General features: G+C 71.6%; 49 protein-coding genes and 1 riboswitch (1 of these 50 only partly in view). Of the genes, 25 read left to right on the top strand and 24 right to left on the bottom strand.

From position 1 onward, the window contains the following. From OG598_RS17180 to OG598_RS17170, 3 genes are all read right to left on the bottom strand, one after another. On the bottom strand, positions 1 to 895 hold the 5' portion of the coding sequence (locus OG598_RS17180; RefSeq protein WP_328650117.1) for an aminotransferase class V-fold PLP-dependent enzyme. 572 nt of this gene lie to the left of the window's left edge; only the first 895 of its 1467 coding nucleotides appear in the window; its start codon is at positions 893 to 895; its stop codon lies off the left edge, out of view. Continuing rightward, positions 885 to 2570 carry an ABC transporter ATP-binding protein/permease gene (locus tag OG598_RS17175; RefSeq protein ID WP_328650116.1) on the bottom strand — a complete coding sequence of 562 codons (1686 nt, stop codon included), beginning with the start codon at positions 2568 to 2570 and terminating at the stop codon, positions 885 to 887. The genes OG598_RS17180 and OG598_RS17175 overlap by 11 nt, the downstream gene beginning before the upstream one ends. Positions 2571 to 2682: 112 nt before the next feature. Next, positions 2683 to 3303, bottom strand: coding sequence for a TetR/AcrR family transcriptional regulator (locus OG598_RS17170; RefSeq protein WP_328650115.1), 621 nt, complete (start codon positions 3301 to 3303; stop codon positions 2683 to 2685). Positions 3304 to 3371: 68 nt separating this feature from the next. Here OG598_RS17170 and OG598_RS17165 point away from each other — a divergent pair, with 68 nt between their 5' ends. Next, positions 3372 to 4085, top strand: a complete 714-nt coding sequence (locus OG598_RS17165) for an SDR family NAD(P)-dependent oxidoreductase (RefSeq protein ID WP_328650114.1) — start codon at positions 3372 to 3374, stop codon at positions 4083 to 4085. A 135-nt stretch (positions 4086 to 4220) separates the two neighbouring features. On the opposite strand, the gene OG598_RS17160 is transcribed toward OG598_RS17165, so the two are convergent. Next, positions 4221 to 5051, bottom strand: a complete 831-nt coding sequence (locus OG598_RS17160; protein WP_328650113.1) for an alpha/beta fold hydrolase — start codon at positions 5049 to 5051, stop codon at positions 4221 to 4223. Continuing rightward, complete coding sequence (locus OG598_RS17155) at positions 5048 to 5632, bottom strand: TetR/AcrR family transcriptional regulator (RefSeq protein ID WP_328650112.1); 585 nt, start codon at positions 5630 to 5632, stop codon at positions 5048 to 5050. Before OG598_RS17155 ends, OG598_RS17160 begins: the two co-directional genes overlap by 4 nt. A 134-nt stretch (positions 5633 to 5766) precedes the next feature. On the opposite strand from OG598_RS17155, the gene OG598_RS17150 reads away from it, so the two are divergent. The 7 genes from OG598_RS17150 (at position 5767) to OG598_RS17120 (ending at position 14839) form a co-directional block, all read left to right on the top strand. Next, on the top strand, positions 5767 to 6945 hold the full coding sequence (locus tag OG598_RS17150; RefSeq protein ID WP_328650111.1) for an alcohol dehydrogenase catalytic domain-containing protein: 1179 nt from the start codon (positions 5767 to 5769) through the stop codon (positions 6943 to 6945). Positions 6946 to 7489: 544 nt separating this feature from the next. Beyond that, entirely contained in the window at positions 7490 to 9037 is a 1548-nt protein-coding gene (gene mmsA / locus OG598_RS17145) for a multiple monosaccharide ABC transporter ATP-binding protein (protein ID WP_328650110.1), read from the top strand. After that, positions 9034 to 10332, top strand: a complete 1299-nt coding sequence (gene mmsB / locus OG598_RS17140; protein WP_328650109.1) for a multiple monosaccharide ABC transporter permease — start codon at positions 9034 to 9036, stop codon at positions 10330 to 10332. Before mmsA ends, mmsB begins: the two co-directional genes overlap by 4 nt. 52 nt (positions 10333 to 10384) lie before the next feature. Further along, positions 10385 to 11488 (top strand): substrate-binding domain-containing protein, encoded by a 1104-nt coding sequence (locus OG598_RS17135; protein ID WP_124822420.1) that lies wholly within the window; start codon positions 10385 to 10387, stop codon positions 11486 to 11488. Positions 11489 to 11600: 112 nt separating this feature from the next. Continuing rightward, positions 11601 to 12860: an ROK family transcriptional regulator gene (locus OG598_RS17130; protein WP_328650108.1), complete on the top strand. Its 1260-nt coding sequence runs from the start codon at positions 11601 to 11603 to the stop codon at positions 12858 to 12860. A 183-nt stretch (positions 12861 to 13043) separates the two neighbouring features. Then, the gene (locus OG598_RS17125) at positions 13044 to 14012 is read left to right on the top strand and encodes an ATP-binding cassette domain-containing protein (protein WP_328650107.1); all 969 of its coding nucleotides are present in this window, start codon (positions 13044 to 13046) and stop codon (positions 14010 to 14012) included. Next, positions 14009 to 14839 (top strand): ABC transporter permease, encoded by an 831-nt coding sequence (locus OG598_RS17120; protein ID WP_328650106.1) that lies wholly within the window; start codon positions 14009 to 14011, stop codon positions 14837 to 14839. The genes OG598_RS17125 and OG598_RS17120 overlap by 4 nt, the downstream gene beginning before the upstream one ends. 149 nt (positions 14840 to 14988) lie before the next feature. Here OG598_RS17120 and OG598_RS17115 read toward each other — a convergent pair whose 3' ends face one another. From OG598_RS17115 to OG598_RS17105, 3 genes are read right to left on the bottom strand one after another with little or no spacing between them, the layout of a single operon-like run. Beyond that, positions 14989 to 15978, bottom strand: coding sequence for an ABC transporter permease (locus OG598_RS17115; RefSeq protein WP_328650105.1), 990 nt, complete (start codon positions 15976 to 15978; stop codon positions 14989 to 14991). Beyond that, the gene (locus OG598_RS17110; RefSeq protein WP_328650104.1) at positions 15975 to 16865 is read right to left on the bottom strand and encodes an ABC transporter ATP-binding protein; all 891 of its coding nucleotides are present in this window, start codon (positions 16863 to 16865) and stop codon (positions 15975 to 15977) included. The genes OG598_RS17115 and OG598_RS17110 overlap by 4 nt, the downstream gene beginning before the upstream one ends. Positions 16866 to 16885: 20 nt before the next feature. Next, entirely contained in the window at positions 16886 to 17293 is a 408-nt protein-coding gene (locus tag OG598_RS17105; protein ID WP_328650103.1) for a GntR family transcriptional regulator, read from the bottom strand. Between the two features lie 264 nt (positions 17294 to 17557). On the opposite strand from OG598_RS17105, the gene OG598_RS17100 reads away from it, so the two are divergent. Then, positions 17558 to 18826: an Nramp family divalent metal transporter gene (locus OG598_RS17100; RefSeq protein ID WP_328650102.1), complete on the top strand. Its 1269-nt coding sequence runs from the start codon at positions 17558 to 17560 to the stop codon at positions 18824 to 18826. Between the two features lie 67 nt (positions 18827 to 18893). Here the strand turns inward: OG598_RS17100 and OG598_RS17095 are convergent, their stop codons facing one another. Together OG598_RS17095 and OG598_RS17090 are read right to left on the bottom strand one after the other, a co-directional pair. Continuing rightward, positions 18894 to 19166 (bottom strand): hypothetical protein, encoded by a 273-nt coding sequence (locus tag OG598_RS17095; RefSeq protein ID WP_328650101.1) that lies wholly within the window; start codon positions 19164 to 19166, stop codon positions 18894 to 18896. A 177-nt stretch (positions 19167 to 19343) separates the two neighbouring features. Continuing rightward, the gene (locus OG598_RS17090; protein ID WP_328650100.1) at positions 19344 to 21647 is read right to left on the bottom strand and encodes a M64 family metallopeptidase; all 2304 of its coding nucleotides are present in this window, start codon (positions 21645 to 21647) and stop codon (positions 19344 to 19346) included. A gap of 333 nt (positions 21648 to 21980) precedes the next feature. On the opposite strand from OG598_RS17090, the gene OG598_RS17085 reads away from it, so the two are divergent. Next, positions 21981 to 23090, top strand: coding sequence for a ricin-type beta-trefoil lectin domain protein (locus OG598_RS17085; protein WP_328650099.1), 1110 nt, complete (start codon positions 21981 to 21983; stop codon positions 23088 to 23090). A gap of 66 nt (positions 23091 to 23156) precedes the next feature. On the opposite strand, the gene OG598_RS17080 is transcribed toward OG598_RS17085, so the two are convergent. Further along, positions 23157 to 24122: a hypothetical protein gene (locus OG598_RS17080; protein ID WP_328650098.1), complete on the bottom strand. Its 966-nt coding sequence runs from the start codon at positions 24120 to 24122 to the stop codon at positions 23157 to 23159. A gap of 145 nt (positions 24123 to 24267) precedes the next feature. Between OG598_RS17080 and OG598_RS17075 the strand changes: the two genes are divergently transcribed. The 4 genes from OG598_RS17075 (at position 24268) to OG598_RS17060 (ending at position 28277) form a co-directional block, all read left to right on the top strand. Then, on the top strand, positions 24268 to 25383 hold the full coding sequence (locus OG598_RS17075; RefSeq protein WP_328650097.1) for a hypothetical protein: 1116 nt from the start codon (positions 24268 to 24270) through the stop codon (positions 25381 to 25383). Between the two features lie 29 nt (positions 25384 to 25412). Next, complete coding sequence (locus tag OG598_RS17070) at positions 25413 to 26462, top strand: NAD(P)H-dependent flavin oxidoreductase (RefSeq protein WP_328650096.1); 1050 nt, start codon at positions 25413 to 25415, stop codon at positions 26460 to 26462. Between the two features lie 68 nt (positions 26463 to 26530). Continuing rightward, complete coding sequence (locus OG598_RS17065; protein ID WP_328650095.1) at positions 26531 to 27628, top strand: cellulose binding domain-containing protein; 1098 nt, start codon at positions 26531 to 26533, stop codon at positions 27626 to 27628. Positions 27629 to 27641: 13 nt separating this feature from the next. Further along, complete coding sequence (locus OG598_RS17060) at positions 27642 to 28277, top strand: CG0192-related protein (protein ID WP_328650094.1); 636 nt, start codon at positions 27642 to 27644, stop codon at positions 28275 to 28277. A gap of 43 nt (positions 28278 to 28320) precedes the next feature. Here the strand turns inward: OG598_RS17060 and OG598_RS17055 are convergent, their stop codons facing one another. Next, positions 28321 to 30354, bottom strand: a complete 2034-nt coding sequence (locus tag OG598_RS17055) for a glycosyl hydrolase family 28-related protein (RefSeq protein WP_328650093.1) — start codon at positions 30352 to 30354, stop codon at positions 28321 to 28323. A gap of 219 nt (positions 30355 to 30573) precedes the next feature. Between OG598_RS17055 and OG598_RS17050 the strand changes: the two genes are divergently transcribed. From OG598_RS17050 to OG598_RS17035, 4 genes are all read left to right on the top strand, one after another. After that, positions 30574 to 31668 carry an NYN domain-containing protein gene (locus OG598_RS17050; protein WP_328650092.1) on the top strand — a complete coding sequence of 365 codons (1095 nt, stop codon included), beginning with the start codon at positions 30574 to 30576 and terminating at the stop codon, positions 31666 to 31668. Positions 31669 to 31960: 292 nt separating this feature from the next. After that, positions 31961 to 32182, top strand: coding sequence for a hypothetical protein (locus tag OG598_RS17045; protein ID WP_030335934.1), 222 nt, complete (start codon positions 31961 to 31963; stop codon positions 32180 to 32182). Between the two features lie 547 nt (positions 32183 to 32729). Next, positions 32730 to 32954 (top strand): winged helix-turn-helix domain-containing protein, encoded by a 225-nt coding sequence (locus OG598_RS17040; RefSeq protein ID WP_328650091.1) that lies wholly within the window; start codon positions 32730 to 32732, stop codon positions 32952 to 32954. An 89-nt stretch (positions 32955 to 33043) separates the two neighbouring features. Continuing rightward, positions 33044 to 33202, top strand: a complete 159-nt coding sequence (locus OG598_RS17035) for a hypothetical protein (protein WP_328650090.1) — start codon at positions 33044 to 33046, stop codon at positions 33200 to 33202. 161 nt (positions 33203 to 33363) lie between these two features. Here the strand turns inward: OG598_RS17035 and OG598_RS17030 are convergent, their stop codons facing one another. From OG598_RS17030 to OG598_RS17015, 4 genes are all read right to left on the bottom strand, one after another. Beyond that, positions 33364 to 33912 (bottom strand): DUF1062 domain-containing protein, encoded by a 549-nt coding sequence (locus OG598_RS17030; protein ID WP_328650089.1) that lies wholly within the window; start codon positions 33910 to 33912, stop codon positions 33364 to 33366. A gap of 238 nt (positions 33913 to 34150) precedes the next feature. After that, positions 34151 to 35212 carry a Gfo/Idh/MocA family oxidoreductase gene (locus OG598_RS17025; RefSeq protein ID WP_328650088.1) on the bottom strand — a complete coding sequence of 354 codons (1062 nt, stop codon included), beginning with the start codon at positions 35210 to 35212 and terminating at the stop codon, positions 34151 to 34153. Positions 35213 to 35306: 94 nt separating this feature from the next. Further along, on the bottom strand, positions 35307 to 35972 hold the full coding sequence (locus OG598_RS17020; protein ID WP_328650087.1) for a response regulator transcription factor: 666 nt from the start codon (positions 35970 to 35972) through the stop codon (positions 35307 to 35309). Further along, entirely contained in the window at positions 35960 to 37252 is a 1293-nt protein-coding gene (locus OG598_RS17015) for a sensor histidine kinase (protein ID WP_328650086.1), read from the bottom strand. Before OG598_RS17015 ends, OG598_RS17020 begins: the two co-directional genes overlap by 13 nt. Before the next feature lie 162 nt (positions 37253 to 37414). On the opposite strand from OG598_RS17015, the gene OG598_RS17010 reads away from it, so the two are divergent. From OG598_RS17010 to OG598_RS17000, 3 genes are all read left to right on the top strand, one after another. Then, positions 37415 to 38110 carry an SDR family NAD(P)-dependent oxidoreductase gene (locus tag OG598_RS17010; RefSeq protein ID WP_328650085.1) on the top strand — a complete coding sequence of 232 codons (696 nt, stop codon included), beginning with the start codon at positions 37415 to 37417 and terminating at the stop codon, positions 38108 to 38110. Beyond that, positions 38104 to 39738 carry an MFS transporter gene (locus OG598_RS17005; RefSeq protein WP_328650084.1) on the top strand — a complete coding sequence of 545 codons (1635 nt, stop codon included), beginning with the start codon at positions 38104 to 38106 and terminating at the stop codon, positions 39736 to 39738. Before OG598_RS17010 ends, OG598_RS17005 begins: the two co-directional genes overlap by 7 nt. 78 nt (positions 39739 to 39816) lie before the next feature. Beyond that, positions 39817 to 40584 (top strand): TetR/AcrR family transcriptional regulator, encoded by a 768-nt coding sequence (locus OG598_RS17000; protein ID WP_328650083.1) that lies wholly within the window; start codon positions 39817 to 39819, stop codon positions 40582 to 40584. A gap of 25 nt (positions 40585 to 40609) precedes the next feature. On the opposite strand, the gene OG598_RS16995 is transcribed toward OG598_RS17000, so the two are convergent. Then, the gene (locus OG598_RS16995) at positions 40610 to 41431 is read right to left on the bottom strand and encodes a helix-turn-helix transcriptional regulator (protein ID WP_328650082.1); all 822 of its coding nucleotides are present in this window, start codon (positions 41429 to 41431) and stop codon (positions 40610 to 40612) included. Positions 41432 to 41561: 130 nt separating this feature from the next. On the opposite strand from OG598_RS16995, the gene OG598_RS16990 reads away from it, so the two are divergent. Together OG598_RS16990 and OG598_RS16985 are read left to right on the top strand one after the other, a co-directional pair. Beyond that, positions 41562 to 42479, top strand: a complete 918-nt coding sequence (locus tag OG598_RS16990) for an SDR family NAD(P)-dependent oxidoreductase (protein WP_328650081.1) — start codon at positions 41562 to 41564, stop codon at positions 42477 to 42479. Positions 42480 to 42488: 9 nt separating this feature from the next. After that, the gene (locus OG598_RS16985) at positions 42489 to 44639 is read left to right on the top strand and encodes a hypothetical protein (RefSeq protein WP_328650080.1); all 2151 of its coding nucleotides are present in this window, start codon (positions 42489 to 42491) and stop codon (positions 44637 to 44639) included. 44 nt (positions 44640 to 44683) lie between these two features. Here OG598_RS16985 and OG598_RS16980 read toward each other — a convergent pair whose 3' ends face one another. The 3 genes from OG598_RS16980 to OG598_RS16970 all read right to left on the bottom strand — a co-directional run bounded on the left by OG598_RS16980 (position 44684) and on the right by OG598_RS16970 (position 46777). Beyond that, positions 44684 to 45082 carry a hypothetical protein gene (locus tag OG598_RS16980; protein WP_328650079.1) on the bottom strand — a complete coding sequence of 133 codons (399 nt, stop codon included), beginning with the start codon at positions 45080 to 45082 and terminating at the stop codon, positions 44684 to 44686. Next, entirely contained in the window at positions 45079 to 45528 is a 450-nt protein-coding gene (locus OG598_RS16975; protein ID WP_328650078.1) for a hypothetical protein, read from the bottom strand. Before OG598_RS16975 ends, OG598_RS16980 begins: the two co-directional genes overlap by 4 nt. A gap of 370 nt (positions 45529 to 45898) precedes the next feature. After that, positions 45899 to 46777, bottom strand: a complete 879-nt coding sequence (locus OG598_RS16970; protein WP_328650077.1) for an alpha/beta fold hydrolase — start codon at positions 46775 to 46777, stop codon at positions 45899 to 45901. 138 nt (positions 46778 to 46915) lie between these two features. Between OG598_RS16970 and OG598_RS16965 the strand changes: the two genes are divergently transcribed. Beyond that, a complete protein-coding gene (locus OG598_RS16965; protein ID WP_328650076.1) occupies positions 46916 to 50266 on the top strand; it encodes a BTAD domain-containing putative transcriptional regulator in 3351 nt (1116 codons plus the stop codon). A gap of 499 nt (positions 50267 to 50765) precedes the next feature. Next, the gene (locus OG598_RS16960; RefSeq protein ID WP_328650075.1) at positions 50766 to 52343 is read left to right on the top strand and encodes a Na+/H+ antiporter; all 1578 of its coding nucleotides are present in this window, start codon (positions 50766 to 50768) and stop codon (positions 52341 to 52343) included. Positions 52344 to 52351: 8 nt separating this feature from the next. On the opposite strand, the gene OG598_RS16955 is transcribed toward OG598_RS16960, so the two are convergent. The 4 genes from OG598_RS16955 to OG598_RS16940 form a co-directional block, all read right to left on the bottom strand. Continuing rightward, on the bottom strand, positions 52352 to 53095 hold the full coding sequence (locus OG598_RS16955) for an amino acid ABC transporter ATP-binding protein (RefSeq protein WP_328650074.1): 744 nt from the start codon (positions 53093 to 53095) through the stop codon (positions 52352 to 52354). Then, positions 53092 to 53865 carry an amino acid ABC transporter permease gene (locus OG598_RS16950; protein ID WP_328650073.1) on the bottom strand — a complete coding sequence of 258 codons (774 nt, stop codon included), beginning with the start codon at positions 53863 to 53865 and terminating at the stop codon, positions 53092 to 53094. The genes OG598_RS16955 and OG598_RS16950 overlap by 4 nt, the downstream gene beginning before the upstream one ends. Positions 53866 to 53904: 39 nt before the next feature. Continuing rightward, a complete protein-coding gene (locus OG598_RS16945; RefSeq protein ID WP_328650072.1) occupies positions 53905 to 54798 on the bottom strand; it encodes an ABC transporter substrate-binding protein in 894 nt (297 codons plus the stop codon). Positions 54799 to 55071: 273 nt separating this feature from the next. Further along, positions 55072 to 55183: riboswitch (SAM riboswitch) on the bottom strand. An 86-nt stretch (positions 55184 to 55269) separates the two neighbouring features. Further along, positions 55270 to 57228: an amino acid transporter gene (locus tag OG598_RS16940; protein ID WP_328650071.1), complete on the bottom strand. Its 1959-nt coding sequence runs from the start codon at positions 57226 to 57228 to the stop codon at positions 55270 to 55272. Positions 57229 to 57293 lie beyond the last annotated feature (65 nt).

Raw genomic sequence — 57293 nt, 5'->3', positions numbered from 1 at the left:
ACTCGTCGTCCATCGGCCGGTGCCAGTCGCCCTGCACGCTCACCGCGCGGATCGTGCCGCCGGCGAACCACGGCCGGCGCAACCGGGCCAGCGCCGAGCGGCGAGCCAGCAGCGCGCCGACCCCGGTGGGGTAGCCGAAGAGCTTGTACCAGCTCAGGCAGACGAAATCCGGTCGGACGACTCTGAGGTCCAGCCGGTTCGTCGGCGCGAAGGCGGCAGCGTCGAGCAGCACGTCGTAGCCCCGCTGCTGGGCCAGCTCCACCCAGCCCAGCGGGTGCTGCACCCCGGAGAAGTTGCTCTGCGCCGGGTAGGCGAACAGCCCGCGCCGACCGGGTCGACCCCACCGACGGGTCAGGCCGCCACTGCCGGCGTCGAGCGCCGCGACCAGATCCGACTCGGCGATCCGCAGTTCCGGCCCGTTCAGCGGCAGGTAGCGTACGGACGCGCGAGCCGACCGGGCGTACTCGCGAATGCCGTTGACCGAGTTGTGGTTGTCCCAGGTGAGCACCAGCGGCGCTGCCCGGCCGAAGTCGTACGCCTCGCCGACCAGCCGGCAGGCGCCGCTGGCGTTCGGGGTGAAGATGACCGCGTACTCGGCCGGGTCGGCGTGGAAGAAGTCGAGCACCGCGCGTCGCGCCGACTCCACCAGCGAGCCCGCGGCCACGCTCGTGGGGTTCTCCGAGTGGGGGTTGCTGTACAAGCCGGCGAGCAACCTGTCGTGGTGGGCGCGAACCTGCGCCTGGGCGGCCACCCCGGCCCCGGCGTAGTCGAGGTACACCTGCCCGTCGGTGTCCAGGTGTCGGTACTCGGTGGCGCGCAGCTCGTCGATCCGGCCGGTGGCTGCGTATCCCGGCAGCGCCGTGGGGGAGGCGGGCGGCGTCGGGTCAGGACGCACGGCGGGGATCCCGTCGGAGCAGGACCGCCCAGGCAGCGCCCAGGAAGAGCAGCCCGAAACCGCCGAGCACCAGCCAGTCGACCCACACCGGCCGGGAGAAACTGTCGCCGTACGTGGCCAGCAGCGGCGGGCCGAGCGGGGAGCCGCCGTCGCGCCAGAGCCGCTCCACCCCGGCGGTGTGCCCCAAGCCCTCGAATGCCCACCGGTTCGACATCGCGTAGCTGAGCCACTGACCTCCGGCCGCCATCGCCGGCACCGGCAGGATCGCGCCGACGAACAGCACCTGTGGGAAGCAGAGCATCGGCAGCATGAGCGTCGCCTGGGCCGCGTCGGACACGGCCGCCGAGCAGAGCAGCCCGAGGGCGAGCGCCGCCGCCGAGGAGAGCAGCAGCGTCGCGTACAGGGCGGCGAAGTCGGCGCCGCCGACCGGTGGCAGCCGGTCCATGCCGCGCAGCACCCCGAGCAGGGCCAGGTCCACCAGGGCCAGCAGCGGTAGCAGCACCGCGACCTTCGCCAACAGGTACGGGACCAGCCGGACACCGGCCAGCCGCTCTCGACGCAGGATCGGCAGCTCGGTGCAGATCTGGAGGAGCCCGTAGGTCAGCCCGAAGAAGAAGCCGCCGAACGCGATCCAGAACAGGATCATCACGGTCACCGTCGGGCTGGGTCTGGTCGGCTCGAACGCCCCAGGGCGGAACAGCAGCGCGAACATGCCGAGCACCATCAGCGGCGAGCCGAGCAGGATCGCCAGGGTCAGCCGGTTGCGGACGACGATCTCCGTGTTGCGCGCGGTGAGGACCGCCCACTGGCGCAGCCGGCCGACGCGCCGGGGCGGCGTCGCCGCGACGTCAGCGTCGTCGGTGGTACGGGGCGGCTGTTCGGCAGCGCGCTGCTCGGCGAAGCGATCGGGCCACTCGGCGGGTTGCGTCGCTTCGTCGAGCCGCAGGTGCACCTCGGCCAGGGACCGCAGGCCGAAGAACTCCCGGGCGGCGGTCGGCGTGCCGGAGAAGGCCAGCCGGCCCTGACGGGTCAGCACGACGACCCGGTCGCAGTGGTCCACGTCGGTGATCTGGTGAGTGGTCAGCACGACGGTGGCACCCGTGTCGGCGAGCGCGCGGAGCACCCGGAGCAGCTCCACGGCGATCGCCGGGTCCAATCCGGAGGTGGGCTCGTCCAGGAAGAACACGCCGGGTCGGGTGAGCAGCTCGACGGCGATGCTGGCGCGTTTGCGTTCACCGCCGCTGAGCAGGCCGACCGGTGTGGCGGCCCGGTCGGTGAGTCGCAGCTCGGCGAGCACCTCCGCGACCCGGTCACTGATCTCGGCCGGCCCGGTGGTGGAGGGCAGGCGCAGTCGGGCGGCGTAGCGCAGGGTGCGGGCCAGGGGCAGCTCGCGGTGGATGATGTCGTCCTGCGGAACGACACCGATGGTGCCGGCCGCGGTGGTGCCGTCGTACGTCACGGTGCCCGATGCCGGTCGCTGTACCCCGGCGAGGATCTCCAGCAGGGTGGTCTTACCGGCGCCGCTGGCGCCGATGATCGCGACCAGCTCGCCCGGCGCGATGCTCACTGAGATGTCGGTCAGGATCTGGCGACCGCTCCGGACGCTCTGGCCCAGCCCCTGAGCGGCGATGCCGACAGCGGCACGCGGGGGAGACGTGGTCTGCTCGGTCGTCATGTCGAGTGCTCGATCCGGTCGGGGAGTGGTCCGCCTGAATATCGTGCCTCGCCGATGCTACTGAGCGGCCGCGCAGTGCGCCCGGAGTGGACGGTCAGCGACCGTCGTCCGTTCAGCCGGTGGTGGTCCGCGCCTGCGCCGGCACCTGGAGGAGATCGAGGCAGTTGCGCCACAGCGTCTCCAGCTGGGTCGGATCGTTGAGTAGCTTCGCGAGCAGGACCCGCCCCTCGATCTGCGCGACGATCGACCGGGCGGCCTCCCGGCTGTCGACCGCCGGGCCCGCCAGGCCGCGCTCCTTCGCCTGGCCGACGACCTGCTCGATGAGGCTGATCTGCTCCTCGAAGATCTCCTGGAGCCGGCCGCGGATCTCCTCGGCCTGGTTGCTGAGTTCGAGGGCGAGGTTGCCGAACAGGCAGCCCGCGACCACGCCGGCCTTCTGCTGGCCGACGCGCTGGACCTCCTCGGTGGCCTCGAACAGGTCCCGAAGCCGCTGTAGCGGGTCGCGCTCGCTACCGAGCAACTGCTCCCACTGGCGTCGCTGGGTGACCCAGTGCTCGTCGATGACGGTGCGGGCGAGCGCCTGCTTGGACTCGAAGAAGTAGTAGAAGCTGCCCTTCGGCACGCCCGCCGCCGCGCAGATCTCGGCCACGCCGAGCGCCGTGTAGCCGCGCTGCTCGATCAGCGTGGCGGCCGCGTCGAGGATCTTGTTCTTCGCGTCACTGGTCCGACCCATGCCTCGACGATACACGACCGGTCGGCTAGCTTTTAGTAGACCAGTCGTCTAGTGAAGGTGGTTTCCTCGTGAACAGTCAGAACCAGAAGGTCGTTGTGATCACCGGCGCCTCCCAGGGCATCGGCGCCGACCTCGTGGTCGCCTACCGCAAGCTCGGGTACGGCGTCGTGGCGACCTCGCGCTCGATCGGCGCGTCCGACGACCCGGAGGTCGTCACGGTCCAGGGCGACATCGCCGAGGCCGACACCGCCGAGCGGGTGGTGCGTGCCGCACTGGACCGCTTCGGGCGGATCGACACACTGGTGAACAACGCCGGCGTCTTCGTCGCCAAGCCGTTCACCGACTACACCGACGAGGAGTTCGACCTGGTCACCGGGGTCAACCTCGCCGGCTTCTTCCACCTCACCCGACGCGTCCTGCCGCACCTGCTGGCCGGGGGCGCGGGGCACATCGTCAGCATCACGACCAGCTTCGTCGACCAGCCCAGTTCGCACGTTCCGTCGGCGCTCGCGTCGCTGACCAAGGGCGGTCTCAGCTCGGCCACCAAGTCCCTGGCCATCGAGTACGCGGCTCGCGGCGTACGGGTCAACGCCGTCGCGCCCGGCATCATCAAGACCCCGATGCACCCGGTCGAGACCCACCAGACGCTCGCGGGCCTGCACCCGGTCGGCCGGATGGGCGAGACCAGCGACGTCGTCGACGCCGTCCTCTACCTCGAGTCCGCCCCGTTCGTCACCGGCGAGATCCTGCACGTCGACGGCGGGCAGAACGCCGGTCACTGATCCCGCACACCGAGAGGGGGGTAGCCGCACGCCGGGCCCGCGCTGCAGGCCGGGTTCAGCGCGTCGGCGCGGCAGATGTTCGTGGCGGCGGCCGGTGCACCACCGGCCGCCGCCGGGCATCCGGGTGGTGTTGGGTCAGGCAGGTAGCTCGGCGAAGAACTGCCGCAGCGCGTCGGCGACCACTGTGGGTGCCGTCATGGTCACGAAGTGCGACTGACCCGGCCAGACGACGTAGCGGGCCGACGGAATCGCCCTCGCGAGGGTGTTCATCGTGGTGGGCATCGGCTCCCAGGTGTCCGCGCCGGCCAGCAACAGAGTCGGCACGGTGATCGAGGACCACCGGGTGATGTCAGTGCTGTCCTGCGCGAGGGCCTCCAGATCGTGCAGCCAGCCGACCGCCGAGCGGCGCGCCTCGACCGGATCGGGCACCCGATCGCCCGCGCCGGCGGCGATCGCGGCGACGATCTCGGCCGGAACCCGCGTCACGTCGTTCAGGGCCGCTGCCATCGCGGCGGAGTCGTCGCGCTCGAAGGCGGCACGGTACCGGTCGAGCAACGGCGCGACCTGCGCCCCGGCCGCGAAGAGCGGCGGCTCGAAGATGGCCAGGGAGCGTACGTCGCGTGGATCAGCCAGGGTGGTGTGCAACGCCATTGTCGCTCCGTAGGACGCGCCGACGAGATGGACCGGTCGGCCCGAGGATTGCCGGGCGGCCCCGATGACGGCGAGCAGATCGGCGGTCTCGTCCCGGAAGGACTTGGTGCCGGTCGGGACGTCGCTGGGACCGTATCCGCGCCGGGCTGGCAGCCACACCTCGTGGTCCTGGGCGAGGTGCTCCGCGACGGTGGCCCAGGAGTGCAGCCCGCCACCCGAGCCGTGCACCAGGACGACGGGGTCACCGACGCCCAGTCGTCGTACCACCAGGTGACTCCCGTCGGCCGACTCGACCGTCTGATCGAGGCTGCTCACTGCTGCTCCTGTTTCTGGATCGGCCAGTTGCTCAACGTGGCGTGCACCGCGTCGAGGATCGACTGCCACGACGCGTCGACAGCGCGGGGATGCCCGAACCCGTCGACCGTTTCGAGGCTTGTGAAGCCGTGGAAGGTGCTGCGGACGAATCGCATCGCGTCGGTCAGGGCCGGCTCGTCGAGTCCGTACCCGCGCAGCATCGCGTAGCTCAGCTCGATCATGCGGAGGTGCCCGGCTGACCGGGTGCCGACCTCGGGCGGCAGTTGAAGCTGGGTCGCCGCGTACTGCCCCGGATGGGTGACGGCGAACGCGCGCCAGGCGTCGGCGAACCCGACCAGGGCCTGGCGGCCGGCCCGTCCCGCCACCGCGATCGCGAGCGTGTCGGCGAACGTGGCCGCCGCCCGGACCGCGACGTGCTCGATCAACGCGTCGCGGCTGCGGACGTGCACGTACAGGGCGGCGTCCGAGACCCCGAAGTGCCGGGCGACGGCCGCGACGGTCAACCGGGACAGGCCGACCGAATCCGCCAGCTCGGCTGCGGCGGCCGAGACGCGGGCGTTGGTCAGACCCTGCCGTGGCATAACAGACCTTTGCTTCGCTAGGAAACATCTTAGGGACCCTAAGTTAACATCGCTGCCGGCTGCCCCGTCGAGCAGGCATGAACGGCGCAGTCGGGGGAAGACCGGCCGTTCCACCGCCGAACAGGAGAGCCGGGATGAGAGCCGTCGTCTACACCGACGTCCGGACTGTCGCGGTGCGGGAGGTGCCCGACGCGACACTGGAGGCGGAGACCGACGCGCTCGTGCGGGTCACCTCCACCGCCCTGTGCGGCACCGACCTGCACATGTACGACGGACGCACCAGCGCCGAGCCCGGCCTGGTGCTCGGTCACGAACCGCTGGGCGTGGTGCAGGAGGTGGGCGCCGCGGTGCAGACCGTCCGACCGGGCACCCGGGTGGTGATCCCCACGCACCTGTTCTGCGGGACGTGTGTGATGTGTGCTCGCGGGCTCTCGGCGGCCTGCCTGCGGGCCCGGGCCGAGGGGCCGGGCGCGGCGTACGGGTACGCGGGGATGGGCCCGTACCGGGGTGCGCAGGCCGACCTGCTGCGCGTGCCGTGGGCCGACGCCAACTGCGTACCCCTGCCCGGCGAGCCGGGGGACGGGTACGAGGACGACTTCGTGCTGCTCGCCGACGCGTTCGTCACCGGGTGGCACGCCGCCGCCACCCTCGCCGAGGTCGGGCCCGGTGACACAGTGGCGGTGTTCGGCGCCGGGACCGTCGGTCTGCTCGGCGCCTACTCGGCGCTGCTCCGAGGCGCCCGGGTGGTGTACTCCGTCGACGGGGTCGACGCCCGACTCGACAAGGCCGGCGAGATCGGCGCCGTGCCGATCGACTTCCGCCGGGGCGACCCGGTCGAGCAGATCCGCGCCGACCGGGCCCGGACCGGGCTGCCGCTCGGCGAGGAGAAACTGGGCGGCGTCGACAAGGTCATCGACGCGGTGGGGTTCCAGGCCCGCGACCGGGAGCACCCCGACCGGGAGCGTCCGAACCAGGTCGTCGCCGACGCGGCCCGGCTGGTCAACGCCGCTGGCGCCATCGCGGTCGCCGGTGTGTACCCGGATCGGGACCCACACCCCGGGCCCGGCGCGGACGGTCACGAGAACGTGGTCGCGCCCTGGGGAGCACTGTTCAGCAAGGGGGTCGCGGTCCGGTTCGGTCGCACCCACGACCGCCGCTACACCGTCCTGCTGCGGGACCTGGTGGTCGCGGGCCGGGCGCGGCCCAGCGTGATCGTCACCCACCACGGCACCCTCGCCGACGCCCCTGAGCTGTACCGCCACTTCGACCGGCGGGAGCACGGCGTGATCAAGGCGGTGCTGCATCCGAGCTGAGCGGTCGACGCTCCGGGCCTGCGGTCGCGGTGTGCCGTCACGAACTGCGCATAACGGATGCCAGGGCTCTGACCCGTCGTCCGAGGCACGTCGCTCCAGGATGGTGGCCGTCGATGCGTACGGCCGGTAGAGGCGTGGGTCACATCAGCCGCCAGAGGCTCCTGGTGCGCCTCGCGTGACGGCGCTGCCTGATGCCCGATTCCCATCATTCGATGGCGTGACGTGTGCGCTGCGTTACCGGATGCACCGTCCCTGAGGCATCTTTCCTGGTGGGAAAGCTGCGGGAACGGCCGGGGTCGATTGGCGCGTTGTCGCAGGTGGGCGTGGGTGCTGCGGTCAGGCGCGGGGTACCGGGAGGGGCTGTCGTTGCCGCTGTGGCGGGCGAACACTGTGCGACATCTATATTACCGGATTGTTACTTTTTCAACAGTCCCTCGCCTTGCGGATGGCCCTCCGGCCGCAATACGTTGCCGTCAACAACAAAACCAAGTGAAGGTTCAACCTTCCGGAGGCAACCGATGACGTTGGCGAGGTGGTACGAGCGATGAGCGACGTGCCCATCCTCCTTGAGATGCGCTCCATCACCAAGGAGTTTCCCGGAGTCAAGGCCCTCTCCGACGTCAACCTGGTGGTTCGCGCCGGCGAGATCCATGCCATCTGCGGCGAGAACGGCGCGGGCAAGTCCACCCTGATGAAGGTGCTCAGCGGGGTGTACCCGCACGGCACTTACGACGGCAAGATCATCTACCAGGGGTCGGAGAGCAAGTTCTCCGACATCCGGGCCAGTGAGAACGCCGGAATCGTGATCATCCACCAGGAGCTCGCGCTCATTCCAGGGATGTCGATCGCCGAGAACATCTTCCTCGGCAACGAACCGCGCAAGCGGGGCGCGATCGACTGGAAGGCCGCGAACCGGATGGCGCTGGACCTGATGGCCCGGGTCGGTCTGGAAGAGAACCCGGACACCCTGATCAAGGACATCGGGGTCGGCAAGCAGCAGCTCGTCGAGATCGCCAAGGCGTTCGCCAAGGACGTGAAGCTGCTCATCCTCGACGAGCCCACCGCGGCGCTGAACGAGGCCGACTCCAAGCACCTGCTGGACCTGCTGCGCGGTTTCCGCTCCCGTGGCATCACCTCGATCATGATCTCGCACAAGCTCAACGAGATCGAGGCGATCGCCGACCAGATCACCATCCTGCGCGACGGCCGGACCGTGGAGACCCTCGACGTCAAGGCGGACGGGGTCGACGAGGACCGGATCGTGCGGGGCATGGTCGGCCGCGAGCTGAGCAGCCGGTTCCCGGACCACACGCCGAAGATCGGTGAGGTCTTCTTCGAGGTCCGCGACTGGAACGTCCGGCACCCGATCTCCGCCGAGCGGCAGGTCTGCAAGAACGAGAGCTTCGTGGTGCGCCGCGGCGAGATCGTCGGCTTCGCCGGTCTCATGGGCGCGGGCCGCACGGAACTCGCGATGAGTGTCTTCGGCCGCTCCTACGGGGTGTTCGAGTCGGGCACGATCATCAAGGACGGCAAGGAGATCGTCCTGAAGTCGGTGGCGGATGCCATCGACAACGGCCTCGCCTACGTCAGCGAGGACCGCAAGGCGATCGGCCTCAACCTGCTCGACGACATCAAGACGTCGACGGTGGCCGCCAAGCTGTCCAAGATCTCGCACCACGGCGTCCTGAACGAGGTCGAGGAATACCAGGCGGCTGAGTCGTACCGCAAGGAGTTGCGGACCAAGGCCCCGACGGTCGACGAGAGCGTCTCCAAGCTCTCCGGCGGCAACCAGCAGAAGGTCGTCCTGGCCAAGTGGATGTTCACCGACCCGGACCTGCTGATCCTCGACGAGCCGACCCGTGGCATCGACGTGGGTGCCAAGTACGAGATCTACGGCATCATCCAGCGGCTCGCCGACCAGGGGAAGGGCGTCATTGTCATCTCCTCGGAGCTGCCTGAGCTGATCGGGCTGTGCGACCGCATCTACACAGTGTTCGAAGGCGCCATCACGGGCGAGATCGCCCGGGCGGACGCCACCCCGGAAACCCTCATGAAGCAGATGACCTCGACGAAGAAGATGGCCACACGATGAGCCGATTGAAGGACCTTCAGAAGAACCTGTTCGGAGGCACCACCTCCAACGCTCGCCAGTTCGGCATGATCTTCACCCTGGTGGCGATCGTCGTCCTGTTCCAGATCCTGACCGACGGCCTCACCCTGCGGTCGGACAACCTGATCGCGCTGTTCCAGCAGAACTCGTACATTCTGATTCTGGCCATCGGCATGCTCATGGTGATCGTGGCCGGGCACATCGACCTCTCGGTCGGCTCGGTCGCCGCCTTCGCCGGCATCCTGGTCGCCAAGTCGATGACCGAGTGGGACCTTCCCTGGCCCGCTGCCATCGTGTTCGGCCTCGCCATCGGCGCGGTGATCGGCGCCTGGCAGGGCTTCTGGGTGGCCTACATCGGGGTGCCGGCGTTCATCGTCACCCTGGCGGGCATGCTGCTCTTCCGGGGCGGCAACCAGTTCATCGGTAACGCGAGCACCGTCCCGGTGCCGGAGGGCTTCCGGGAGATCGGCTCCGGCTTCCTGCCCGAGTTCGGTCCGAACACCGGCTACAACAACGCCACGCTGCTACTCGGCCTGGCCGCGGCGTTGGCGGTGGTGTGGCGCGAGATCCAGGCCCGCAAGACCCGACGGGCCATGGACGCCGACCCGGCGCCCATGTGGATCTCCGTCCTGCGGATGGCCATCATGGTCGGCGTCATCGCCTTCGCGGCGCTGCGCTTCGCCAGCGGTCGCGTCGGCACCAGCTTCCCGATCTCCGGCATCATCCTGCTGGTCCTGGTCATCGCGTACTCCTTCTACACCCGCAACACGGCCGGTGGCCGGCACATCTACGCGGTGGGCGGCAACTCCCGGGCGGCCGAGCTGTCCGGTGTGAAGCTCAAGCGGGTCAACTTCTTCGTCATGATGAACATGTCCGTCCTGGCCGCCCTGGCCGGCATGATCTTCGTGGCCCGTTCGGCGGCCTCCGGACCGCAGGACGGCAACGGCTGGGAACTGGACGCCATCGCCGCCGTCTTCATCGGTGGCGCGGCAGTCGCTGGCGGCATCGGCACCATCAGCGGCTCCATCGTCGGTGGTCTCGTCATGGCCGTGCTCAACAACGGCCTCCAGCTCATGGGTGTCGGCACCGACCGCGTCCAGATCATCAAGGGTCTGGTCCTGTTGCTGGCCGTCGCGATCGACGTCTACAACAAGAGCCAGGGGCGCTTCTCCATCATCGGGAGCCTGATGCGGCCCTTCCGCCGCGACGACTCCGCCCCACCCGCCTCACCGCCGGACGCGGAGCGCGAGCCCGCCAAGGCAGCGGTGTCCGGCTGACGGCCACCGACCTCTCTACCCGCCTCACCATCTAGAAAGGCAAGTCCTCACCATGCGTAAATTCTTCGGCACGTCGGTGGTGGCCATCAGCGCCGCCGCCATGCTGGCCCTCGCCGGCTGCGGTTCCGGCCGCGACGGCGACAGCGGCTCCGGCGGCGAGGCCGCCAAGGGCTTCGCGGCGAACTCGCTGATCGGCGTGGCCCTCCCGGCCAAGACCTCGGAGAACTGGGTCCTCGCCGGTGACCTGTTCAGCAACGGTCTCAAGGAGGCCGGCTTCCAGGGTGACGTGCAGTACGCCGGCGCGTCGACCACTGTCGCCGACCAGCAGGCCCAGATCACCGCCATGGTCACCAAGGGTGCCAAGGTCATCGTCATCGGCGCGACCGACGCCGCGCAGCTGTCGACCCAGGTCGCGGCGGCCCACACGGCCGGCGTGAAGGTCATCGCCTACGACCGGCTCATCACGAACACCCCGGACCTCGACTACTACGTCGCGTTCGACAACTTCAAGGTCGGCCAGCTCCAGGGCCAGGCCCTGCTGGACGGCATGAAGGCCAAGAAGCCGAACGGTCCGTACAACATCGAGCTGTTCTCCGGCTCGCCGGACGACAACAACGCCGGTGTCTTCTTCAACGGCGCGATGGACGTGCTCAAGCCGGAGATCGACAAGGGCAACGTGGTCGTCGCCTCGGGTCAGAAGGACGTCAAGCAGACCGCCATCCAGGGCTGGAAGGCCGAGGGTGCGCAGGCCCGCATGGACCAGCTGCTGACCTCGACCTACGGCAACAAGGAGCTGGACGGCGTCCTCTCCCCGAACGACACGCTGGCCCGCGCCATCCTGACCTCGGTCAAGGGTGCTGGCAAGCCGACCCCGATCGTCACCGGTCAGGACTCCGAGGTTGAGTCGGTCAAGTCGATCGTCAAGGGCGAGCAGTACATGACGATCAACAAGGACACCCGCAACCTGGTGAAGGAGACCATCAACATGGTCAAGGCTCTCCAGGCCGGCGACAAGCCGCAGGTGAACGACACCAAGTCCTACAACAACGGCAGCAAGGTCGTCGACACGTACCTGCTCCCGCCGGTCGCCGTCACCAAGGCGAACGCGGCTGAGGCGTACGCCACCGACCCGAAGCTCGCGCCGCTCACCAAGTAATCACCGCACGGTAGGTAGTAACGCCGATGGGTCCCGGGTCTCCTCTACCGGGACCCATCGTCGTCCCTGCACCCCCGCACCAACCGGCATCGACCCGGAAGGAGGTCTGACCGTGGCGACACCAGTACGGGCCAGGCCAGCCGGCGTCGGCCGCAACCCCGAATCCCCGCTGCCGTCGGTCCCCGGCGCCAGCCAGGAGGAGATCCGGCGGCAGAACCTCGGTGCTGTGCTGCGCTACGTCCACCTGCACGGGCCGACGTCCCGCGCCGAGCTGACCAGCCGGCTCGGCCTCAACCGAAGCACCATCGGCGCCCTCGCGGCCGACCTGGTCACCAGCGGCCTGGTCACCGAGGAGGTGCCGACCACCGCCCGCCGGGCCGGCCGCCCCTCGCTGGTGGTCAGCCCCCGCTCCGACCGGGTCTACGCACACGCGTTGAGCATCGACGCGGACCGGCTGCGTGCCGCCCGGGTCGGCCTCGGCGGGCAGATCCTCGATCTACGGGAGATCCCCCGACCCAGCGGCATGTCGGCTGTCGAAGCCGTCGGGCCCCTGGCCGACCTGGTCCGCGACATGGAACGCTCGGTGGCCGGCGACGCGCTGCTGGTCGGCGGCGCCGCGGCGGTCACCGACACCACTCGCGACCCGGACGGCAAGCTACGGATCGCCAGCATCGACGAGACGCTCGGCGCCGCGCTGGAGGCGGAGTTCAGCTCCGGGCCCGGTTTCGTGGCCGGCGACCTGGCCGACATCGCCGGTCTGGCTGAGCACGTCCGGGGCGTCGCAGTCGGCATCGACGACGTCATCTACCTGCACGGCGACCTGGGCATCAGCGCCGGCATCATCGTCGGTGGGCGACTGGTGGTCGGCCACCGGGGTCACAGCGGCAAGGTCGGCCACATGGTCGTCAACCCCAATGGCCTGCCCTGCGGCTGCGGTTCACGCGGCTGCTGGGAGACCGAGATCTCCGAAGCCGCGCTGTTGCGACACGCCGGCCGTGACCCGAGCGACCGCGCGGCGGTGGCCGAGGTGCTGCGCGCCGCGGCGGAGGGCGACCCGACCGCCCGCGCGGCGGTCGATCAGGTGGCCGACTGGCTCGGCTTCGGCGTGGCGAACCTGGTCAACGTGGTCAACCCGGATGCCGTGGTGTTCGGTGGCTCGCTGCGCGACATCTTCACCGCCGGTGCGGACGTGGTCCGGGACCGGCTCGACACCATGCCACTGCCCGCCTCCCGCGAGCACCTGCGGTTGCGCGCGGCGGCGCTCGGCCGCGACGCCGTCCTGATCGGCGCCGCCGAGTTGGCGTTCGACAAACTCCTGGCCGACCCGTTGAACGTCGGCGTCGCGGGCCAGATCGGGACCGCCGAGCAGTAGCCGCGACTCCCCGCCGGTGCCGACTCGGCTCCGGAACGGGTGGTGTGACCCCACGTCGGCCCCGACGGGTACCGCCGGCTCCATCCTGCCCCCCACTCGGTCTGATCCTCATGAGGCCTCTCCCGTACATGCTGTCGTACGTTGTACGGTAGTGCGGGCCGACGGTTTCGGGAGGGAAATTCTGTGACGACAAGAGCCGACGCGATAGTGGCGCAAGGGCTGCGCAAGCGGTATCGGGACCGATACGCGCTGGACGGGTTCGACCTGCGGGTGCCGGGGGGAACGGTGTGCGGCCTGCTCGGCCCGAACGGGGCCGGCAAGACAACGGCGGTACGGATCCTCTCCACCCTGCTCCGACTCGACGAGGGGCGTGCCGAGGTGGCCGGCTTCGACGTGACCCGCCAGCCCGACCAGGTGCGCTACCGCATCGGACTGGTGGGGCAGCATCCCGCGCTCGACGAGGCGCTGAGCGGCCGGCAGAACCTGGTGCTCTTCGGTCGGCTGTTCCACCTGGGACGCCGCCGGGCCCGCCAGCGGGCGGTCGAGCTGCTGGAACGCTTCGGTCTCGCCGACGCCGCCGAGCAGCCGGTCAGCACGTACTCCGGCGGCATGCGCCGACGGCTCGACCTGGCGGCCGGCATGATCCTGGCCCCCGGGGTCCTCTTCCTCGACGAACCCACCACCGGGCTGGACCCGCGTGGCCGCAACGAGGTGTGGGAGTCGGTCCGGGAGTTGGTACGCACCGGCACCACAGTGCTGCTCACCACCCAGCAACTGGACGAGGCCGACCAACTCGCCGACCGGATCTCGGTGGTCGAGGCCGGCCGCCTGATCGCCGAGGGAACCCCGGACGACCTCAAGACCCGGCTCGGCGGCGATCGGATCGAGGTGGTCGTCGCGGCGCCGAGCGACCTTGCCGTCGCCGTCGCCCAGATGCGCCGGGCGGCCGACGACGAACCGACTGTCGACGTGGACCGGCGGATGGTGAGCGTCCGGGTCGGTCACCGGGCCGGTGCGCTCGTCGACGTGCTGCGGGCGCTCGACGCCGTGAACGTCCCGGTGGCGGACGTCGCGCTGCGCCGCCCAACCCTGGACGACGTGTTCCTGCACCTCACCGGGCACCGCACGGCGACCGCCGAGGTGGCGGCATGAGCGCGGTGAGCATGCCGGCCCCGCCGGTGGATCTGACGCCCGGCCGGCCCGCCCTCCTGGTCGACAGCGGCACGCTGGTCTGGCGCGGCCTGGCCCGGTGGCGACGCGATCCCGGCCCGCTGATCGCCTCGCTCGGCTTCAACATCCTGATCGTGCTGATGTTCGCCTACCTGTTCGGTGGCGCGTTGCAGGTCCCCGGCGGCGGCAGCTACCGAGAGTTCCTGATGCCCGGCATGTTCGTGATGACAATGGTCTTCGGCATCAGCCTCACCACTATCGCCGTTGCCGAGGACCTGGAGCGCGGGGTGACCGACAGGCTCCGATCGATGCCCGTCTCACCGCTGGCGCCGCTGGCGGCCCGAGCGGTGGCCGACATGCTGTTCGCGCTGGTCACCCTCGGGGTCCTGCTGCTGACCGGTCTCGCGATCGGGTGGCGGGCACACGGTGGGGTCGGCGCCACGCTGGCGGCGATGGGATTGATCCTGCTGCTGCGCTTCGCAGTGATCTGGGTCGGCATCTTCCTCGGGTTGGTCACCCGCGGGCAGACGGCAGTGGTGGCCGTGCAGACCCTGGAGTTTCCGCTCGGCTTCCTCTCCAACGCGTTCGTCGCACCGTCCACCATGCCCGCCTGGCTCGGTGCGGTGGCCGCGTGGAACCCGCTGTCGGCAACCGTCGGCGCCACCCGTGAGCTGTTCGGCAACCCCGGCTGGGGCGGCGACTCCTGGGCGGCGCAGCACTACCAGTTGCTGGCGGTGCTCTGGCCGCTCGTCCTGGTCGCGATCTTCCTGCCGCTCTCGGTCGCCCGGTACCGACGGCTGGCCGGCTGAGCAGGCGCGGACGCGGGATTCGGCTCTCCCGGCCCGATCGGTGTCGGTGGTCGTCGTCAGGCTCACCGGCGTGGATGTGCACCGACTCGATCGGGCCCAGGTGGGTGATCGCCGAGGCCCCCGCTCCCCGACGAGCACCCGCCGCCCGGCTAGGCGATCCGGCGGATCCGGCGCACCGCCAGGTAGAGCAGGAGCACGGCGAGGGCGACGAAGATGCCCGTCTCGATGCCCTGGAACAGCCAGAACCGGTCCGCCGGCTGGTAGAGCTGCCAGTTGTACGCGCCCGGTTCGAGGCCCAACTCGGCGCCGCAGACCCGGCCGTCCGGCCCCTTCCCGCCCGGTGGGCACTGGATCCGGGTGTCCTCCGCGATCATCGTCCCGTCCGGGTTCCGGACGCCCTGGGTGAGGATCCAGTCCCCCCGGCTCATCTCCGGCGGCCCGTCCCCCTCGATCGGAAAGGTCTGGGTGCGTGCGGCCTGGTAGTGCGGCCGGGCCAGGATCTCCACCGCCGCTCGTACCCCGATGAACCCGGCGAGGGTGATGCCCATGGCGGGCAGCATCCGCTTCCACACAGTGCCGGCGAAGACGCCGAGCGCCACGGCGAAGAGGGTGTAGCCGATCGGGGCGATGCCCTGCAGATCGAAGACGATCATGCCGAGTCGGCCCTCGTGCGCGGCCTGGTTGAGCGGGTCGACCCACCAGGACATCCCCAGCCCGTAGACCGCCGCGAGGATCACGACAGCCGCGCCAACCAGCCCGAACTTCACCAGTGCCCACCGGTTCCGGCCGACGCCCTGGGTCCAGACGAACCGGTGCGTGCCCTGCTCCACCTCACGGGCGACCAGCGGGGCACCCCAGAACAGGCCGACCAACGCCGGCAGCGTGATCAGCAGCACGGCCACCAGGTTGAGGCTGCCGTACTGGTTGCCAAAGCGTCGGAAGCCCGCGTCGCAGGTCTCGCGGGTCGTCTGCGCCACGTCGGCGCGGGCAAGTTGACTGACGCAGTCCGCCAGCCCGAGGTCGCTGAAGGTGTTCCGCATCGCCAGGCCGATCGGCACCAGCACAGCGGCGAGTGCCGCGAACCCCAGCAGGGTGTAGAACGCCTGCTTGCGATGTTGCCGCCAGGTCAACCAGATCATGCCGCTACCCCCCACTCGCTGTGACTGGTCTGCGTGGTGCCGTCGGCCAGGTAGGCCAGCACGACGTCCTCCAGGCTCACCTCGCGGACCGTCCAGGCCGGATCGGTGACCGGCCCGTCGGTGCGAACCAGCAGTGTCGACTGCCGGTCGGTGTGGCTGGCCCGGACCACTGCGGCGACGCCCCCGACAGCGCCGCCGTCGTGCCGCGGACCGACGAGCTGCCGGTGCCCGGCGACCAGGTCGTCGACAGCACCGGTGAGCTGCACCTGGGAGGCGTTCAGCACGATCAGGTAGTCACAGACGCGTTCCAGGTCGGCCAGCAGGTGCGAGGAGAGCAGAACCGTGGTGCCCGACTCCGCGACGCTGCCCATCAACGACTGGAGGAACTCCCGTCGAGCCAAGGGGTCGAGGCTGGCGACCGGTTCGTCGAGCAGCAGCAGCCGGGGCTGCTTGGCCAGTGCCAGAGCAAGCGCGACCTGGGCCCGTTGACCGCCGGAAAGCTTGCCGACCGGCTTGTCCGGTGGAATGCCGAGCTGCGCCAGCCGAGTACGGGCCAATGCCGCGTCCCACCGCTTGTTCAGCTTGCCGCCGGCGATGACCAGCTCGGCCGCCGTGAAGTCCCGGTACAGCGGGGTGTCCTGGGCGACGAACCCGATGTCGGCCAGTCCCTCCGTGTCGCCGTACGGGGACCGACCGAACACCCGGACCGTGCCCGCATCGGGCTTGAGCAGCCCGACGGCCAGGTGCAACAACGTGCTCTTGCCCGCGCCGTTCGGCCCGACCAACGCGGCGATCCGGCCGGCCGGCAGATGCAGCGAGCAGTCCCGCAACGCCCAGGTGCTGCCGTAGCGCTTGCCGAGCCGGTCTGCTTCCAAGACCATGTCCATTCCTTGTCCTCTCGTTCCGTTCACGCGGGCTCTCTCTGTGGGGCGTCGTCGGCGAGGGTGGCGCGCAGCGTCGTCTCCACCAGGGCGATGACGTCCTCGGCCGTGAGACCGGCGGCCTGCGCCCGGTGCAGCCAGGCGACCAGGTCGTCGCGCAGCTCGGCCTGGTTGGGCAGGGACGCGCTGGCCAGGGTGCGCTGAACGAACGTGCCCACCCCGGGTCGCCCGCCGACCAGACCCTCGATCTCCAACTCCCGGTACGCCTTCAGCACCGTGTTCGGGTTGATCGCCAGGGATTGCGCGACGTCCCGGACCTTCGGCAACTGGTCGCCCGGTGTCAGCAGGCCAACCCGTAGCGCCTGTTTCACCTGCTGCACGAGCTGCATGTAGGTGTTCACCTTCGACCGGCTGTCCAGTACGAACTCGATCACTCCCGATGATCCTTCCTGTTGTCCTACGACAGTAGGACTAATAGACAGCTTCATCGGTGACCCCCCGGCTGTCAAGCCCGACGGGGCACGTTCAGTTCGGAGCCGGCGCGTCTCGTCCGGCGCGCCGTGCGCTAGCGGCGGCGCATCGGGTCCTGCCCTACGTGCGGGCCGACCCGGTGGCACCGGCAGGCCACCGGTTGGCACCCAGGGGTCAGCCCGCAGGGAAGGGACCGGCAGCGATCCGCGTGGACGGGGAGGTGTTCGGTGGTCACCAACGAACTGACGACGTCGAGGGCGACTCCACTACAGGCCGCTCGCGCCCGGGGTCGCGTACGCGGGCGGTTGATCCTGCTCGGCCCGGCGTTCGTCGCCGCCGTCGCGTACGTCGACCCCGGCAACTTCGCCACCAACTCCGCCGCCGGCGCCCGCTACGGCTACCTGCTGGTCTGGGTCGTGGTGGTGGCCAACCTGATGGCGATGCTGGTGCAGACGCTCACCGCGAAGCTGGGTCTGGCCACCGGGCGCAGCCTGCCCGAGCTGTGCCGGGAACGTCTACCGCGGCCGGTGAACCGCGTGATGTGGGTGCAGGCCGAGTTGGTCGCCATGGCCACCGACCTGGCCGAGGTGATCGGTGGTGCCGTCGCGCTGTACCTGCTCTTCGGCATCCCCCTGCTGCCCGGTGGAATCATCATCGGCACTGCCGCGTTCGCCGTGCTGGCCCTGCGCTCGCGCGGGTACCGCGCCTTCGAGGTCGTCATCGCCGTCCTGCTCGGGGTGATCGTGCTGGCCTTCGCCGCCAACCTGCTCGCCTCCGGCTCCGATCCCGCCTCGGCCATGGCCGGCATGGTGCCGCGCCTACAGGGCACGGACAGTGTGCTGCTGGCCGCCGGCATCCTCGGCGCGACAGTCATGCCGCACGTCATCTACGTGCACTCCGCGCTCACCCGCGACCGCATTCCCGCCGCCGACGACACCGAGCGCCGGATCCTGTTCCGCGGCCAACGCACCGACGTGCTGCTCGCCCTGAGCGCGGCCGGCGCGGTCAACCTCGCCATGCTGCTGATCGCCGCGGCCAGCTTCCGGGGCGGCGGCCCGGGCGGTGCGGACAGCCTGGAAGGGGTGCACGCCGGGCTGGGTCAGACCATCGGGACCGCCGCCGCGTTCGGCTTCGCCGTCGCCCTGCTGGTCTCCGGGCTCGCCTCCACGAGCGTCGGGACCTATGCCGGAGAGGTGATCATGCAGGGCTTCCTGCGTCGGCGGGTTCCGCTGCTGCTGCGTCGGCTGGTCACCCTGCTGCCCGCGCTGGCCGTGCTCGCCATCGGCCTCGACCCGACCCGGGCGCTCGTGCTGTCCCAGGTCATCCTCAGCTTCGGCATCCCGTTCGCGCTGATCCCGGTGGTTGCCTTCACCCGCCGACGCGACCTGATGGGCAACCTGGTCAACCACCCGCTCACCACCGCCGCCGCGTCACTGGTGGCCGTGCTGGTGGTCGCGCTCAACGCGTTTCTCCTCTGGCAGGTCGTTGCCGGCTGAGCCGGCTGGTCGGCGTCGCCGGCTGAGCCGGCCGGTCGGCTCAGCCGGCGCAGCGGGGCGGGTGTGGTCAGGTGCGGCGCCCCTCGTCGCGGGCCGGGATCTCCTGGCGCTGTTCGAGGGCGTCCGCCGGATTGGCGTCGGCCGGCAGCGACGTCACCTCTTCGAGCGTGCCCGCCGGGAAGGCGCCCTGCTCGGCCAGGTCGGCCTCGGACGCCTCCGGGTCCACGTCACCCGACACCCGGTCCGGCGGCCCGACGTCGAACGCGTCCTGCCGTTGTTCCAGAGCATCTGCCTCCGGCGGAGGGAACGTGCCGCCCTGTTCGTCCCGGTACGTGCTCATCGGAGCCTCCCACCCGGCGGGTGTCGACATGCCGCCGGGCCGCTGCCTACCCGCCAGCGCCGCACTCAGGCCGGCGTGCCGGTCAAGATCTGGGCAGTTTCCGGGAAAGTGCTGCCTCCGCAGGCGGCGGAAGCAGCACTTTCCCGGTAGTTGCGCGGATCGTGGGAGGGGTCGGCGTCATGCCCGACGGCAGTGGCCCGGCGTCGGATTCCGTACCGTGGTGGGCGCCCCCAGGTCGACCGGGGTCGGGCCGGCCGAGCAGGCCAACGCGCCCACCTGGCCGCCGGTGAGGATGGGCGCCGATGCGGTACCGGTCAGCGCCAACAGCCCGGCCACTCGGGCCCCCACCATCGTGACGTGGTCTGTGGTGCCGGTCAGCGCCACCGCGCCGCGTACCTCGGTGTTCAGCACCTCGACGGCCGTGGCGCGGGACGCCGTCAGGTTTCCGGCGATCGAGGAGCCCTGGGCGACCAGGGCGGCGCCCGGCGCGACGGTGACCGGGCCGGTCACGGTGGCCGCGCGCAGGCAGGTGACACCGGCGCTGACGGCCAGCGGGCCGGCGTGCCGGCCGCTGACCACCGTGGTGCAGGTCGGTGGCGGCGGGATCAGCGTGGCCACGAACGCGCGGGCCGCCCCGATGTTGCCGACGGCGTCGATGCCCCGGTACTCGATGCGGTGCCGGCCGTACCCGGGAGACCGCTCGGCGAACGGGGACACGGACAGGCCGCCCGAACCGAGGTTGCCGTAGACCAGGCCGTCCACGTCGGTGCCGGTGGCGGTGAACAGGAACGGTGATCGGGCGTCGGTGGGCCAACCGTAGTAGTTGTGCCACCCGTCGCCGTCGAGCCGGAACTCGGAGGTGACCTGACCGGTGCCGTCGTCGGTGCCGGTCAACCCCATGGTGAACGGGGCGTTGTACACGTACTCGGTGGGTCGGCCGGGCCGGGTGACGGTGAGCAGCGGCTCGGAGAGGGCGTACGCCACCTCGGGCCGCGTCGCGTCGACCGTCCAGGTGCGGGTCACCGCCCTCCCGGTGCCCGGCTCGCTGACCCGGGCGGTCAGCCGGTGGGTCCCCCGCGACAGGCGTAGGGCGCCCAGGTCCACGTCCCGGTCGGTGCCGGTGTCGGCCAGCGGCCGGCCGTCGAGCGTCCAGCGCACGCGTGACACCCGATCGGTGGGCTGGCTGGTCCGCACGTACACCACGTCGTGCGCGCCGACCGGCCGGTCGGTAGCTGTGGACGCGGTGATCGCCAACGGCGACTCCACCGCCGGGGTACGCACCGCGGTGTCCACGGTCCAGGCGCGGGTCTGGGTCAGCGCCGCTGAGCTGCGGATCGCCGGGTCGCGGACGAACTCCGTCGGGTCGGTCACCGTGGCGGTCACCGTGTGCCGGCCGGGGGAGAGCCGTAGCTTCCGCAGGTCCAGGTGGCGGGCGTTGCCGGTACGCGGCACCGCAGTGCCGTCCACCGACCACGTCACTGTCAGCGCGTGGCTCACCGGATGCAGGGTGTCCACCCAGAGCAGCCGGTCCGCGCCGACCGCCTGACCGGTGCCCGTGCCGCCCTGCACGATGCCGACCCGGGCGGCGATCCGTTCGGTCATCCGCTCCCGGCCGACCTGGTCGAAGTAGAAGCCCAGCGACTTCATCATCGAGTGCCGGCTCGGTCGCCACACCCCACGCTGGAGGTACAGGCCGCCCTCGTAGCGGCCGATCGTCCCGCCCGCCTCGCTCGGCTCACCCAGCCAGCGCCACCACTTGGCCCTGGTCTCGCGCATCTGCCGCTCGGTCAGCACCGTGTGGTGCACCGAGTCCGGTTCCGGCCCGCTGTAGGTGTCGCCCGGCACCCCACGGCCGTAGTAGTCGTACTCGTCCTGCAAGCCACCGAGCGAGTGCCCCAGCTCGTGCGGGCTGATCAGCGCGGAGAGCGCGTTGCCGCCGGAGGCGGTGGCGTTGCTGCCGCCGGCCCCGCCGTAGGTGTCGCTGTTGGCCAGCGCGATCAACTGGCGGTTGCCGGGGTTGGTGCCGACGGCCAGGTCGGCGTACGCGTTCGCGGCGGCGCCGTCGACAGTGAGCAGGCGTTGCACGCTCGCCGGGTTGCAACCACCCCAGAAGCCCATGCCCAGCGCGGTGTCGCGTCGCGGCGCGGACAGGCCGGGGTCGCAGTCCACCCCGGACTCCGCCGAGACGATCTCCACGGCATAGACGTTGAAGTAGCTGCGGTAGGACTTGAACGGCTCGATCGTCCACAGGGTGTTGAGGTGCCGGTCCACGTGTGCTCGGAAGGTGGGCAGGTCGGCCTCGGTGTAACCGTCGCCCAGCAGGACCAGGTTGAACCGCGTCGCCGGATCACCGGTGACCTGGATCGGCACCACTGTGGCGTCGGCCACCGGGGCGGCGGCCGGTGTGGCGGCGGCCGGTGTGCCGACCGTCAGTCCCGCCGCGACGAGCGCCGCGACACACAACCCCGCTCTGATCCGCACGCTGTGCCCCTTCCCTGGCCGGTCGGCCTGGCGGCGCCGGGCGCCGGGCCCGGCGGGGGCGCCGTCGTCCGGGCCTGCCGCGACCGTGGACATCTCGGACCGTACCGGTCTGCGCACCGACAGGTAACCCTCCGCCGTCCTTGCTGGACGTCGGAGGTGCCCGAACCGCTCGGCGCAGCCAAACCGGCGCTCGGCTCGCGCCCGTGCCGGAATCGGTACTGCCAAGCCGAGTCATCGCTCAGCATCAATGCATTCGTTCGGGCGTGGTCGTCGTTTTCGGCGGACGGCGTACCACCGACGGTCCCGGGCGACCTTCGAGGAGAGGGATCAACCATGCGATGGAACGCACGACGGGCCGCCGCCGGGGCCTTCGGGCTCGTCCTCGGCGCCGTGCTGGCGCTGGCCCAGGTCGCACCCGCTCAGGCCGAGTCGAACGGTGGCGTACGCGTGATGCCACTCGGTGACTCGATCACCGACGGGTTCAACGTGCCCGGCGGGTACCGGATCAACCTGTGGCAGCGGCTGGCTGGCGGCGGCTACACGGTCGACTTCGTCGGTTCCGGGTTCAACGGGCCGGCCAGCCTCGGTGACCACGACCACGAGGGCCACTCGGGTTGGCGCATCGACCAGCTCGACGCCAACATCGTCACCTGGCTGCGGGTTACCGACCCGCGTACGGTGCTGCTGCACATCGGCACCAACGACGTGAACCAGAACTACAACCTCGCCAGCGCTCCGGCCCGGCTCTCCGGTCTCATCGACAAGATCAGGTCGACGGCTCCGGAGGCGGACGTCTTCGTCGCCACCATCACCCCGGAGTCCGACCCGAACCTGGAAGCGCGGGTGCAGGCGTACAACGCGGCGATCCCCGGGATCGTGGCGCAGAAGGGCAGCCGGGTGCACCTGGTCGACATGCACGCCGCGCTCACCACCGCCGACCTCGCCGACGGCGTCCACCCCAACGCCGGCGGGTACGACAAGATGGCCGCCCGCTGGTACGCCGCGCTGCAGGCGGTGCCCGGCAGCCTGGTCCCGGCAGGCGGGCCGCCGGTGGGTACCGCTGTCGGCCTGGTCAACCCCGCCTCCGGGCGTTGCCTGGACGTGAACGGCGCCAGCACCACCGCCGGCGCCGCCACGATCATCTGGGACTGTCACGGGGGAACCAACCAGCGTTGGACCCGTACCGCCGCCGGGGAGCTTCGGGTCTACGGCGATCGGTGCCTGGACGTGAACGGCGGGGCGAGCGCCGACGGTACGAGGGTGCAGATCTGGACCTGCAACGGCACCGCCGCGCAGCGCTTCACGTTCCGCGCGGACGGCACGATCGTGCTCACCTCCGCCGGCAAGTGCGTCAACGTGACCTCCGCCGGCACTGCCAACGGCACGACCACGCAGCTCTGGACCTGCAACGGCACGGGCGCACAGCGCTGGTCCGCCCGCTGACGCACGGCCCGGGCCGGTTCACGTCGTATACCCCGACGGGGCCGGCCCTGGGCGGGCCGTGACCGGTCAGTCGGCAGTCGCCTCGGGCGTGGTGTTCCGGCGGGTACCGGCGGCCAGCCCCAGCGCCAGCAGCACGCACGCCGCGCCGACCAGGAAGAGCAGCGACGCGGCCGGCTGGCCCAGCCACTCCCAGTACGGGTGCCAGGCCGGGTGTGGCTCGCCGAGGTGGTGGTGCAGCAACTGTGGTGCGGCCAGCGCCACCGGCAGCCACCACAGCACGGTGGCCACACCGATCAGGCCGTTCACGGTGCCGCGGCTACGGCGTCCCTCGGTGCGTCGGGTGACCCAGCCGAAGACCAGCCAACCGGCCACCGCGCCCAGCACCGTGCCGAGCACTCCGGCGGGGACCACCAGGGGCGGTGGCGCGCGGTGCAGCTCGACCGAGAGGTAACTGGCGTCGACGGCTGTCTGCGAGGAGATCGAGGCGTTCAGGATGGTGTCGCCACGTCGGGCGGTCAACGCGGTGTCGGTGACCGCCCGCGGGGTGGCGCACATCTTGTCACCGCAGCTGACGCGATCGGACACCTGTGGGTCGTACACCCGCCAGCCGCCACCGGTCAGGCGGTCCCGGGCCACAGTGACGATCTGTGCGACGGGCGCCGGTGGTGCGCCGAGTGCGCCGGCGCCGGTGGCGCTCTCCTGATATTCGCCGCCGTCACCGAACACCAGGGTCTTGACGGTTCCCAGGCGCAGCGCGTGCCCGTAGACGACGAAGAGCGCCGGCGGGGTGTCGATCTCGCCGAGGTCGTGGCCGGGAAAGACCTCGGTGAGGATGGCGGCGGCCTCGGCCCGGTCGGGTTGCGGTCGGGACGTCTCCCAGGCGGCCCGGCTGGCCAGCGCGCCGGTGAAGAGGCCGCAGACGACAGCGGCGAGCGGCACCCATGCGACGGCGGAGCCACCGGCCGGGCGGCCGAGGCGGCGCAGCAGCCGCCGTCCGAACCCTGTGGCCGGCGCGGTGTCGCTCACGGACATGTCCACCCTCCGGCGTGAAGATCAGGCGGAGCGACAGTACATCGACCAGGGGTCCCGGCGCGTCCCCCCGATGACCGTCGACCGTGGCCGGGATCGGCCAGGATGGGCGGGTGGCCGGTCACGGCCGCGACGAGGAGGGTGGGCGATGCGGGTACGTGGACGGTTGACCTGGGGGCGGCGTGCTCGTGCGGGGGCGGTACTGACGGCGTTGCTCGCGGGCCTGGTGCCGCCGGCCGCGGTGCTGGTGCCGGGCGCTGCCACGGCGGCCGCCGCAGCGGCGGGGACGCCGGTCTGCCAGGTGCGCGACGACCGGCTGCGCGAGATCTCCGGGATGGTCGCCACCGACGACGGGTACGTGGTGATCAACGACGGGGCCGACGACGAGGCCCGCCGCCGGATCTTCTTCCTCGACCAGCGCTGCGCCGTGGTGCGCACCGTCTCCTTCCCGTCCCGGCCCCGCGACACCGAGGACCTGGCCATCGGCCGGGACGGCACCGTCTGGGTCGCCGACATCGGCGACAACGACCGCACCCGGACGACGGTCGGCGTGTGGCGGCTCGCGCCGGGGGCGAAGCAGCCGGTGCTGCACCGGATGACCTACCCGGACCGTCCGCACGACGCCGAGGCGCTGCTGCTCGACGCGTCCGGTCGGCCGCTGATCGTCACCAAGGGCGGCAGTGGCGCGGTCTTCCTGTACGCGCCGGCCACCGCGTTGCGGCCGGACGCGTCGACGCCGCTGACCGCGCTCGGCCAGGTGACAGTGCCGTCGACCACTACCAGCAACCCGTTCTCGTTCCTGGGGCGCGGCGTGATCACCGGCGCGGCGAACGCGCCGGACGGACGGCGGGTGGTGCTGCGCAGCTACGCCGACGCCTTCGAGTACGACGTGCCCGACGGCGACGTGGTCCGCGCGTTGACCACCGGCACCCCGAGGATCACCCCGTTGCCGGACGAGCCCCAGGGCGAGTCGATCACCTACAGCCGGGACGGTCGGTCGTTGCTCACCGTCTCCGAGTCCGCCGGTCAACCAGCCGGCACCCGCTCGACGATCCTGCGCTACCCGGCCACGGCCACCACGCTCACCGCCGCGCCGTCCACGGAGTCCGTCGACCCGGTGTCGCCCACTGCGGTCCGTCCGGCCGCCGGAGAGGTCGGCGCAGGGGGCGGGCGGACCTGGCCGCTGGCCCTCGGCGCGGGAACACTGCTGTTCCTGCTCGGGTTGGCCGGCCTGCTGTGGTGGCGGCACACCGCACGCCGGTGAGCGGGCCGGCCCTGCGGCAGGATGGGGGGATGCCCGTCCTGTCCACGTTGCGCCACCCGATCGTCGCCGCCCCGATGGCTGGTGGCCCGTCCACGCCCGCGCTGGTGGCCGCCGTGTCCGCAGCGGGTGGGCTGGGCTTCCTCGCCGCCGGGATGATCGACACCGGCCGGCTGGTCGCCGACGTCGCCGAGGTCCGCGCGCGTACCGATTCGCCGTTCGGTGTGAACCTCTTCCTGCCCGACCCCGGCGGCGTCGACGAGGCCGCCGTCCGGGCGTACGCCGAACGGCTCGCCCCGCAGGCCGCACAACGCGGCGTGAGCCTGGGCGAGCCGGTGGGCGGCGACGACGCGTACCCGGAGAAGCTGGCCGCGCTGCTCGAGGACCCGGTCCCGGTCGTGTCGTTCGTGTTCGGGCTGCCCGACAGCGCGGCAGTGACCGCCCTGCGCGAGCGGGGCACCGAGGTGTGGGCCACCGTCACCCGCCCGGACGCCGCGACCGCCGCCGCCGACCTGGGTGTGGACGCGGTGGTGGTGCAGGGCACCGAGGCCGGTGGGCATCGCGGCGGCCTGCCGGACGACGACGACTACGGGTTGCTGCCGCTGCTCCGGCTGACCGCCGCCCGCTGTGACCGGCCGTTGGTGGCCGCGGGTGGCCTCGTCGACGGGCCCTCGGTGGCCGCCGTGCTGGCCGCCGGCGCCGCCGCCGCGCAACTGGGCACGGCCTTCCTGCGCTGCCCGGAGGCGGGCAGTTCGCCGATGCACCGGGCGGCCGTGGCCAGTGCCGCGCCGACCGCGTTGACCCGGGCGTACACCGGTAAGCGGGCCCGTGGCGTGGCCAACAACTTCCTGCGCGAGCACGACGCGGTGGCACCGCGCGGTTACCCCCAGGTGCTGCACCTGACGCGTCCCCTGCTCGCCGCCGCCCGGCGCGACGCGGACGCATCGGTGGCCAACCTGTGGGCCGGGCAGGCGCACCCGCTGGCCCGGGACGTGCCGGCGGCGCAGGTGGTCGCCGAGGTGAGCGCCGACGCCCGGGCCGCGCTGGCCACAGTGGTCGAGCGGTCCAGCCGCTGGGGCTGACCAGGACGCCGGCAGCCGGCTCGGGCGGGCGGGACAGGCCGGGCGGGCCAACCCGTTAGAGTCTCGCCGTGATCGAGATCGGTGCGCAGGTCGAGCTGTCCCACCCGGCTGAGCGGGTCTGGCGCGCCCTGACCGATCGGGAGTTGCTCGGCCGGTGGTTCGCCGAGGCCGAGATGGTCGAGGGCGTACCGGACCGGATGCTGCTGCACACCGCCGGTCTGCCCGGCTTCGAGGCCAACGTCGAGGTCGAGGTGACCGAGCGGCAGGAGCCGGACCTGCTCGTGCTCGCCTGCGACGAGGCCGGCCGGCTCAGCGAGCTGACCTGCACGGTCACGACCACGAAGCAGGGCTGCCGGCTGGAGCTACGGGAGGTCAGCACGCACGGCGCGTGGTCCGCCGAGCAGCACGAGCCGCGCGAGCAACAGCTCCGGCAGGCGCTGACGGTACGGCTGCCGGCCATCCTCGACTGGCTCGCCTTCCAGCAGGTCGACCTGCGCCGGGCCGACGGTGGGATGACAGCGGAACTGCCGCTGATCGGCGTACGCGGCAGGGCCGGCCGCAATCCTCGTCGGCGTCGCACGCTGGTCGCCGTGGTCGCGGGTGTCGTGCTGGTGGCGGGGACGACGGCCTGGGTGACGTTGCCGCCCGACTCGAAGCCGGCCGCCGCGCCGGCACCGACCGCGACCGCGTCGCCTACCGTGACGGCCGGCACAGTGACCGTCGCACCCACGGCGACCCCCTCGGCGCGCCCCTCCCGGGCCACCGCTTCGGCGACCACGTCGCCGAGCCGGACCCCGTCGGCGAAGCCCTCGCGGACACCCGCGTCGGCTGCGCCACCTCCACCTCCACCACCGGCGCCCGTCACGGCCCGCTACGAGACCGACTCCGACCGACTGTTCGGCTACACCGGCGAGATCGTGGTCCGCAACCCCGGCGGCGCACCGGTGGCGGACTGGGCAGTGGTGGTCACCCTCGCCGAAGGCACCACAGTCGACGACGTCGACGGCGCGAACTGGCGACAGGACGGACAGGCGATCACCTTCACCGGAGCCGCGGTGGCGGCCGGGGGATCCCAGACGATCAGCTTCGACGTCCGCGACAGCCGGCCGAACGCCCGGGAACCGGAGAGCTGCACGATCGGCGGGCAACGGTGCGCGGGCCTCTGACTAGGCTGCCGTCATGGCACTGCTGCACAGGGCGACCCTGCACCCCACGAAACTGGACCTGCTGACGGCCTGGCTGCCCGACCGACAGTGGTTCGCGGGACCGACCGTCGTCGAGGTGGTGAGCCGGGGCGCCTACCGCTTCGACGACCCGGCCGGCGAGGTCGGCATCGAGACGATGCTGGTCGGGGCCGCGGACGGGCCGGTCCACCATGTTCCGCTCACCTACCGCGCCGCGCCCCTCGACGGTGCGGACGGGTGGCTGGTCGGCACCACCGAGCATTCGGTGCTCGGCCGGCGCTGGGTGTACGACGGCTGCGTCGACCCGGTGTACGCGGCCGCCCTCGCCCACGCGATCCTCACCGGCAGCGGCCAGGCGGAGCAGTACTTCGAGGTCGACGGCCGGCGCGAGGTGCGTGAGCCGACCGTGACGGTCGTCGTCGACGGCGCCGCCGACGCCCAGCTGCCGGCCGTCGGCGCGGTGCGGCGGGTGGTCGACGAGGACCGCACGTTCATCCACACCGACACCGTCGAGCTGGTGGTCGTGCGCCGGCCGGGGGCCGGGGCCGACGGGCCGGCCGGCGGCATGCTGAGCGGCAGATGGGACGGTCAGTCCACGACAGTGCCGCTGGCGTACGTCAGGACGCGCTGATCTGTGCGGTGGGCGGCCCGATCGCTCGGGCCGCCCACCGCTGTCACCACTGCGCCGGAGGCGGGGGCGGCGACACGGGTGGCCGGTCGTCGCAGGTGATGGTGTTGGGCAGCAGCCACGGCGCGAGCCAGCCGCCGTCGTTGCCGCCGAGGTCGGTCAGCGTGAACTCGGAACCGGCCGGGGTGAAGTGGAACGATCCGCAGTTGTTGACGCCGACCGCCCCGACGTTGCGGGCGTCCACGTTGGCGAACGAGGCGGACCCGGCGGCGCGGGCGCTGACCACCGAGGTGCCGGTGCCGTCGACCCGGACGTCCCGGAACCGCGCATCGGAGATCGAGTAGAGATCCTTCACCGGCCAGTCGCTGACCAGCATGATCGCGTTGTACGTGTTGTCCAGGTACGCGTCACCGGTCACCTCGATGGGCGCCTCGATGCTGCGATCCAGGGCGAAGACCCAGATCGCGCCGAGCCCGATGTTCCAGTTCAGCTCGTACGTGCCGGCGCGGGCGGTGGTGTTGTTGGTGAACCGCAGGTGCCCGGTGAACGGCTCCGCGCCGAAGCGGGCCCCGGCATGCAGGCCGCTGCCCTCGCGTACCGGGTCGGCGACCAGGTTGTGCGAGACGGTGGTGTCGGTGCCGCCGTAGATGGCGATGCCGTTGGCCAGGGTCGGTGACTGCACCGTGTTGTGGTCGAACGTGTTCCGCGCGTTGGCCGTCTTCTCCGACCACATCGCCAGGCCGTCGTCGCCGGTGTTGCGGACGAAGTTGTGCGCAACCAGGGAGTCGGTCACGCCGGTGTGGAAGTTGAGCGCGTCGGCGATCTGGTCGACGATGATGTTGTTGGTGACCCGCACGTTGCGCATCGGGCCGTCGAACCACAGGCCGGCCTTGGTGTGGTGCAGGTAGAGCCCGTCGATGGTGGAGTCGCTCATCGCCCCGCCGATCGCGTTTACCTGGTCGGTGTCGATGCGCTCCCGCACGTCGCCCTCGATGGTGAAGCCGGAGAGGTGCACGTTGCGGCTGCCGCCGTCGGCGGCGTCCCGACCGTAGAACCCGACTCCGGTGTGCACCGAGCCGTCCGGCGCGGGAGTCGGCAGGGCGACCTCGCGGCCCTTGATCGTGGTGTACCAGTTGCCGGCGCCCTCGATGGTCACGTCGTCGACGATGATGTGCCGGTTGACCTGGTAGGTGCCCGGCGGGACGTACACCTTGAGGTGGGCGCGCCGAGCGAAGGCGATGGCCCGGTCCAGCGCGTCGGCGGAATCCCGCCGGCCGGTGGGGTCGGCGCCGAAGGCGAGCACGTTCGCGGCGAGCAGCCGGACGTGCGGCGGCGCCACCAACTCGGAGTCGAGCAGGTCGATGACGGTCCAGGCGGCGGCGCTACCGGGCGGCGCGGTGAGCCGGACCTTGTCGCCGGCTCGGTAGGTGCGCCCGAGCAGCAGCCGCTGCTCGTCGTAGAAGTGGGTGGGCCGGAACGGCTTGTCGATGCTCGGGTACGGCGTGGTGGCCGACGGCACGCACTGGCACTCGGTGATCCACCAGTCCGGGTGCAGCAGCCCGGCCTGTGGGTCGTTGGTGAACGGGTACTGGTTGTAGAGCCACGAGTACTGCGATGTGAGCGTCATGGTGCGCAGGTGCTTGCCGTTGACAGCGACCCGCAGCGGCGCGGTGATCCCACCGCCCTGCGGCGCGTCCGGGATGCTGTACCGAACGGTGATCCCGTTCGCCGCGCTGGGCAGGACGAACTCCACGTACTCGCCGGGGGTGAGCCGGACCGCCCGGCGGCCGGAAGCCTCCGCGGGCAGCGTGTAGGCGGACCGGTCGGGTCCGATGATCTCGCCGTTGGTGCGGGCGTTCTCCGCTTCCTGTTCGAGGAAGTCGACGTCCGCGCCGCGTCCGGCGACCAGCGCCGGATCGAGGGCGGCCCGGGTGACCACGGGCTGCGCGCCGGCGGACCCGGGTGGACTGGCGGCGGCCGCGGTGGGCCCGGCGACCAGCACGGCGAGACCGGCCGCGAGCGCGACGGTGCCGCTGGGCCGGCCGGGGCGTCCCCGCGCCGGCGTGAGGCTGCGAAACATCGGTGACCCTCCTGGGTGGGTGGTGGTGGAGGTCCGCCCGGCGTTCCCCCGACGCCCGACATTGATCGTCATGATGCAGCACCAGACAGGGCACTGCAAGACGCCTATCGAACAACGAAAATAAACGACTACCAGGCCGCAAGAAATGGACGGTCGTCGAGTTGAGGTGTCGCGCGTCGCCCGCCCCGACCAGCTCATGCCCGGCGTAGGCTGATCCGCGTGGATCAAGAAGACCGGATTGCCCTCTTCCTCGACTACGAGAACCTCGCGTTGGGCGCACGCGACCATCGCGGCGGCGCGGCCTTCGACTTCCGGCCCATCGCCGACGCGCTGGCCGAACGAGGTCGGGTGGTGGTCCGCCGGGCGTACGCCGACTGGTCCTACTTCGACGAGGACCGCCGGATGCTCACCCGGTCCCACGTCGAGCTGATCGAGATTCCACAGCGGATGGGCGCGTCCCGTAAGAACGCCGCTGACATCAAGATGGCCGTCGACGCGATCGAGTTGGCGTTCGAACGCGACTACATCTCCACTTTCGTGATCTGTAGTGGTGACAGCGACTTCACCCCGCTGGTGCACAAGCTGCGCGAGCTGAACAAGCGGGTCATCGGCGTCGGGGTCGAGGGGTCCACCTCGGGGCTGCTTCCCCCGGCGTGCGACGAGTTCCTGTACTACGACCGCCTCGAGGGCGTGGACATCCCTCCGGCCCGTGGTCGGCGCGCTCGTCCCGCCACCCGGCAGGCCGGCGCGGAGCAACGCCCATCCGAGCCGGAGCGGGAGCACGAGCCGGAGGTGGACCGTCGGCCGGCGGGGGAGGAGCCCGGCCGCGACGTGGACGCCCTCGCCGTGCTCGTCGCCCAGTCGGTCGCCGGGTTGCAGGGCAGCGCCAACGGTGAGGTCACCGCCTCCCGGCTCAAGCGCACCCTGCTGCGCAAGGACCCCACCTTCAGCGAGTCCGACTACGGCTTCCGTACCTTCGGCGAACTGCTGCGCCACCTCGCTGAGCGCAACGTGATCGAGCTGGCCGAGGGCCCGGCGAAGGGCGACCCCGAGGTCTCACTGCCCGAGCACGGCGATCGGGAGGTGGCGTTCGGCCTGCTCCGAGGCGTCGTGGCGGACCTCGGTAGCGGCGGCAACCCGGTGGCGTTGTCCGGGTTGAAGAACCAGGTACGCCGGGCCCGCCCCGACTTCAGCGAGAAGAAGCTCGGCTACCGCAGCTTCCTCCAGTTCTGCAAGGCCGCCGCCACCGCCGGCGTCCTGGACCTGCGCTGGAGCCCCGAAGCCGACGACTACCTCCTGACAACCCAAACCTGACCGCCCCGCCCCGCCGCCTGTCTCCCGCAGGCGTTGATCAAGAGGTTTGCGTCACGGGGAACGCGGTTCGTGACGCAAAGCTCTTGATCAACAAGGGCTGGGGGTGGGAGTTGCGGGGAGGGGGCAGAGTGGGGCGGGGTTCCTGATTCGCAAGTCAGGAGGGGGAGAACGGCCCGTTATGGTTTCGAACCGTCAACGGTTGGCCCGAAATGCGCCTGGATTGTCGCCCTTGCCCCGGTCCGGGCATACCTGCGCCGTACCCTCGGCGCGGGAATTGCTATACGGTCGGCGAATGAAGGTGGAGGAGCACTGGTGGAACGGAGACACGACCCCGCGCGGGCGCAGGGACGTGTACATCCGTACTGACGGGCAGGGTTGGGAGGTCCGCGCCCAGATCGGTGGGGCGTCGGGTCGTGAGCGGGTGCAGCAGTGCCCAAGCCGGGCCTCGGCGGCCATCCTCGCCGACGCCTGGCGCGGCACCCACCCATCCTGGCGCGAGCTAAAGCAGCGCTGATCCGGCACCGGGCCGGGTCGGCAACGCTCCCGGGCTCCAGCCCGGCGCGCCCGCCGACCGGCCCGGCGCTCGGTACGTCGGTCCACCGAAAGCGCTCAGCGATTCACGTTCAACTCGCACGTCACCGCTTCTGAAGCATGACGGAAGCAACGTCCGCCAGAAGCGCCAACGCCCAATCTAGTTGCGAGCAGTTGTCGCGACCTTGGCACTCAAGGCAGCCGCCAGCTCGCCATGGCCTCTCGACTGCCCGAGTCCAGTGGGTATCCAATACACGTTCGGCCGTGAACAACTCGGTCGCCTTGGACACGGGTTCGTCGATCGGCATGATTGGTACGCCTTTCGCGAGACGCGATCAGGCCCGCCCAGGGTCGACCTGTTCGCCGTCGCCCCTGGGCGGGATCGTTGGTCCGGTCCGCCGTTTGCCGAACGAAGGAACCGACCACCGTGCGTTCAACCTTAGAGACCTTTAGTACCTAAGGCAATGTTGGTCTTGAAGGCTTGTGGGCGGCGTGATCCGATGGGAGGTGCCGAACGAAGGAACCTTCACATGCCCATACCTACCGGCGGATACCGCGAGGTGGCCGAGGACCTTGCCGCTCGGATCAAGAGCGGCGAGTATGCGGCAGGGGAGCGTCTGCCCACCTACAGCGAACTATCGAACCTCTATGACGTCAGTGTGACCACGATCCAGCGAGCGATCATCGTTCTTCAGACACGCGGCCTGGTGGTGGGTCTCCAGGGCCGCGGCCTATGGGTCGCCGAGGACATCTGATCTCAAGAGGCGGTGGGCAGAGCTCCGTGTCTCCGCCCTCAGGTCGGGTATACGCAGGTTTGCTGGTCGCGCCCAAATGGAGGTCGCCCATGTCGCAGGGCTCTGACGAGGAGAGTCCCAGGATCGACGATGAGGCCCGGGAGGCCGAGCGTCGGCTTGCCAACCTGCCCAAGACGTCGGACGACGCGCTCACCGACGACGACGCCCGCGCGCCGGACGACGCTCGCTCTGAGCAGGACGCCGACTGAGGCGACCGGAACCGTGATCGACTCGACTTCCGTGAAATTGCGGTGTTGGAGGCGGTCCAACCCCGCGCTTTCACGGAAACCGAGTCGATCAGTGTGCTGGCCGCCCGAACCACCGCCAACGGGGCCCGCCCGGCGTTCTGCCGGACAGGCCCCGATCGCGGTCAGCGCTTCAGCGTGAAGGTGAAGTCCCCGGAGAGCTTGCCGCTCAACCGGAACGCCGAAACGACCTTCCCCTCCGCTATCAGTCGGTCGACCTCGCCCCGCGACAGACCGCAACCCTCAGCGATCAGTCGGGTCGGCCGGACCGGGATCCGCGCCGCGTTGCGGACCGCGACGTCGATCACGTCGAGGTCCAGATACTCCGATCCGCCGGTGTCGAGACGCCAGGCGTTGTCCCAGTCCAGGACGAATCGGTTTCGGTGCTGGACGGCCGGATCCTGAAGCAGTTCAGCGGTCAGGCCGGGGTCGTTGGCATGGAGCCGGTCCAGCAGTTCGGGTGGGATGGAGCGCACCGTCATCCGCTCCAGGACGGTGAGCTTCGCCGTCTCCGCGCAGACGGTGCAGAGCGCGAGAAGCCAGACGTCGAGGATCTTGTGGTTGGCGTTGACCCGGAACTTGCCGCTCGCCCGAAGGCGTTGGGACGCGCACGCGTGGCAACGGCGGCGAACGATGGGCAGGCAGGTGGGCACGACGGCCCAATTTTTGAGCACAGAAGTACACCGGTTTCAGTGAGAAGTCCGCAGCAAAAAGGAGCGCGGCGCAACTGCGCGACGCGCGACAGATCAGCTCTCGGGAGGTCTCACAGGGTGTACAACGGCACGTCCTTGCCTAGACGACCTGGTTGCGCAGCACGGTAACGGCGCACGGCGGCGCCGCTCCACTGGTTTTCGCGTACGCGTCAGGAGCCCGGCTGGCGGGAGGTACCGACCGGTCGGGTGTCCGGCCCGGTCAGGCGGTCGGAACCGGCAGCACCACGCCCTCGGCCGCCGACCGGTGGGCCAGCTCGATCAACTCGACAGTGTGGACGGAGTCCCGCGGGTCCACCGGCATCGGCCCGCCGTCGCGCAGCGCGGCCGCCACCTGGGCGTAGAAGCTCTGGTACGCGCCCGGTTCGGTCGGCACCGGCCGCAGGTCACCGTCGACGCCGAGCAGGCCGTAGCGGTCCGACGGGACCTCGCCCCAGCCCGGCTGGTCCGGTCGGCCACCGTCGTGCAGCGCCGCCTCCTGCACGTCCAGCCCGTAGCTGGTGTAGCCGGCCCGGTCGCCCAGCACCCGCAGGCGCGGCCCGAGTTGAGCGGTCACCGCGCCCATCCACAGGTGCGAGTGGACCCCGTTGGCGTGGGTCAACGCCACGAAGGCGTCGTCGTCGACGGCCGCGCCCGCGCGGCGACGGTCCACCTCCGCGTAGACCCGGTCGACACTGCCGAACAGCTGCACCGCCTGGTCGACGAGGTGGGCGCCGAGGTCGAAGAGGGCACCGCCGGCCTCCTCCGGACCGGCGAGCTCCCGCCAGCCCGGCTTGATCGTCGGACGGAACCGCTCGAACCGGGACTCGAAGCGCAGCACCTGCCCCAACTCGCCCTGCTCGACCAGGCGGCGGACGGTCAGGAAGTCGCCGTCCCAGCGCCGGTTCTGGAAGACCGTCAGCGGCACCCCACGCTCGGTCGCCTCGTCGACAAGCACGCGGCCCTCCGCGGAGGTCGGGGACAGGGGCTTGTCGACGACGACCGGCAGACCGGCGGCCAGCGCCGCGCGCGCCATCGGCACGTGCTGCCGGTTCGGCGTCGCCACCACGACCAGGTCCAGGGCGTCCGGGGTACGCCACAGCTCGTCGGCGTCGTCGACCAGGCGGGCGTCCGGGAAGTGCTGTCGCGCCTGCTCGCGTCGCTGCGGATCACGGGTCACGATGGCGTCGAGCCGCAGCCCGGAAGTCGCGGCGATCAGCGGTGCGTGGAACACCCGGCCCGCCAGCCCGTACCCCAGCAGACCAACCCGCAGCGCCTTCGCCATGCCGTGCCCCCGTCTCCCTGGTCCGCGCCCTGACCTGGCGCGGTACCGCTGAGAAGAATCTACGCCGGTGGCGGTCGGCCCCGACCTCGGCCCGTCAGCTCACCGGGTCGGCGCGCAGGTAGGTGAGGACCGCGAGCACCCGACGATTGGTGTCGTCGCTGGGGGGCAGGTCGAGCTTCAGCAGGATGTTGCCGACGTGCTTGCCGACCGCCGCCTCGCTGACGTGCAGCCGGCCGGCGATCGACGCGTTGGACCGTCCCTCGGCGAGCAGCGTCAACACCTCGCGTTCCCGGGCGGACAGTGCGGCGAGCGGGTCGCGGGGGCGGTGCAGCAGTTGCCGGACCACGTCCGGGTCGATGGCGGTGCCGCCGCCGGCGACCCGGCGCAGCGTGTCGACGAACTCGGTGACCTCGGCGACCCGGTCCTTGAGCAGGTAGCCGACGCGTTGCCCGTCACCGCTGTCCAGCAGCGCCGCCGCGTACCCGGTCTGCACGTACTGGCTGAGCACCACGACCGGGAGGTCAGGTCGCTCGGTGCGCAGCGCGACGGCCGCGCGCAACCCGTCGTCGCGGCGGCCCGGCGGCATCCGGATGTCGGTCAGCACCAGGTCCGGTTGGTGATCGCGGGCCGCCGCCAGCAGGTCCGGTGCGGTGCCGACGGCCGCGCACACGGTGAAGTCGAAGCGGGTCAGCAGCGCGACCAGACCCTCCCGCAGCAGCACCTCGTCCTCGGCGAGCACCACCCGGGTCACCGACGACATGGCAGCTCCACCCGAACCACTGTAGGTCCGCCGGGCGGGCTGGACAGCAGCAGCCGCCCGTCCACGGCGGCGACCCGGTCGGCGAGCCCGGTCAGGCCGGTGCCCCGGGCCGGGTCGGCGCCGCCGTGACCGTCGTCGGTCACCTCGACGACGAGATCACCGCCGGCCCGGGTGAGGCGTACGTCCGCGCGGGTCGCCCGGGCGTGCCGGGCCACGTTGCCCAACGCCTCGGAGACCACGAAGTAGGCGGTGGTCTCCACGATCTCCGGCAGCTCGTCGTGCAGGTCGGCGTGCACGGCCACCGGGATGGTGGCGGCGTCGGCCAGCTCGCGTACGGCGCCGGCCAGGCCGAGGTCGGTGAGGCTCTGCGGGCGGATGCCGTGCACCAACTGCCGCAGCATCACCATCAGACCCCGGGCCTGGTCGTGCGCCACGGCGAGTGGTCGGGAGGCGGGGGAGTCCTCGGGTACGTCCAGCCGGGCCAGCCCCAGCTGGAGGGTGAGGCTGGTGAGCCGGGGCTGTGCGCCGTCGTGCAGGTCGCGCTCGATGCGGCGGCGTTCGGCCTCGTACGCGCCGACCAGTCGGGTGCGGGAGCGGGTGACCTCGCGCAGCGCCGCCGCGTCCACCGGGTGGGCCAGCAACCACCGGGCCACTGCTGCCTGGACGGCGGCGAGCAGACCGACGGCGTACCAGAGAACCGGGATCAGCAGCACCCCGACTATCGCGTACGGGATGGCTTCGCCGGTGCTGTCGATCGGCTGCCAGATCACCACCGGCTGGTTGGCGTCGCCGGCCAGCCAGGGGCTGGAGATCATTCCGAGGTCCAGCAGCACCAGCACCAGGAACACCCAGTAGGCGACCGGAGCGAACCCGCCCAGCCAGAACAGGTACGCCACCTCCCGCCAGGTCGCGGCGCTGCGGTAGCGGGCGACCAGGCCCGGCCACGGCGAGGAGGCCAGCGGACGACCGTCGACGAGCCCGACCCGCCACCGCTCGACGGCGGCCACCGGGAAGCTCACCAGCGGGGCCAACGCCAACAGGGTGAGGCTGCCGGTCGCCAGGAACAGCATCAGCGCGATGCTCGGCGGTCGGCCGTGCTGGCGGAGCCCGTTGGCGGCGGCCAGCAGGGGCGCGCCGATGACGAGCAACCCGACGCCGAGCACGCCGGCGATCGGCACCGTGGTCACCAGGTAGGCCAGCGCGCGCCAGGGCCACGCGGAGATCAGCCAGCGGCGGCGGCGTAGCGCCTCGGCCAGGTGCGAAGGGTGTTCCGTGGTCATGCAGCAGACGCTAATCGGGAGCGACCGGGTGCCCCAGCCGTCCAGATCCACTCTTCGGGGTATGCCCAGCACTACCGGCGAACGGGTGTGCGGAGTCCGGAAACGGGAAGAACGCGCCGTCACGCGGTCCGCGTGACCTGTGCTGGCGGCGGCTGGAGAGACATGGGTGCCAGAACCTTCGTGGTGGTCGGCGGGACCAGCGGTCTCGGCCTCGCGGTGGCCCGACTGCTCGTCGACGAGCATCAGGTGGTGGTGTTCGGCAACGTGCCGGACGAGGTCGCCGCCGCTACCGACGAGCTGGGTTGCGACGGCGCCGTCTGCGACATCTCCTCCTACGAGCAGGTCCGCGACGGGTTCGCCGCTGTGGTCGAGCGCTACGGCACCATCGACGGGGTGGCGGCCTGCGCCTCCATGTGGGCGGGCGGCGACCTGGGGGACCTGTCTGTCGAGCACATCCGCCGCGCCGTGGAGATCAACGTTCTGGGCATCACCTACCTGCTGCGGGAGGCGGTGCAGCACCTGCACCGCCAGGGCCACGGCAACGTCGTCTACATCGGCGCACTGGCGCTGGCAGCCCCCCGGCCCGGCATCCCCGTCTACCGGGCCACCAAGAGCTACGGCAACAGCCTGGTCGACTCGCTGGCCGAGGCCCAGCACAGCAACCGGGTCAAGGTGATGCAGCTGCATCCCGGGCCGATGCCGACGCGGCTACAGGAACGGGTGGGCGCCGAGTTCCTCGACGAGGTGTACGCCATGCCCGAACAGGTCGCCACCGAGGTCGTCCGGTTGCTGCTGCTCGAACCCGACGACCTCTACGTCTCCGGTGAGCGCGTGCTGCGCGCGGACGGGCGGTGGTGACGGCCGCAGCCGGACCCGCCGACCGTCCGGCCTCGGCCTGGGCGCCGCTGCGGACCGCGGTCTACCGCAACCTGTGGCTGGCCCTGCTCGCCGCCAACATCGGCACCTGGATGCAGACCGTCGGCGCGCAGTGGCTGCTGATCAACCACTCCAACGCCTCCACCCTTGTCGCGTTGGTGCAGACCGCCAGTCTGCTGCCGGTGCTGCTGCTGGCGTTGCCCGCCGGGGTGCTGGCCGACAGCTTCGACCGCCGGCACCTGCTGATCGCCGTGCAGCTGTTCCTGGTGGCGGTGGCGGTGGCGTTGACGCTGCTCACCCTGGCCGGCCGGATGCCGCCGGCTCTGCTGCTCACCCTCACCTTCGCGTTCGGGGTCGGGCAGGCGCTGACCCTGCCGGCCTGGGCGGCGGTGATCCCGGAGTTGGTGCCGCAGGACCAACTGCGCTCGGCGTCCGCTCTCGGTTCGATAAGCGTGAACGTGGCGAGGGCGGTCGGGCCCGCGGTGGCCGGCGTGCTGATCGCCCGTACCGGTGTCGCCCCGGTCTTCGGCATCAACGCGGTCGCCTTCGGGATCTTCGCGTACGCGCTGTGGCGCTGGCGGCCCGGTAACGCCCGCGCGGTCGAGGTGCCCGAGCGGTTCACCGCCGCGTTGCGCGCCGGCAGCCGCTACGTACGCCACTCGCCGACCGTACGCCGGCTGTTGCGTCGGGCGCTGGTCTTCGTGGTCCCGGCCAGCGCGCTGTGGGCGTTGCTGCCGTTGGTGGCGAGTCGGCGGCTGGGGCTGGGCTCCGGCGGGTACGGGTTGCTGTTGGCCGCCCTCGGCGTGGGCGCCATCGCGGGTGGCGTGCTGCTGGCCGTGATCCGCACCCGGCTGTCGGCCAACCAGTTGCTGCTGATCGCCGGTGCGTTGTTCACAGTGGCGCTGACAGTGGTCGGCACCGTGCGGGTGGTGCCGCTGGTGCTGCTGGCCCTGCTGCCCGCCGGGATGGCCTGGGTGACGGTGCTGGCCAACGTCAACGCCGAGATGCAGCTCTTCCTGCCCAGTTGGGTGCGGGCCCGGGGCCTGGCCGTCTACCAGGTGTGCTTCGCCGGTGGGCAGGCCGCCGGCGCGCTGTTGTGGGGTTTGGTGGCCGAGATGGCCGGGCTGCTCCTCGCGTACCTGGCGGCGGCGGCGCTGATGCTTCTCGGCACCCTGACGAGTCGGATCTGGCCGTTGCCGGACCTGCGGTCGGTGGACCGGGAACCGGCGGCCTACTGGCCGCAACTGCACCTGGCGCACGAGCCGGACCCGGGGGTGGGACCGGTGCTGGTGACAGTGCAGTACACGGTCCGGCCGGAGCGGACCCAACGGTTCCTGGCGGCGATGGACCTGGTGCGTGGCGCGCGGCAGCGGACCGGCGCGATGCGTTGGGGGCTGTTCCGCCCGGCCGAGACGGTGGACCGGTTCGTCGAGGTGTATCTGGTGCCGTCCTGGGACGAGCACCTGCGTCAGCACGGTGGCCGGTTGACCGGTGAGGACCGCGCGGCCGAGCAACGGGCCCGGGAGCTGACCGACGGGGAGCCGGAGGTCCGACACCTGGTGCCCGCCGCCGCCGGTCCGACGCTGTCCGACGACCGTGAGGCGCTCTGACCTACACGCACCGCCGCACCCGGGAGCAGGCCGACGCGGTCGTACGGCGTACGGCCGCGTTGTTAGGATGGCCGCACCATGGCGAGTGAGCGCAAGGCGACCGCGGACCCGGCCCGCAGCCTGGCCCTTCTCTGGCGCACCCGGGAGCCGACCAGCCGCAGCGCCGGTCCGGCGCTCAGCGTCGACCGGATCGTCCGGGTCGCGATCGACATCGCCGACGCCGAAGGTCTCGACGCGCTGACCATGCGCCGGGTCGGTGTGGCGCTGGGGGTCGGCACGATGTCGGTCTACACCTACGTGCCGGGCAAGGCCGAACTCGTCGCCGTCATGATCGACACCGCGTACGGCGAGATGCCGCGCCCCACCGTCGAGGGCGACTGGCGGACCCGGCTGGAACGGATCGCCCGCGACAATCTGGCGCTCTACCAGCGGCATCCCTGGATGCTGCGGGCCGAGACGACCCGACCGGTGCTCGGCCCGCACCTGATGGCCAAGTACGACTACGAGCTGGGCGCGATCGTCGACATCGGGCTCACCGACGTCGAGATCGACGCGGTGCTCACCCTCGTGCTGGGTCACGTGAAGAGCGCCGCCCGGGCCGCCTCCGAGGTGGTCGACCTGGAGCGCGAGACCGGCATGACCGACGGTCAGTGGTGGCAGTCGCACGCGCCCTGGCTGGAGACCTTCCTGAAGCCCGGCGCCTACCCGACCGCGTCCCGGGTCGGCACCGCGGCGGGCCAGCAGCACGGCGCCGCGTACGGCCCGGAGTACGCGTTCGAGTTCGGTCTGCAACGCGTCCTCGACGGGATCTCGGTGGTGGTCGCCGAGCGGGCGGCCAACCGATAGCCGGCCGGCTTCGGGGACGGCGACGCTAGGGCGGTGCCGCCCGGCGAGCCAGCCGGGTCAGCGAGCGCGCCGACGGGCTGCCCGGCTCGGCGTGGTAGACCACGAGCGACTGGGTGGTGCCGCTGATCGTGAGCTTCTCGTAGCGCAGCGCCAACTCGCCCAGCTCCGGGTGCTGGAACACCCGCACCCCGCCGCCCGCACGGGCCGTGACGTCGTGCCGGGCCCACAACCGCCGAAACCGCTCGCTGCCGGCCGTCAGCTCCTCCACCAGCTCGATGAGGCGGGGGTCGTCCACCTCGGGGCCTACCTGTGCGCGTAGACCAGCCACTGCGTTGGCCGCGACCGCCGTCAGGGCCGGGTAGAGCGCCGGCACGCTCGGGTCCAGGAAGACCGCGCGCAGCAGGTTCACACCGGCGGTGAAGATCGGCGCCAGCGCGGTCGCGGCGGGGTTGGCGAACAGCACGTCCAGGTGTCGACCGTGCACGAAGGCGGGCGTCTCGGCCCACGAACCGACCAACTGCCGGATGCCCACCGGCACCCGCTCCGAGGGGCGTGCCGCCCGGCGGGGAGGCACCGGCCGGGCCAGGCCGTGCAGGTGCGCCGCGGCGTCCGCGTCCAGCCTCAACGCGCGGGCCAGCGCCTCGACCACCTGCGTCGACGGGTGCCGGTCACGCCCCTGCTCCAGCCGCAGGTAGTAGTCGGCGCTGATGCCGGCGAGCAGTGCCGCCTCCTCGCGCCGCAGGCCGGGCACCCGCCGACGGCCGTGCGCGGGCAGGCCGACGTCGCCCGGCCCGATCAGCTCGCGCCGGGCACGCAGGTATTCGCCCAGCGGGCCGGCCGCGCTCACCCGCCCATCGTAGGAGCCGCACCGACCGCCCAGCCTGGTCCTGCCACTACCAGGAAAAACAGGGAACCGGCTAGCGCCTGCCACTGGGGTGACAGTGTCGGAGTAAGCGTGATCGAGAGACGGGACAGCAATGACAGAGCGCATCACGACCCCCTTCGGTTTCGCCTCGACCGCCGACGAGGTCATCGCCGGGGTGGACCTGAGCGGCAAGCGGGCCGTCGTCACCGGGGGCGCCGCCGGTATCGGCATCGAGACGGCCCGTTCGCTCGCCGCCGCCGGCGCCGAGGTCGTGCTCGGGGTCCGCCGGGTCGCGGCGGGCGAGCAGGCCGCCGCCGATATCGCGGCCAGCATCGGCGCGGAGCGGGTCACCGTCCGCGCGCTGGACCTGGCCGACCAGACGTCGGTACGCCAGTTCGTCGCCGGCTGGGACCAGCCGCTGCACATCCTTGTCAACAACGCGGGGATCATGGCGCTGCCCGAGCTGGAGCGCACCGCCGAGGGCTGGGAGATGCAATTCGCCACCAACTTCATGGGGCACTTCGCGTTGACCGTCGGCCTGCACGACGCCCTCGCCGCGGCCGGCGGCGCCCGGGTGGTGTCGGTCAGCTCCAGCGGCAACCTCTTCTCCCCGGTGATCTTCGACGACCTGCACTTCGCGTTCCGGCCGTACGACCCGCTGCTGGCCTACGGGCAGTCCAAGAGCGCCGAGGCCCTGCTCGCCGTGGAAGCCACCCGCCGGTGGGCCGACGAGGGGATCTACTCCAACGCGCTGAACCCGGGCGCGATCGCCACCGGGTTGCAGAAGCACACCGGTGGCCTCAAGTCGCCCAAGGAGATGCACAAGACCCCGCAACAGGGTGCCGCGACCTCGGTGCTGCTCGCGGCATCCCCGTTGCTCGACGGCGTCGGCGGTCGCTACTTCGAGGACTGCGCCGAGGCCCCGATCGTCACCGAGCGGCCCGCCGACTACAGCGGCGTGGCCGCGTACGCGGTCGACCCGGGCAACGCCGAGCGGCTCTGGGCCGTGGCGTCCGGCCTGATCGCCTGAAGGGTGGCGATGGCCGGCGACCAACCGCGACGACACGACGTGGTGGAGTTGCGGGTGCACGGCGTGTCCGGGGCGGACCCGTCTGTCATCCTCGACCAGCCGCAGGTCCGGCAGGTCGCCGGCGACGGCAGCGGGGGCTTCCACCGCGCCGCCCGGTCGGACGGCGTCGCCCCGGACGGGGTGACGCTGGAGGCGTACCGCTGGGGGGACCTGCCCTCGGGCACCGTCGGCCGGACCCTCGCCATGGTCTTCCTGCTGCCGTTCATGCTCAGCAACCTGGCGGTGTGGATGCGTCCCACCGGCCGCCGACGCGCCGCCGCGGTCAGCGTGCTGTGTCGGCTCCTCGCGCTCAACCTCACAGTGCTGTACGTGGTGTCCATCGCCGGAGTGGCCCTCGACCTGCTCGCCTGGCAGTGTCTCGGTGCGGCCCGCTGCCGTCCGCCCTTCGACAGCATGGCCGGGCTCGACGGCCGGCACGTCGGGCAGCGGCTGGCCGTGCTGGCGCTCCTGCCGATCGCCGCCATCGCGGTCCTGCGGCTCCTCGGCACCCGTCGCTCCGGCCCGGCTGACAACCCGCTGTGGGCCGTGGAGCCGCTGGTGCACCGGCTGCGCGCGATCCACGTGGCCGCCGCCCTCGCCGCACTCGATGTCGTGCTGCTCACGGCCCGTCGCGCCGACGGCGCGACGTTCTCCACGACGCTGCTGCTGACGCTCAGCGCGGCGGTGTTGCTGACCTGCTTCGGTCTGCTCGCCGCTCCAGGGATGATCGACCGGGCGGCGACCGCGCGAACGGCCACCTGGACCGCCCGCGCGACGGGAGTGGTGGCGGCCGTCCTGAGCGTAGCGACCCTCGCCACAGTGTGGACCGACCGGCGCGACTGGTCGTCGGCGACCGGGCTTCCCGGCTACGACGGGATCGCGGGTGTGGCGCTGTTCGGCCAGATGGCGTTGCTGGTGCTGCTCAGCGGGGTGGTGCTGTGGCAGCGCGGTCGGGTGGGCGGCCGGTCCGCGCTGCCGGGTGGCCTGGGCGCGGCGGTCCTCGCCGCGCTCGCGGTCGGCCTGACCGGCGCGCTCTCCGCCGGCCTCGTCTACCAGACGGGGGAGCTGCTCGGTGGCTACCCCGGTGACGGTGGGCCGCCGTCGCCGTACCGCTGGACGCTGCTGGCCTTCTTCCTGCACGTGGTCGCGGCGGTGCTGCTGTGTGGCGCGTTGATGGTCGTGTCGCGGCGGCGCCGGCGGCGTGCGGCGGCGGCGATCACCACCAGTGACTTCCCGGTCGTGCCGCCGGAGGCGGTCGGTCGGCTGCGGCTGGCGACGAAGGCCGTCGCCCGGGCGCGGTTCACCGAGTGGTTGGGTCTGCTGGCCGCCACGTACGCGGCGCTCGCGGTGGTCGGACTGGCCACGAGTCTGGTGGGGCGTACCGGGCGTGAACCGGAGGAGTTGACCCGGCAACTGCTCGGGCTGCCGGCCGGCGCCGTTCAGATGGGACTCAGCGGGGGCAGCTTTCTCCTCGCCGCGTTGCTGCTGACGCTGGTCACCGGCGGCGTGTTCGCCTATCGGACCGCGTGGTTCCGCCGGCACGTCGGCATCCTGTGGGACCTGGGCACCTTCTGGCCCCGGGCCGCGCACCCGTTCGCACCGCCGAGCTACGCCGACCGCGCGGTGCCGGAACTGGCCGACCGGATCAGCCAACTGGCCGATCGGCACGTCGGTGTGTTGCTCTGCGGGCACAGCCACGGGTCCGCGCTGCTCGCTCTCGCGGTGCTGCGGCTGCCCCCGCGCGTACGTCAACGGGTCGCGCTGCTCACCTACGGGTCACCGCTGGACCGCCTGTACGCCCGGCTCTACCCGGCCTACCTCAACGAGGAGGTGCTGCGTGAGGTGGGGGAGCGGGTCGAGTGGCGGTGGCTCAACCTCTGGCGGGACACCGACCCGGTCGGCGGCTGGATCTTCGCGGCACACCGCCCCGGCGATCCACCCCCGGATCCGACCGATCCGGCGGGCCAGGTCGACCGGCGGTTGCGGGACCCACCGGACCTGCTGCCTGCGCCGGGGGAGCGGTCTGCGCCGCCGCTACGGGGGCACCATCCGGGCGAGGCCGACCCGGAGTTCCGGGCGGCGGTGCGCGAACTCTCCGAACGTCTTCGTGGTGCTGGCTGAGCCTGCCGGCCGCGGGGCCGGGCGGCGCGCGGACACCACCGCGGTCAACGGTCCAACCCGGGAATCCGGTCGGACTCCGCCACCGCCGCTCGGACCTTGCGCAGCGTGGCGTCGGGGGCACGGATCGCGGCGCGCCAGCGGTCCAGCGTCCGGGTGAGCACCCGGACCACGAACTGCAACTGGTTGACCTGCTCGCGGAGCATGCCCAGCTCGGACCGGGCGCTGAACGCCTCGCCCTCCAACTGGGTGATCCGCGTCTGCAACGGCTGCACGAGCGTGAGGGCGGCCTCGGTGAGCGTGTCGGCGGCATCGGCCTTGAACTTGCCGCGCTGCACCACGACGGTGGCGATGGCGGCCAGGCCGGTGCCTCCGCCGAGGATGCCGAGCACGCTGAGCGCCACCTGCACCCAGTGCGGTGCAGCCGGTGCGGGTGCGGTAATCACGTGACACCTGCCTGCAACTGTTCGTAGGTCACAAATTCGCACGCCCGGGCCAGACGACGCAGGTCGATGGCGATCTGCGCGGCCCGCCAGAGCGACCCGACAGTCACCGCTATCACGAACGACGTGGCGACGATGGAATTTCGACCCGTCATGACCAACAGGGCCACCGCGTACATGCCGGTGATCGTGCCGAGCACCAGTACCGACGCGAGTTCGAGGCCGAGCCCGGTGGAGAGCCGGCCGGGCCAGAGGATGCCCAGTAGTCCACCCACGCCCACCGCGATCAGCCCCAGCTCCCAGGCGATCTGGATGGGATGCGGCATCGACGTCTGTACGGACGTCGGCCGAACGTTGAGGGCCATCATGAGAATGCCGCAGAGCGGTGCGGCGGCCAGGACAGCGATCTCGTACGGCTGGTGGCGGGATCGGATACGTAGGTTTCCCACGGCAACTCCTTGGTCGAGGACCGGCGTCCGGCAGCGCCCGGTGGACCTGTGCCGTTTGGTGGGTCGCGACTGTCGAGCTGCGGTCCGTGCGGCGGAGCCCAGTGGTGCGTTGCCTGTGGACGGTCGTTGGGCGAGAAAAGTGGAGCGGACTCGACGTCGTTGGCTGCCGGTATCTGCCTGTGTATCACCGATGGCCGGTTGGCGTCCACCTGGTGTAACGTCGCGTTCCCGCAGGTCAGGGCCCATTAATGGCCCGGAATTTGGGCTGTGGGGCGGGTGAAGCGCGGCGACCCGGCCGCACCGTCACCCGGTGACAATTGGTGTCGGATATCTTGCCCAGGGTGACAGTGGTGGCCGGGTCGCCGATCGATCAACGGGCGAGTAGGGCGCGTAGCGCCCGGAGCACCTCCGCCGGGGCCTCCTCCGCCATGAAGTGTCCGCAGGTGACCGTCTGGTGGTCCAGGTCCGGCGCCCAGGCCCGCCACACCGCCGCCGCGTCGTAACCCAGCGCCGCGCCCCAGTCCTGCTGGAGCACCGTCACCGGCATCCGCAGCCTGTTGCCGGCCGTCCGGTCGGCGGCGTCGTGGGTCACGTCGATCCCGGCGGACGCCCGATAGTCGGCGACTATCGAGGGAACGGCGTCGCGGGACGCGCGCAGGTACGCGGCCCGCACCTCCGCCGGCAGGGCCTCCGGATCACGGGTCCAGACGTCCAGGAAGTGACCGAAGAAGGCGTCCGGGCTGCCGGCGATCAGCTCCTCTGGCAGGCCGGGCGGCTGCGCCATCAGATAGAGGTGAAACGCCACAGCGGCGCTGGCACCGTGCAGCACGTCCCACATGTCGAGGGTCGGCAGCACGTCGAGCAGTGCCAGCTGACTGATCGCCGCCGGATGGTCGAGGCCGGCGCGGAACGCGACCAGGGCGCCCCGGTCGTGCCCGGCCAACGCGAACCGATCGTGACCGAGCGCGCCGGCCAGTGCCACGATGTCGGCGGCCATGGTGCGCTTGGCGTACCCGGTGCCGTCGGTGTCGAGGGGCTTGTCGCTGTCGCCGTAGCCGCGCAGGTCGGGGCAGATGACAGTGTGGTCGGCGGCCAGGTCGGCGGCGACGTGCCGCCACATGAGGTGGGTCTGCGGAAAGCCGTGCAACAGCACGATCGCCGGCCCGGAACCGCCCACGGCGGCGTTGAGCGTCACCCCGTCGGCGACGGTGACGCGTCGGTAGTCGAATCCGTTGATCTTCGGGTCCACGGGGGAACCTTCCTGGTGAGCAGTGCCGGCGGGGCGGTGGCCCGTCGCCGTCGTACCTCACCGAGCCTGCCCGGCGGTGATCAGCAGCCGGTCAGCGTCGGATCAGTGCCGGCCGGGCCACGGGCCTAGATTGGTGCCATGACCAGGCAGCTCACGGCGCCCGTCGCGGTGACCTTCGGCGTACTCGGGCCGGTGACCGCCGCGACCGAGCGCGGCCCGGTCCCGCTGCGGGGACACCGGCAGCGCCTGGTGCTGGGCCGGCTGTTGATCGCCCACGGTCGGGTGGTGCCGGTGGATCGTCTCGTCGACGACCTGTGGGAGGTCGCACCGGACGGCGCGGTGGGCGCGATCCGGACCTTCGTCGCCGACCTGCGCCGGGCCCTGGAGCCCGATCGACCACCCCGCCAGCCACCCCGGATCCTGGTCACCGAGCCACCCGGGTACGCGCTGAAGGCCGCCCCGGACGCGGTCGACGCCGGACAGTTCGAGGCGGCCGTCGGCGAGGCGGCCCGGCTGCTGGCGGCCGGACGTCCCCTGCCAGCCCTGGCCGCGCTGGAGTCGGCGCTCGGGCTCTGGCGCGGGCCCGCGTACGCCGACTGCGCCAACGAGTCCTGGGCGGTCGCGGAGATCAACCGGCTGGACGAGCTGCGGATGCTCGCCGTCGAGCGGCGGGCCGAGGCGCTCCTGGCGGTGGGCCGGCCGGACGAGGCCGCTGCGGACCTACCGGCACACCTGGCCAGCCATCCGCTGCGTGAGGACGCCTGGCGGCTGCTCGCGACGGCCCGGTACCGCGCCGGCCGGCAGGGCGACGCGCTGGCCGCACTGCGGGAGGCCCGCCACGTCCTGGTGACCGAACTGGGCGTGGACCCGGGGCCCGAGCTGCGACGGCTGGAAGCCGACATCCTGGCCCAGGCGCCGCACCTCGCCCCGGCCCTCGACCGGGCCGCCACCCCCGGCCTCGGGGAAACCGTTCGACCCGTCCGGGCGGAGCAGCGCCCGTTCGTCGGCCGCGACGCGGAGCTGGAGCGGCTGCGGCGCGCCGCCGACGCCGCGTCCCGACGCCCCCAGCCCACGCTCGCCCTGCTCAGCGGCGACCCGGGTGCCGGCAAGACGGCGCTGGCCGAGGCCCTGACCCGGCGACTCGCCGCCGAAGGCTGGACCACGGCGTGGGGACGCAGCCCGGAGTACGAGGGCGCCCCACCGGCGTGGCCGTGGACCCAGATCACCGACATGCTCGCCGCCTCCGCCTCCGCCCCTGCCTCCGCCGACTCGGAAGACGGCTCGGCTGACGGTTCGGCCGACCCCGCCACAGTGCGGTTCCGTCGACACCGCGCCGTGGCCTCGCTGATCGCGGCGGTCGCCGACCGGGGGCCGGTCCTGCTGGTCCTCGACGACCTGCACCGCGCCGACGGCGACACCCTGGACCTGCTGACCGCGCTGCTCACCGGCCCGCAGCCGGCCAGCGGGCCGGTACTGATCCTCGGCACCTACCGGGCCACCGAGATCAGCCCGGAGCTGACCGCCACCCTGGCCCGCGCCGCCGGGCTGGAGCCGGTCCGGGAGTATCTCGCCGGCCTGCCCGCGTCGGCGACCGGCGAGCTGGCCGGCGCCGTCGTCGGGGCGGAACTGGACCCGGCCACCGCCCGGTCGATCCACCAGCGCAGCGGCGGTAACCCGTTCTTCGTCCGCGAACTGGCCCAGCTGTACGCGAGCACGGGGCAGGCGGGGTTGGCAGCCGTGCCGCCCGGGGTACGCGACGTGATCCGGCACCGGTTGGCGCAGCTACCCGCCGCGACCCGTACCGTGTTGCGGCAGGCGGCAGTGCTCGGCCGGGACCTCGACCCGGACGTGCTGGGCGCGTTGGCCGGTGACCCGACGGCCGCGCTGGACGCCGTGGACCGCGCCCTGGCGGCCGGGTTCCTCACCGAGCGGGAGTCCGACGGGCGGCTGCGCTTCACCCACATCCTGGTCCGCGACACGCTCTACGCCGACCTGTCCGCGCCGCGCCGCGCCGCCTGGCACGCGGCAGTCGCCGAGGTACTGCGACAGCGGGAACCCGTCGAGCCGGCGGCCCTCGCGTACCACCTGCTGCGCGCCGGCGGGCCGGTCCACGCCGCCGAGGCGTCGGCGTACGCCCAGGTGGCGGCCGAGCGGGCCGAACGGGGCGGCAACCCCCACGAGGCGGCCCGCCTGTGGGGCCAGGCGATCGACGCGTACGACAGTGCCGGCGCGCTCGAGCCGCGTGGGCGGGTGACCGCGCTGCTCGGCCTGGGGCGGGCGCTGGCCGTGACGGGCCGGCTGGCCGAGGCGCGGCTACGGCGTTCCGAGGCGATCACCGTCGCCGAGTCCACCGGCGATCCCCTGCTGATCCAGGAGGCCCTGGCTGGCTTCGACGTGCCCGCCAGTTGGACGCGCAACGACGACGACCTGCTCTCCGGGCACATCATCCGAGCCGCCGAACACGCCCTGACCGCGCTCGGCCCGACCGGCTCGGCGCAGCGCAGCCGGCTGCTGAGCACCCTCGCGCTGGAGCTGCGCGGCACCACCACCGATCGTGGCCGCCGCGCCGCCGCCGAGGCCGAGACGATCGCCCGCGACATCGGCGATCCCGGGCTGGTGGCCTTCGCGCTCAACGCCCGTTTCATGCACGCCTTCCACAGCGTTGGACTGGCCGACGCGCGGGCCCGGATCGGCCTCGAGCTGGTCGAGCTGGCCGCACGGCACCACCTGGTGACCTTCGAGGTGCTCGGCCACCTCGTCCTGGTCCAGGCCAACTGTGCGCTGGCCGACCGACCCGCCGCCGACGCGCACGCGCGCGCCGCCGACCGCCTCGCCGAACGGTACGAGCTGCCGTTGGTAGGTGTCTTCACCCGGTTGTACGCCGCGCTGCGCCTGGCCCTCGACGGCGAGTCGGACGCGGCGGCGCAGGCGTACCGTGCTGCCGCCGAGCGACTGCCCGCCGACGGTATGCCGGGGCTGACCCAGGGGTTGCTGCCGCTGGCCCTGCTCGGCCTGCGCCTGGCCGACGCGGTGAGCGACGCCCCGCCGGCAGGTGACGCCCGGCTGGTCCCCGTGCGGCGACCGATTCCCGGGCCGGACGACGAGGACTGGGCACGGCTGGACTGGGGCCCGTACGAGCCCTGGGTCCGACCACTGCTGCTCGCCGCCGCCGGCGACCGCAGTGCCACCCGGGCGGCGCTGCGGGCCCTGCCGGACGGGCCGCACGACCTGCTGCGGGAGGTGCGGCTGTGCCTCACCGCTCGGGCGGCGCTGGCCATCGAGGACCGGCCCACGATGGAACGCGTCACCGCAGCGCTCCGCCCGGCCGTCGCCGAACTGGCTGCCGGCAGTGGGGTGATCACCGTCGGTCCGGTAGCCGGGCACCTCGCGGATCTGGCCGCCGCTCTGGGCCGCGACGAGGAAGCCGCCGAGCACCGCCGGACCGCTCGCGCGCTCACCGCGCGTGTCCGCGCCGGCGACCCGACCTGAGCGCCGTCGGGCGAATGCTGCCCGATGCCAGGGCCGGCACTTCACTCAATCGATGACCGTCGTCAACCAGAGCATGCTGCGCTGGCTCCGAGCGGACTTGCGCGGTGGGCAGCACCGTTGGCGACGTACATCCATCTGGACCATCCCGATCGGCACCTCGACTTCAGGGGTCGCGTACTGCGAGATCTTGGACACTTTCCGTCTTGCGCGAACGGAAAGTGTCCAAGATCTACGAACAACCGCCGAGCCGAACGCCGGGCAGCGCCCGTCGCGCGGTGCCACGCGATGTCGATCCGGAACCACGACCCATGCGGAGAAGTAGCCCGTAGCCCTTCTTCCCACCTCGCGCTTTGCGGTGCCCGTTCTGGTGCCACACCACGCTGCCCCCGCGCTCTGGCCACCCAGCGACTTGCCGGTTTCCACCGGAACCCACCGGCGGGTGCGGTCAGATGGAACCACCGGCGCGTCCACCGCCGGCCATGGTCCGAGGGGGGTACGCGTGGAGGCCCTCATCCTGATCGTGGTGCTCGGCGTCACCGTCCTCGTCGGCACCACCCTCGGCGGTCGGTACCGGGTCGCCCCGCCGGTCCTGCTCATCGCGTTGGGCGTGCTGCTCGGGCTCACGCCCCCGCTGTCCGAGGTCACCCTGGAACCCGATCTGGTCCTGCTGATCTTCCTGCCGGCGATCCTGTACCGGGAGAGCCTCACCATCAGCCTGCGCGAGATCCGGGCCAACCTGCCGGTGATCGGGCTGCTCGCCGTGGTGCTGGTGGTGCTCACCATGGTCACTGTGTCGTTCGCCGCGCAGGCGTTCGGGGTGAACCCCGCCGCCGCCTGGGTGCTCGGCGCGGTCCTCGCGCCGACCGACGCCGCTGCGGTGACCGGCCTGGCCAAGCGGCTGCCCCGGAAGCTACTCACCACCCTGCACGCGGAGAGCCTGATCAACGACGGCACCGCGCTGGTGGTCTTCGCGGTGGCCGTGGGGCTGCTCAGCCACAGCGCCAAGCCGGGCGTGCTGGGCATCGGCGAGGAGTTCGTCGGCGCCAGCGTCGGCGGCGTGGTCGCCGGTCTGCTGGTGGGGGCCGCCGTGGTGCTGATCCGCAAGCGGCTCGACGATCCGCTGCGCGAGGGCGCGCTCAGCGTGCTGACCCCGTTCGGTGCCTTCCTGCTCGCCGACTCGGTGCACGCCAGCGGTGTGCTGGCGGTGGTGGTCGCCGGCCTGGTGCTGGCCTACGCCGGCCCACGGGTGATCCGCGCCCGGTCCCGGGTGCTGGCGTACGCGTTCTGGGACCTGACTACATTCCTGATCAACGGCGGGTTGTTCGTCCTGCTCGGCACGCAGATTCCCCGGTCGGTGCGGAGCATCACCAGCACCTCGCCCGCGCGGGCTCTGGTGATCGTGCTGGTGGTCACAGTGGTCGTGATCGGCACCCGCCTGCTCTTCATCTACCTCACCGCTCAGTCGGCGCGGCTGCGGCGCCGCCGGATGGTGGACGACGACGGCCGAGGTCCCTCCGATTGGCGGGTGGGGACCGTCGCGGGCTGGTCCGGTTTCCGGGGCGCGGTCTCGCTCGCCGCCGCACTGGCCGTCCCGACGGCGATGGTCGACGGTCGACCGGTGGTCGAACGCGATCTGATCATCTTCGTCACCGCGCTGGTGATCGTGCTGATCATGCTGCTTCAGGGCACCACCCTGCCGTTGGTCGTGCGCTGGGCCGGACTGAGCGGCGACCCGGAGCGCGTCGACGAGGCCCGCAACGCCCGGCGGCGGGCCACCGAGGTGGGCCTGGCCGCTCTTCCCCAGGTCGCCGCGGAGCTCGGTGCCCAGGATGAATCGGTGCGTCGGCTGGAGGCCGAGTACCGGCGGCATCTGGAGGACCTCGACGAGAGCGGTGGGAACACCGCCGAGGAGCGCCGGCTGGAACGCCGACTGCGCCTCGGCGTCCTCGCCCACAAGAGGCGGGAGGTCACCCGGCTTCGCGACAACCGCGAGATTGACGACCTGGTGCTCCAGGAACTTCAATCCGCGCTGGACAACGAGGAGATCCGGCTGCTGGGACGCGGGCCCAACGAGTGATCGTCGGCTCAGAGCACCTGGTCGAGGAACCGGCGAAGCCGCGGATGCTCGGCCCGCTCGAAGATCGCCTCGGGTGGGCCGGCCTCCAGCACCACGCCCCGGTCCATGAAGGCGACGGTGTCGGCGACCTGCCGGGCGAAGCCCATCTCGTGGGTCACCACCACCATGGTCATGCCGGCGGCGGACAGGTCGGCCATCACCCCGAGGACGCCCTTGACCAACTCCGGGTCGAGCGCCGAGGTGGCCTCGTCGAAGAGCATCACCTCGGGCCGCAGCGCCAACGCGCGGGCGATCGCCACCCGCTGCTGTTGACCACCGGAGAGCTGCGCCGGCCGGGAGTTCGCCTTGCCGGCCAGCCCCACCAGCTCCAACTGGGCCCGGGCGACGCTCTCCGCCTCGTCCGCACCGAGCTTGCGCAGCCGGCGCAGTGCCAGCGTGACGTTGCGCAGCACGCTCATGTGCGGGAAGAGGTTGAACTGCTGGAACACCATGCCCACCCGCTGCCGCAGCGCGTCCGGGTCGTCGCCCAGCACGCTGCGCCCGTCCAGCAGCACGTCGCCCCGGTCCGGTTCGATCAGCCTGTTGATGGTGCGCAGCAGTGTGGACTTGCCCGACCCGGACGGCCCGATGACGCAGGCCGTCGCGCCCCGGGGCACCGAGAGGTCGACGCCGCGCAGCACCCGGTTCGGTCCGAAGGCGAGGTGCACGTCGCGTACGTCGAGGCTGACCGAGGTCGTCGTGGCGGTGGTCATCGCCGATCTCCTTCCGTCGCGGCGTACGACGCCATGTCGTCGTCGTCTTCGGTCGACGCGGTGGCCGGCCGGCCGTTGCGCAGCCGCCGGTCGATCCAGTTGACGACGTGCGTCAGCGGGACTGTCAACGCCAGGTAGCAGAGCCCCGCCAGCAGCAGCGCCGACTCGTTGCCGGTGGTGGCCGCGTAGTCCTGCCCGATCCGGAACAGCTCCCGCTGGCTGGCCACCAGGCCGAGGAAGTAGACCAGGCTGGAGTCCTTGATCAGCGCGATGAGCTGGTTCACCCAGGCCGGCAACACCCGCCGGATGCCCTGCGGAATGATCACCAGCCGCATCGCGTCGCCCCAGGAGAAGCCGAGCGCCCGGGCGCCCTCCAACTGGGCGGCCTCCACCGACTGGATGCCCGAGCGGAAGATCTCTCCGATGTACGCGGCGGCGATGAGCGACAGCGCCAGGATGCCCAACGGGTAGGGATCCGGCCCCCAGACCTGCATGCCCAGCGGGGCCAGCCCGACGCCGATCAGCAGGATCGTCGCCGCGGCCGGCAGCCCCCGGAAAATGTCGGTGTAGACCCGCGCCGGCCAGCGCAGCCAGCGGCTGCGGGAGATCCCGGCGACGGCCAGGAGCAGGCCCAGCACCGAGCCGAGCAGGGCGGCGGAGACCGCCAGGATCAGCGTGTTGGGCAACCCGACGGTCAGCATCTCGGGCAGCGCCTCGCGCATCGAGTCCCAGTCGAAGAAGGTTTCCCACAGGGTGCTCAACGGATCCATCGTTCGCTCCTCCTACCGCCCCGCTCGCTCGTCACCGGCTCAGGACGCTGTCGACGCGGACGCCGACGGCGCAACCGACGGCGTGCCCGACGCGGACGGGGCCTTCACCGTGCCGCTGCCCGGCGCGAAGTCCGCCGGGATCGGCCGGCCCGGGTAGTACTGCGCCTGCAACCGGTTCCAGGTGCCATCGGCGATGACCTCGTCGAGGCTCTTGTTCAGCGCCTCGCGCAGCTTGTCGTTCCCCTTGGCAACTGCGTAAGCGGTCGGTGCCGGGCTGAGCTGCTTGGCCGCCACGGTGATCTTGCCGTTGCTGTCGGTGGCCGACTTCTCGCCGATCTCCGCCGGGGCGATCCAGGCGTCGGCGGTGCCCGCCTTGAGCTGGTTGATCGCGCCGTTGTAGTCCGGCACCCGCACCGGGTTGAGCTGCTTGCCGGTGGCGTAGTCGTCCTGGACGGTGCCCTGCACCACCACTACCCGCTTGCCGGCGAGTTGGTCGAAGCCGGTGATCGGCGAGCCGGCCGGGACGTCCAGGCCGAAGTAACCGAAGTCGTAGCCGTTGCCGAAGTCGACTGTCTTCTTGCGGGCCTCGGTGATGGTGATCGAGGAGCTGCCCACGTCGAACTTGCGGTTGTTGACCTGGCTGAGCAGCGCGGAGAAGTCGGTGCCGACGAACTCGACAGTGAGGCCGAGCTTGCCGGCCACGGCGGTCAGCAGGTCGTTGTCGAAGCCGGTGAACTTGCCGTCCTTGAGGTACACGTTCGGCGGGGCGTCGGTCAGCGTTCCGGCGCGCAGCACGCCCGACTGGGCCAGGCCGTACGGGTTGGCGGTGGCGTCGGACGAGCTGTCGTCGCCGCAGGCGGTCAGGGCGGTGGCGGCCAGGATCGTGGCCGCGCCCAGGGCGGCGGCGCGGGTCAGGGCAGGAAGGAATCGCACTGGTGTCTCCGAAGGGTGGTGTCTCGGCGCGCACGGACGTGCGCCACCGACGGCGCGCCCGATGGGCGTGCCGGTGGGAAAGGAGCTCGGGAGGGGGGTGCTAGAGCGCGGTGCCGCGACGACAGGCGGCGCTGCACATTCGCATCATGTCCACGTGCCGTCGCCGGATGAGTGCGGGCGAGGGTCGACCGGTGCGGGAGTCCGCGTCGTCGGTCGGTGGGGTGGTGCTGAGGATGCGCATGGTTCTCCCGGGTCTGTGCTGACCTGGGTGCCAGGCCACGCTTGCACCGACGTCCTGCCGGTGCCTGGTCTTCACCCGGGGCACCCCACCGCGGAGGAGGGTTGCCGGCCAGCGAGCCGGGGCTTCGCGCTGGCGCTCATGACCTGTGCCGAGGCTAGCAGCAGGATCGGGTGGATCGTCCAGTCGATATGACCACGCTCACGGTGCGCGACGGGCTGTCGACTCGCAGGTCAGCCGGCGTGCACGTGCGGTCGACGACGCGGGTCGGGCTCCTGGCGGCGCAGGATCTCCCGGGTCACCGAGGCGATGGCGCCCTGCCCGAACACCAGGTAGCGCAGGAAGTTGCGGGTCGGGCCGCCCTCGGACCACTCGAAGTAGATGTGGGGGCGCCGACGGCTGCGGTCGCGGATCTCCAGCAGCAGGGCGGCGAGCGCGGTGGGCACCGACGAGCTGGCCAGGCTGAGCACCGGGAAGCGGCCGTCGGCCACACTGCCGCGGACCAGCAGCTCCGTCTCGAAGTCCGACGGGTCGGTGACCGTGACCTCGACGAAGATGACGTCGCCGTCGTCGGGGAAGTCGTTGTCCGCCATGGTCTGGGCCAGCTTGGCGCGGTACTCCGCCTGGTCGCGCTGGTCGGGTTCGTGCGCGATGAGGCGGATCCGTCGTCCGGCGCGTTCGTCGATCATCCGGGCCGCGGCGTGGTCCAGTTCGACGCGGTCGACGCGCAGCTCGTAGGCCCGCATCACCCGGGACAGCACCGACACCAGGATGATTCCGCCGATGAAACAGGCCGCGATCTTGACGCCGTCCGGGCGCTCCACGACGTTCGCCACTGTGGTGTAGACGAAGATCACCGCGATGACTCCGAAGGCGATGGTGCGACCGCGCTGACGCTGCCGCTGCGCCGCGAGCGTCACCGCCGTCGCGGCCGAGGTGATCAAGACCAGGACCCCGGTGGCGTACGCGCCGCCCTGCGCGTCCACGCTGGCTTCGAAGACGATCGTGATCAGGAACGCCACGGCGATGAAGACCAGCACCAGCGGCCGGACGGCTCGCGCCCAGGTCGGCGCCATGCCGTAGCGGGGCAGGTAGCGCGGCACGAGGTTGAGCAGACCAGCCATCGCCGATGCACCGGCGAACCAGAGGATTCCGATGGTGGACAGGTCGTAGATGGTTCCGAACACCTCGCCGAGGTGGGCGTGCGCCAGGTAGGCCAACGCGCGCCCGTTCGCCGGCCCGCCCGGCTGGAAGGCCTCCGGCGGAATGAGCACGGTGGTCGTCACGCTGCTGGTGATCAGGAAGACGCTCATGATCACCGCTGCGGTGGTGAGCAGCCGGCGGGCGCCACGGATCCGGCCCAGCGGTCGTGCCTCCGAGTCCTGCGGGTCACCCCGTACGCTCGGCATGACCGCCACCCCGGTCTCGAAGCCGGACAGGCCCAACGCCAGCTTCGGAAAGACCAACAGCGACAGCCCGACCACCAGCCACGGATCGCCGTGCCCGGTGGTCAGCATGGTGGTCCAGTCGCCGACCGCGCTCGGATGCGTCGCCACCCGCCACAGCGCGTCGGCCACCACCACCGCGTTCAGCGTCAGATAGACCGCTACCAGGACGACGGCGATCCCGATGGCCTCGGTGAATCCCTTGAGGAACACCGCGCCCAGCAGCGACACCAGCACCAGCGTGACCAGCACCTCGTGACCCTTGAGCCCGCTCGGCCAGAACGGGTTCTCGTCGATGTGCGCCGTCGCGTCGGCGGCCGAGAGGGTGATGGTGATGATGAAGTCGGTGGCGGCGAAACCGAGCAGCACCAGCACCAGCAACTTGCCCGGCCAGTAGCTCAGCAGGCGTACCAGCATCGCGATGGAGCCCTCACCGTGCGGGCTCTCCACCGCCACCCGCCGGTAGACCGGCAGCGCCCCCAGCAGGGTCACCAGCACCAGCACCAGGGTCGCCACCGGTGAGAGCGCCCCGGCGGCCAGCGCCGCGATGCCCGGCTGGTAACCCAACGTGGAGAAGTAGTCGACCCCGGTCAGGCACATCACCTTCCACCACGGGTGGTGCCGGTGCTCCGGCGGGCGCCCGTGCGGCCCCGGGTGCTGCACGGCCTGGTCCGAGCCGGCGTCGAGCAGCCACCCCCGCAACCGGCCGGCGCGTCTGTCGACAGTCACCGGCGCGTCCCCCGTCATCCCGCCCACGGTCACCGTGAGTATCCGCCCGACGGGCCGCCCCCGTCCGCCGGTGCGCGGAACCC

The organism is Micromonospora sp. NBC_00330 (genome assembly GCF_036136635.1).
In the GTDB taxonomy this organism is placed as follows: domain Bacteria; phylum Actinomycetota; class Actinomycetes; order Mycobacteriales; family Micromonosporaceae; genus Micromonospora; species Micromonospora salmantinae.
This window is presented reverse-complemented; position numbering and strand designations above follow the sequence as displayed.

What these genes read in the sequence shown, in the direction of transcription:
- OG598_RS17135 (WP_124822420.1), top strand. Translation starts at nt 10,385, where the DNA reads ATGCGTAAATTCTTCGGCACGTCGGTGGTGGCCATCAGCGCCGCCGCC.
- OG598_RS17010 (WP_328650085.1), top strand. Translation starts at nt 37,415, where the DNA reads ATGGGTGCCAGAACCTTCGTGGTGGTCGGCGGGACCAGCGGTCTCGGC.
- OG598_RS17080 (WP_328650098.1), bottom strand. Translation starts at nt 24,122, where the DNA reads ATGTCCGTGAGCGACACCGCGCCGGCCACAGGGTTCGGACGGCGGCTG.
- OG598_RS17020 (WP_328650087.1), bottom strand. Translation starts at nt 35,972, where the DNA reads ATGTCGTCGGTGACCCGGGTGGTGCTCGCCGAGGACGAGGTGCTGCTG.
- OG598_RS17155 (WP_328650112.1), bottom strand. Translation starts at nt 5,632, where the DNA reads ATGCCACGGCAGGGTCTGACCAACGCCCGCGTCTCGGCCGCCGCAGCC.
- OG598_RS17150 (WP_328650111.1), top strand. Translation starts at nt 5,767, where the DNA reads ATGAGAGCCGTCGTCTACACCGACGTCCGGACTGTCGCGGTGCGGGAG.
- OG598_RS17040 (WP_328650091.1), top strand. Translation starts at nt 32,730, where the DNA reads ATGCCCATACCTACCGGCGGATACCGCGAGGTGGCCGAGGACCTTGCC.
- OG598_RS17175 (WP_328650116.1), bottom strand. Translation starts at nt 2,570, where the DNA reads ATGACGACCGAGCAGACCACGTCTCCCCCGCGTGCCGCTGTCGGCATC.
- OG598_RS16950 (WP_328650073.1), bottom strand. Translation starts at nt 53,865, where the DNA reads ATGGATCCGTTGAGCACCCTGTGGGAAACCTTCTTCGACTGGGACTCG.
- OG598_RS17120 (WP_328650106.1), top strand. Translation starts at nt 14,009, where the DNA reads ATGAGCGCGGTGAGCATGCCGGCCCCGCCGGTGGATCTGACGCCCGGC.
- OG598_RS17035 (WP_328650090.1), top strand. Translation starts at nt 33,044, where the DNA reads ATGTCGCAGGGCTCTGACGAGGAGAGTCCCAGGATCGACGATGAGGCC.
- OG598_RS17045 (WP_030335934.1), top strand. Translation starts at nt 31,961, where the DNA reads ATGAAGGTGGAGGAGCACTGGTGGAACGGAGACACGACCCCGCGCGGG.
- OG598_RS17085 (WP_328650099.1), top strand. Translation starts at nt 21,981, where the DNA reads ATGCGATGGAACGCACGACGGGCCGCCGCCGGGGCCTTCGGGCTCGTC.
- OG598_RS17110 (WP_328650104.1), bottom strand. Translation starts at nt 16,865, where the DNA reads ATGGACATGGTCTTGGAAGCAGACCGGCTCGGCAAGCGCTACGGCAGC.
- OG598_RS16955 (WP_328650074.1), bottom strand. Translation starts at nt 53,095, where the DNA reads ATGACCACCGCCACGACGACCTCGGTCAGCCTCGACGTACGCGACGTG.
- OG598_RS17000 (WP_328650083.1), top strand. Translation starts at nt 39,817, where the DNA reads ATGGCGAGTGAGCGCAAGGCGACCGCGGACCCGGCCCGCAGCCTGGCC.
- mmsB (WP_328650109.1), top strand. Translation starts at nt 9,034, where the DNA reads ATGAGCCGATTGAAGGACCTTCAGAAGAACCTGTTCGGAGGCACCACC.
- OG598_RS17170 (WP_328650115.1), bottom strand. Translation starts at nt 3,303, where the DNA reads ATGGGTCGGACCAGTGACGCGAAGAACAAGATCCTCGACGCGGCCGCC.
- OG598_RS17070 (WP_328650096.1), top strand. Translation starts at nt 25,413, where the DNA reads ATGCCCGTCCTGTCCACGTTGCGCCACCCGATCGTCGCCGCCCCGATG.
- mmsA (WP_328650110.1), top strand. Translation starts at nt 7,490, where the DNA reads ATGAGCGACGTGCCCATCCTCCTTGAGATGCGCTCCATCACCAAGGAG.
- OG598_RS16985 (WP_328650080.1), top strand. Translation starts at nt 42,489, where the DNA reads ATGGCCGGCGACCAACCGCGACGACACGACGTGGTGGAGTTGCGGGTG.
- OG598_RS17015 (WP_328650086.1), bottom strand. Translation starts at nt 37,252, where the DNA reads ATGACCACGGAACACCCTTCGCACCTGGCCGAGGCGCTACGCCGCCGC.
- OG598_RS16965 (WP_328650076.1), top strand. Translation starts at nt 46,916, where the DNA reads ATGACCAGGCAGCTCACGGCGCCCGTCGCGGTGACCTTCGGCGTACTC.
- OG598_RS17055 (WP_328650093.1), bottom strand. Translation starts at nt 30,354, where the DNA reads ATGTTTCGCAGCCTCACGCCGGCGCGGGGACGCCCCGGCCGGCCCAGC.
- OG598_RS17075 (WP_328650097.1), top strand. Translation starts at nt 24,268, where the DNA reads ATGCGGGTACGTGGACGGTTGACCTGGGGGCGGCGTGCTCGTGCGGGG.
- OG598_RS16990 (WP_328650081.1), top strand. Translation starts at nt 41,562, where the DNA reads ATGACAGAGCGCATCACGACCCCCTTCGGTTTCGCCTCGACCGCCGAC.
- OG598_RS16940 (WP_328650071.1), bottom strand. Translation starts at nt 57,228, where the DNA reads ATGACGGGGGACGCGCCGGTGACTGTCGACAGACGCGCCGGCCGGTTG.
- OG598_RS17095 (WP_328650101.1), bottom strand. Translation starts at nt 19,166, where the DNA reads ATGAGCACGTACCGGGACGAACAGGGCGGCACGTTCCCTCCGCCGGAG.
- OG598_RS17060 (WP_328650094.1), top strand. Translation starts at nt 27,642, where the DNA reads ATGGCACTGCTGCACAGGGCGACCCTGCACCCCACGAAACTGGACCTG.
- OG598_RS17115 (WP_328650105.1), bottom strand. Translation starts at nt 15,978, where the DNA reads ATGATCTGGTTGACCTGGCGGCAACATCGCAAGCAGGCGTTCTACACC.
- OG598_RS17025 (WP_328650088.1), bottom strand. Translation starts at nt 35,212, where the DNA reads ATGGCGAAGGCGCTGCGGGTTGGTCTGCTGGGGTACGGGCTGGCGGGC.